Annotated in this window: 34 protein-coding genes and 18 pseudogenes; 22 read left to right on the forward strand and 30 right to left on the reverse strand. The window is 58.5% G+C overall.

Features of this window, described 5'->3' with window-relative positions; genetic code table 11:
* Positions 1-486: 486 nt before the first annotated feature.
* A pseudogene (locus NKH22_RS28740) lies at positions 487-1,651 on the reverse strand (amino acid kinase family protein).
* A 613-nt stretch (positions 1,652-2,264) separates the two neighbouring features.
* Between NKH22_RS28740 and NKH22_RS28745 the strand changes: the two are divergent.
* Both NKH22_RS28745 and NKH22_RS28750 read left to right on the forward strand, forming a co-directional pair.
* Complete coding sequence (locus tag NKH22_RS28745) at positions 2,265-2,969, forward strand: hypothetical protein (RefSeq protein WP_352911973.1); 705 nt, start codon at positions 2,265-2,267, stop codon at positions 2,967-2,969.
* A 135-nt stretch (positions 2,970-3,104) separates the two neighbouring features.
* Positions 3,105-4,394 carry an ATP-grasp domain-containing protein gene (locus NKH22_RS28750; RefSeq protein WP_352911975.1) on the forward strand — a complete coding sequence of 430 codons (1,290 nt, stop codon included), beginning with the start codon at positions 3,105-3,107 and terminating at the stop codon, positions 4,392-4,394.
* Between the two features lie 709 nt (positions 4,395-5,103).
* Here the strand turns inward: NKH22_RS28750 and NKH22_RS28755 are convergent.
* A pseudogene (locus NKH22_RS28755) lies at positions 5,104-5,794 on the reverse strand (IS3 family transposase); the annotation flags it as partial.
* A gap of 111 nt (positions 5,795-5,905) precedes the next feature.
* On the opposite strand from NKH22_RS28755, the gene NKH22_RS28760 reads away from it, so the two are divergent.
* A complete protein-coding gene (locus tag NKH22_RS28760) occupies positions 5,906-6,121 on the forward strand; it encodes a hypothetical protein (protein WP_352911977.1) in 216 nt (71 codons plus the stop codon).
* Positions 6,122-6,484: 363 nt separating this feature from the next.
* On the forward strand, positions 6,485-6,976 hold the full coding sequence (locus NKH22_RS28765) for a hypothetical protein (protein WP_352911980.1): 492 nt from the start codon (positions 6,485-6,487) through the stop codon (positions 6,974-6,976).
* A 623-nt stretch (positions 6,977-7,599) separates the two neighbouring features.
* Here NKH22_RS28765 and NKH22_RS28770 read toward each other — a convergent pair.
* Positions 7,600-8,637 (reverse strand): annotated as a pseudogene (locus tag NKH22_RS28770) (IS110 family RNA-guided transposase).
* A 106-nt stretch (positions 8,638-8,743) separates the two neighbouring features.
* A pseudogene (locus NKH22_RS28775) lies at positions 8,744-8,941 on the reverse strand (IS66 family transposase); the annotation flags it as partial.
* On the opposite strand from NKH22_RS28775, the pseudogene NKH22_RS28780 reads away from it, so the two are divergent.
* A pseudogene (locus NKH22_RS28780) lies at positions 8,934-9,113 on the forward strand (IS1595 family transposase); the annotation flags it as partial. The pseudogenes NKH22_RS28775 and NKH22_RS28780 sit on opposite strands and share 8 nt — an antisense overlap.
* 6 nt (positions 9,114-9,119) lie before the next feature.
* Here the strand turns inward: NKH22_RS28780 and NKH22_RS28785 are convergent.
* Positions 9,120-10,148, reverse strand: a pseudogene (locus NKH22_RS28785) (DUF4158 domain-containing protein); the annotation flags it as partial.
* 24 nt (positions 10,149-10,172) lie between these two features.
* Here NKH22_RS28785 and NKH22_RS28790 point away from each other — a divergent pair.
* The gene (locus NKH22_RS28790; protein WP_502908611.1) at positions 10,173-10,415 is read left to right on the forward strand and encodes an Lrp/AsnC ligand binding domain-containing protein; all 243 of its coding nucleotides are present in this window, start codon (positions 10,173-10,175) and stop codon (positions 10,413-10,415) included.
* 70 nt (positions 10,416-10,485) lie between these two features.
* Here NKH22_RS28790 and NKH22_RS28795 read toward each other — a convergent pair whose 3' ends face one another.
* On the reverse strand, positions 10,486-11,826 hold the full coding sequence (locus NKH22_RS28795; protein WP_352911985.1) for an LLM class flavin-dependent oxidoreductase: 1,341 nt from the start codon (positions 11,824-11,826) through the stop codon (positions 10,486-10,488).
* A 709-nt stretch (positions 11,827-12,535) separates the two neighbouring features.
* Here NKH22_RS28795 and NKH22_RS28800 point away from each other — a divergent pair.
* Positions 12,536-13,913 (forward strand): annotated as a pseudogene (locus NKH22_RS28800) (integrase catalytic domain-containing protein).
* Between the two features lie 1,315 nt (positions 13,914-15,228).
* On the opposite strand, the pseudogene NKH22_RS31585 reads toward NKH22_RS28800, so the two are convergent.
* Both NKH22_RS31585 and NKH22_RS28805 read right to left on the reverse strand, forming a co-directional pair.
* Positions 15,229-15,346: pseudogene (locus tag NKH22_RS31585) on the reverse strand (IS110 family transposase); the annotation flags it as partial.
* A gap of 252 nt (positions 15,347-15,598) precedes the next feature.
* Positions 15,599-16,883, reverse strand: a pseudogene (locus NKH22_RS28805) (IS1380 family transposase); the annotation flags it as partial.
* A 637-nt stretch (positions 16,884-17,520) separates the two neighbouring features.
* Here NKH22_RS28805 and NKH22_RS28810 point away from each other — a divergent pair.
* The gene (locus tag NKH22_RS28810; RefSeq protein WP_352911988.1) at positions 17,521-18,288 is read left to right on the forward strand and encodes an SET domain-containing protein-lysine N-methyltransferase; all 768 of its coding nucleotides are present in this window, start codon (positions 17,521-17,523) and stop codon (positions 18,286-18,288) included.
* Positions 18,289-18,387: 99 nt separating this feature from the next.
* Here NKH22_RS28810 and NKH22_RS28815 read toward each other — a convergent pair.
* Positions 18,388-18,847, reverse strand: a pseudogene (locus tag NKH22_RS28815) (GDP-mannose 4,6-dehydratase); the annotation flags it as partial.
* Positions 18,848-18,937: 90 nt separating this feature from the next.
* Here NKH22_RS28815 and NKH22_RS28820 point away from each other — a divergent pair.
* Positions 18,938-19,833 (forward strand): annotated as a pseudogene (locus NKH22_RS28820) (IS630 family transposase).
* Positions 19,834-19,863: 30 nt separating this feature from the next.
* Here NKH22_RS28820 and NKH22_RS28825 read toward each other — a convergent pair.
* A pseudogene (locus NKH22_RS28825) lies at positions 19,864-19,983 on the reverse strand (GDP-mannose 4,6-dehydratase); the annotation flags it as partial.
* 111 nt (positions 19,984-20,094) lie between these two features.
* Here NKH22_RS28825 and istA point away from each other — a divergent pair.
* Positions 20,095-20,740: pseudogene (gene istA, locus NKH22_RS28830) on the forward strand (IS21 family transposase); the annotation flags it as partial.
* A 294-nt stretch (positions 20,741-21,034) separates the two neighbouring features.
* Complete coding sequence (locus tag NKH22_RS28835) at positions 21,035-22,054, forward strand: D-alanine--D-alanine ligase family protein (RefSeq protein WP_352911991.1); 1,020 nt, start codon at positions 21,035-21,037, stop codon at positions 22,052-22,054.
* Between the two features lie 838 nt (positions 22,055-22,892).
* On the opposite strand, the gene NKH22_RS28840 is transcribed toward NKH22_RS28835, so the two are convergent.
* Both NKH22_RS28840 and NKH22_RS28845 read right to left on the reverse strand, forming a co-directional pair.
* Positions 22,893-23,057, reverse strand: a complete 165-nt coding sequence (locus tag NKH22_RS28840; RefSeq protein ID WP_352911994.1) for a hypothetical protein — start codon at positions 23,055-23,057, stop codon at positions 22,893-22,895.
* A 414-nt stretch (positions 23,058-23,471) separates the two neighbouring features.
* Positions 23,472-24,451 (reverse strand): annotated as a pseudogene (locus tag NKH22_RS28845) (IS110 family RNA-guided transposase).
* A gap of 792 nt (positions 24,452-25,243) precedes the next feature.
* Between NKH22_RS28845 and NKH22_RS28850 the strand changes: the two are divergent.
* The 8 genes and pseudogenes from NKH22_RS28850 (at position 25,244) to NKH22_RS28885 (ending at position 36,224) form a co-directional block, all read left to right on the forward strand.
* Positions 25,244-26,647: an aspartate aminotransferase family protein gene (locus tag NKH22_RS28850; RefSeq protein ID WP_352912075.1), complete on the forward strand. Its 1,404-nt coding sequence runs from the start codon at positions 25,244-25,246 to the stop codon at positions 26,645-26,647.
* Positions 26,648-26,816: 169 nt separating this feature from the next.
* Positions 26,817-28,229, forward strand: a complete 1,413-nt coding sequence (locus NKH22_RS28855; protein ID WP_352912077.1) for an aldehyde dehydrogenase family protein — start codon at positions 26,817-26,819, stop codon at positions 28,227-28,229.
* A gap of 106 nt (positions 28,230-28,335) precedes the next feature.
* Positions 28,336-29,034: a CoA transferase subunit A gene (locus tag NKH22_RS28860; protein WP_352911997.1), complete on the forward strand. Its 699-nt coding sequence runs from the start codon at positions 28,336-28,338 to the stop codon at positions 29,032-29,034.
* A 15-nt stretch (positions 29,035-29,049) separates the two neighbouring features.
* A complete protein-coding gene (locus NKH22_RS28865) occupies positions 29,050-29,679 on the forward strand; it encodes a 3-oxoacid CoA-transferase subunit B (RefSeq protein ID WP_352912000.1) in 630 nt (209 codons plus the stop codon).
* Between the two features lie 72 nt (positions 29,680-29,751).
* Complete coding sequence (locus NKH22_RS28870; protein ID WP_352912003.1) at positions 29,752-30,933, forward strand: acetyl-CoA C-acetyltransferase; 1,182 nt, start codon at positions 29,752-29,754, stop codon at positions 30,931-30,933.
* A gap of 14 nt (positions 30,934-30,947) precedes the next feature.
* Positions 30,948-31,333, forward strand: a pseudogene (locus tag NKH22_RS28875) (UPF0262 family protein).
* 253 nt (positions 31,334-31,586) lie between these two features.
* Entirely contained in the window at positions 31,587-32,999 is a 1,413-nt protein-coding gene (locus NKH22_RS28880) for a Glu/Leu/Phe/Val family dehydrogenase (RefSeq protein ID WP_502908612.1), read from the forward strand.
* Between the two features lie 942 nt (positions 33,000-33,941).
* Positions 33,942-36,224, forward strand: a complete 2,283-nt coding sequence (locus tag NKH22_RS28885; RefSeq protein ID WP_352912005.1) for a N,N-dimethylformamidase beta subunit family domain-containing protein — start codon at positions 33,942-33,944, stop codon at positions 36,222-36,224.
* 747 nt (positions 36,225-36,971) lie between these two features.
* Here the strand turns inward: NKH22_RS28885 and NKH22_RS28890 are convergent.
* Positions 36,972-37,115 (reverse strand): annotated as a pseudogene (locus tag NKH22_RS28890) (transposase); the annotation flags it as partial.
* A 769-nt stretch (positions 37,116-37,884) separates the two neighbouring features.
* On the opposite strand from NKH22_RS28890, the gene NKH22_RS28895 reads away from it, so the two are divergent.
* Positions 37,885-38,910: an NAD(P)-dependent oxidoreductase gene (locus NKH22_RS28895; RefSeq protein ID WP_352912008.1), complete on the forward strand. Its 1,026-nt coding sequence runs from the start codon at positions 37,885-37,887 to the stop codon at positions 38,908-38,910.
* Positions 38,911-39,667: 757 nt separating this feature from the next.
* Here NKH22_RS28895 and NKH22_RS28900 read toward each other — a convergent pair.
* The 17 genes and pseudogenes from NKH22_RS28900 to NKH22_RS28980 form a co-directional block, all read right to left on the reverse strand.
* The gene (locus NKH22_RS28900) at positions 39,668-40,105 is read right to left on the reverse strand and encodes a hypothetical protein (protein ID WP_352912011.1); all 438 of its coding nucleotides are present in this window, start codon (positions 40,103-40,105) and stop codon (positions 39,668-39,670) included.
* Positions 40,106-40,695: 590 nt separating this feature from the next.
* On the reverse strand, positions 40,696-40,890 hold the full coding sequence (locus NKH22_RS28905; RefSeq protein WP_352912012.1) for a hypothetical protein: 195 nt from the start codon (positions 40,888-40,890) through the stop codon (positions 40,696-40,698).
* A 373-nt stretch (positions 40,891-41,263) separates the two neighbouring features.
* The gene (gene tnpC / locus NKH22_RS28910) at positions 41,264-42,100 is read right to left on the reverse strand and encodes an IS66 family transposase (protein WP_352912015.1); all 837 of its coding nucleotides are present in this window, start codon (positions 42,098-42,100) and stop codon (positions 41,264-41,266) included.
* A gap of 47 nt (positions 42,101-42,147) precedes the next feature.
* Positions 42,148-42,350: pseudogene (gene tnpB, locus NKH22_RS28915) on the reverse strand (IS66 family insertion sequence element accessory protein TnpB); the annotation flags it as partial.
* A gap of 50 nt (positions 42,351-42,400) precedes the next feature.
* Positions 42,401-42,709 carry a transposase gene (locus NKH22_RS28920; RefSeq protein ID WP_352912018.1) on the reverse strand — a complete coding sequence of 103 codons (309 nt, stop codon included), beginning with the start codon at positions 42,707-42,709 and terminating at the stop codon, positions 42,401-42,403.
* A gap of 210 nt (positions 42,710-42,919) precedes the next feature.
* Positions 42,920-43,978, reverse strand: a complete 1,059-nt coding sequence (locus NKH22_RS28925; RefSeq protein WP_352912021.1) for a C45 family autoproteolytic acyltransferase/hydrolase — start codon at positions 43,976-43,978, stop codon at positions 42,920-42,922.
* 206 nt (positions 43,979-44,184) lie between these two features.
* Positions 44,185-45,366, reverse strand: a complete 1,182-nt coding sequence (locus NKH22_RS28930) for a M24 family metallopeptidase (protein ID WP_352912023.1) — start codon at positions 45,364-45,366, stop codon at positions 44,185-44,187.
* A gap of 198 nt (positions 45,367-45,564) precedes the next feature.
* Positions 45,565-46,287 carry an aspartate/glutamate racemase family protein gene (locus NKH22_RS28935; RefSeq protein ID WP_352912081.1) on the reverse strand — a complete coding sequence of 241 codons (723 nt, stop codon included), beginning with the start codon at positions 46,285-46,287 and terminating at the stop codon, positions 45,565-45,567.
* A 448-nt stretch (positions 46,288-46,735) separates the two neighbouring features.
* Positions 46,736-47,725 carry an ectoine utilization protein EutC gene (gene eutC, locus NKH22_RS28940; RefSeq protein WP_352912026.1) on the reverse strand — a complete coding sequence of 330 codons (990 nt, stop codon included), beginning with the start codon at positions 47,723-47,725 and terminating at the stop codon, positions 46,736-46,738.
* Between the two features lie 22 nt (positions 47,726-47,747).
* The gene (gene eutB / locus NKH22_RS28945) at positions 47,748-48,713 is read right to left on the reverse strand and encodes a hydroxyectoine utilization dehydratase EutB (RefSeq protein WP_352912029.1); all 966 of its coding nucleotides are present in this window, start codon (positions 48,711-48,713) and stop codon (positions 47,748-47,750) included.
* A gap of 72 nt (positions 48,714-48,785) precedes the next feature.
* A complete protein-coding gene (locus tag NKH22_RS28950) occupies positions 48,786-49,967 on the reverse strand; it encodes a M20 metallopeptidase family protein (protein WP_352912032.1) in 1,182 nt (393 codons plus the stop codon).
* Between the two features lie 126 nt (positions 49,968-50,093).
* Positions 50,094-50,561 (reverse strand): Lrp/AsnC family transcriptional regulator, encoded by a 468-nt coding sequence (locus tag NKH22_RS28955; RefSeq protein ID WP_352912035.1) that lies wholly within the window; start codon positions 50,559-50,561, stop codon positions 50,094-50,096.
* A 257-nt stretch (positions 50,562-50,818) separates the two neighbouring features.
* Positions 50,819-51,562, reverse strand: a complete 744-nt coding sequence (locus NKH22_RS28960; RefSeq protein ID WP_352912083.1) for an amino acid ABC transporter ATP-binding protein — start codon at positions 51,560-51,562, stop codon at positions 50,819-50,821.
* A 122-nt stretch (positions 51,563-51,684) separates the two neighbouring features.
* Positions 51,685-52,659, reverse strand: coding sequence for an amino acid ABC transporter permease (locus NKH22_RS28965; RefSeq protein WP_352912038.1), 975 nt, complete (start codon positions 52,657-52,659; stop codon positions 51,685-51,687).
* Between the two features lie 57 nt (positions 52,660-52,716).
* Positions 52,717-53,550 carry a transporter substrate-binding domain-containing protein gene (locus tag NKH22_RS28970; protein ID WP_352912040.1) on the reverse strand — a complete coding sequence of 278 codons (834 nt, stop codon included), beginning with the start codon at positions 53,548-53,550 and terminating at the stop codon, positions 52,717-52,719.
* Positions 53,551-53,698: 148 nt separating this feature from the next.
* Positions 53,699-54,250 carry a carboxymuconolactone decarboxylase family protein gene (locus NKH22_RS28975; RefSeq protein ID WP_352912042.1) on the reverse strand — a complete coding sequence of 184 codons (552 nt, stop codon included), beginning with the start codon at positions 54,248-54,250 and terminating at the stop codon, positions 53,699-53,701.
* A 15-nt stretch (positions 54,251-54,265) separates the two neighbouring features.
* On the reverse strand, positions 54,266-55,591 hold the full coding sequence (locus NKH22_RS28980; protein ID WP_352912045.1) for an aspartate aminotransferase family protein: 1,326 nt from the start codon (positions 55,589-55,591) through the stop codon (positions 54,266-54,268).
* Between the two features lie 228 nt (positions 55,592-55,819).
* On the opposite strand from NKH22_RS28980, the gene NKH22_RS28985 reads away from it, so the two are divergent.
* Positions 55,820-56,713, forward strand: coding sequence for a MurR/RpiR family transcriptional regulator (locus tag NKH22_RS28985; RefSeq protein ID WP_352912048.1), 894 nt, complete (start codon positions 55,820-55,822; stop codon positions 56,711-56,713).
* Positions 56,714-56,849: 136 nt separating this feature from the next.
* Positions 56,850-57,556 (forward strand): annotated as a pseudogene (locus tag NKH22_RS28990) (IS701 family transposase); the annotation flags it as partial.
* Between the last annotated feature and the right edge of the window lie 115 nt (positions 57,557-57,671).

Raw genomic sequence — 57,671 nt, forward strand, 5'->3', positions numbered from 1 at the left:
AGAAGCGAGTGACCCCCGGCGCGACATGGTCCGGAAAAATATCAGGAGGAGCTTGACCTCAACGACCCCAATCAGAGAAGCCTGCTAGACCGTGGCTGTTTGCCCGTTCTATTCATGAGTAGCGTGGTTCGAGCGCCGCTGCTGTTCAGTGAGGGCAGCGGATGCTCGAGGGGGTTTCGCTGACACGCGCACCGAGCTTAGGAGGGGGAGCGAGAGCGGGGCCTCGGTCGAGAGGCGTATCGGGCGTCACCGTTCAGGAAGGCCGACGATCTTGTTTCTCTTGTCGATGAAGACGCCTGAGCGCCGCCTTGCCCGCGCAAGAAGATCATCCGCACGTTGGTCAAGAGATCGTCTCGATCTGGTGTGCGACACACTGGCCTTCCCTCGATCTCGTCCGCGTATTATTTGAGCGGCTACGAACCATTGCCGGGGACTCTCGGCGTGCACCTCTGCGATCTACAGTTACTTCCCAGTGCGAGGCGGCTACTACGCATTTCCCGGTGCATTATTTCTGCGGATGAGCAGTGAACTATAAGCCGAGCGATGTTTAACCATTCTCGACCCAAACGGTTCGCCAACCGCTCCTGGATATATTCGTTCGTGGATCTGACGAGCCAGAGAAATGGCGCGCTCGTAATCGCGTTCAAGTGGACGCGTAACAATGCAGAATCAAGCTCTGTCACTGCGGTTGTTGATTCAATGGACACCGGCTGAGTGCGCGTCAGCGCGATAAGCCGCAGCGCAAAATCAACGTCGCACATAATGCATACGCTGGCCGCGCGATTGTCTTCCACACAGATCGCGCTTATGTCGTGCCGCTCAAGGAACGTGCGGAGGTCGTCCCGTTCCGCAAGGCTGGCGCACGATAACACAGCTGCGTCGCGAGCGACTGTCACGGAATGGGCGTTCCCATGGCCTGAAACAATTGTGCCTGTGACAACTCCGTCACTGGTGAGCGATTTGCAAACAATGGTGACAGCGTGCTTTTCGGCATAGCCCACCGCCCTGTAATGCAGTACCCTGGCCCCATGTCGTGACATCTGTCCGATTGTCCCATAGGCAATCTCCGGAATCAGTTGTGCCCCCGAGACAAGATAAGGGTCTGGCCGTATAGACGCCAGGAACATCCGAGAAAATTTGGCAAGCGGGCTCTCCCAACATGGACGCAATTACGATGGCCGTCAGGTCAGAACTATTTCTACCGAGAAACGTTAACCTGCCGGACTGATCAATTGCCTGTCCGCCCGCAGCAATGACAACGTCATGCCCAGGCAGTGCTGCCATTATTGGATTAGGATATCTGCGCTTTCTACTGACGCTCGACCGAAGTCTGAATTCGTACGCAATCCAAGGGAGTAGCCGTTCAAAGACATTACGGCAATTCCTACCGGCTGACGGCGGCCTCCAACAGGCAGGCACTGAGCATCTCTCCGGTTGTAAGTGCAGCATCGAGGCTCGATGGGGATGCTTGGTCGTTGACGTTGAGCATGACCGCTTTTAGGTCGTCGGTCGTTCCAGACATCGCGCTGACCACTGCAACGATTTTGTTTTCGCCTGCCGCTACTCGGTCAGCTATGTGCCCAGCAACTCGACTATAGCCCTCAGGATGCAGAAAAGAAGATCCCCCGAATTGGAGCACGGTCACATTCATGTCCTGCCAATCAGGTTGTTGACGATTGCAAGGTGTCCGATGAGAAGCGCGTTAACCGCACTGTCAATGATAGATTGCCAGCAAAGTAGCTGATGCAAGAGCAAAGGCAACGACGCCGCAACATAAAGCACGTAGTCCACAGCGATCTAAAGATTACTATCTCCTTTTTTATTCTAATATGAAGCGCCCAAACTTTCCGCTTACCGTGATTCCACAAGAGATACGAAGGTCGGTCTTGGCGTCTCCTATCGGTTTCAAATCCTAGCGGACCCGTCTTATTTTTAAGCTGCCTATCGCTGTCACGTCGGCGTAGGGCTGTGACTGGACCGCAGCCACGAGCTCGTCAAAAGTGTGCATGCGCCGAAATTAATGACATCAAATCCGCAGAGTCTATGCTCACACGATGGGATTGTTCGCAACCACATGAGCATCACTCTCGGCGCCGCAGGACTTAGAGTTTTCCGGCGATGACCGCCTGCAAACTATGCGGGGACGGAATCCCAAAAAACTATCAGGATCGGTAGGTGGGTACTGTTGGGTGTGCTCGCTGCGTGCGAACTCTGAAGCCCCTTGTCACCCCGATCGGTTGATCTTGTACGAGCAGTCAAACCACATGCAGTACGGTTGGCACTTGGCGACACTGTCGCAGAACGAATCGGCGCCCATCTCCCCATGCACCAGCGCCGCAGCGTCCCGCGACTTCATGATGCCAATGAGCGCCCGCAACCGCGCTCTGCTCCTGCTACTTTCGCGTCTCGGCCTGCGCATGGGCGACATTCCGGGCATGCGGGTGGACGACATCGGCTGGAGCAAGGGAACCCTGCGGTCTGGCAAAGGACGCCGCGAGATGCAGCCTCCACTGCGCCAGGAATTTGGTGACGCGTCGTCAACCCTTGCAATGCGCGTCGTCGGTCCGCCGCATGTGAGCAGACTCCCTGCGGCTTTGCACCGTTCGGCCTTCGCCAAGCGCGAGTTCTCAGGCATCGTCAACCTTGCTTGCGGGAACAGGTATCGGCAATGCCCGTTCCCGGGGCGCCAAGCCGCTCACGGAGACCATGGGAAGAGCTGCCGTCATCAGATGCTGGCCTGCCGCCCCAGCAATAAGGGTGAATGTAGCACCGCCCGTATCCGTTCGAGATGCGTTTTCGAGGCGCCGGTCGGCTATCAGGCGCAGGTCGACTTCGCCCGCTTCGTCACAGACCTCACCGAGGAGCCGGGCCTGCTTTGTCGGATGGTCGTTGTGGTCGAACAAAGGGATATCCGCTCCGGCCATGAGCTTTTTCTCCCGATCAACGTTGCAACAGATCCTTCAGATTAATTTACAGAACCTTTGCGATCCCAAATCGCTGACAATGGTAGGCTCGCCATAAAGTCTGAGCCTAGGCAGGGAGAGAAATCAAAATGCCTGTTTCCACTCGGACCGCCGACAGCACGAAACGGAAGGTCGACGCCGATGGCAAGAAGAGCGCTCATCCTGGTTGAAGGGCATAGGGGTAATGGTCTGCGATATGTCCAAGCGGCCCAGCGGCTTGGTCTTCATCCAATTACGCTGTCGGCTGATCCAGCCCAGTACGACTATCTCGCGGCGGAAGGAATTGAGGCAATACGCGTCGATACAGACAATGTCGTTGCGCTGATCCGCGAGTGTTCCCGGCTAAGTGCGACCTATGACATTGCTGGCATTACTGGCTTTTCGGGCCGCGATGAATCGCTTTGTGTAATAGTTGGCAAGCTCTGCCAGCATTTCGATTTACCCGGACCTAACCCCGCATCCATTGAACGATGCTGCGACAAATCCACTCAACGTCAGCTTCTGGCGCAGGCCGGCGTTCCAATACCTGCTTACCGATTGGCAACGGATGCGACAGAGGTTAAAAGCTCTGCCGAGGAGATCGGACTGCCGGTGATTCTTAAGCCAGTCCTGGGCAGCGGTAGCACCGGTGTCAGATTATGCTGCAATATCAAAGAGTTAACTGACCATACCACCCATCTTCTGGGCGGGAGCCACCTAGGGCGGCCTCCGCCAAGGATACTTGTCGAAGAATTCGTACAAGGGCTACAGTATGGCGCCGATACAATGGGAAACGCGGTCATTGCCGTCGGTACCGCGGAGTTCGATTGCCCACCGCATTTCGTCATTCGTGAGAGCATCTTTCCGGCCCCGCTGACTGATGACGAGTATCGGCGTATCGCCGATGTTTCGCTGAGCTGTTTGCGCGCCCTCGGTCTTGGCTGGGGCCCAACGAATATCGAATTCCGGTGGACGAAGCGTGGCCCAGTCGTCATTGAGGTGAATCCGCGTCTTCCGGGTTGGATCACCCCTCAGCTGGTTCAGCTGGCTTACGGCGTCGATCTCGTTACCGAGCACGTCAGGCTTGCCATCGGTGAGGAATCGGAGTTGCGCCCAAGGCATTCGCAGACTGCGGCCGCACGGTTCCTCGTCCCTGATCGCGATGGCATCCTCGATTGGATCGATGGCGACACTCGGGCGGCTGCTGTATCAGGTGTCGCCGAGGTCAAGTTGTATGTTCAACCCAAAATGCCGATCGTCAGGAAAGGCGATGACCGAGACACAATCGGGCATGTCATCGCCGCTTCACCCAGTTCTGCTCGGACGGGAACAATACTTCAGCGTGCCGTCGATCTAATCGCTTGGTCGATCAGTCCATTTCCAGCCCTAGGCGAAGGGGAACAAATCTGCAGCCCGTTGCCCCCCCCCACCAGTCCAGGCGGTGCCAAATAGAAGGTGATCGTCGCCGAACATTGGTGCAATTAAGAGCACAAGAGACACGCAGGTTGACGATGACACTCACCTTCATTTCTGGCCCTCTATGCTATCAAGGATAATAGGCGCGTTACTCGCGAACGGCGATCGTTACAGCCTGACGATGAACATGCAAGGCGTGGCCAATGCCGCCGAGAAAGGCCGTCCGCCCGCTTCGGCAGACGGACCATCATAGCATCCCATAACAGACTACGGTCCTCGTCCATATGCTGGACGTCACGTATTGGTGCGGCTGCCGGTCGCAGTCTTTTCCCTTGCTTTCCGCAAGTCGATGCCGATGCCATGGTCTGGCTGCATTCTCCCCATGGCTCCCACGGACAGCCTACGTATTCGTCCGTGTTTGGATGACGCTTGCGTACATCTCAGGCGTCATCATCAGCATTTCGCCTGTTAAGCCGTGTAGGCGAAGGCGACATTGCAGCCCTCAGATGCGGGTTAACCGGTTCGTGTTCCTCAACCTTCCAATACTTCAGCCTCGGGAACCATCTTGGCGTAACGACTTCGCCTCAATCCCCTTTACCTGCGGGCTACGTCACCCTGCCAGTTGACGGCAGGTCACCGCCGCTTGGGCTCATGCCCCCTTACAGCAGAGGGCAGGCAATTCTCCGCATCCTCCTTTCTCTTTTGCATTCCAGTCATATGCCTCCCCCAAGGGGCGAGGCGCACTGTAGGTGAAGTCGGCGATCCATTTCTGGTTCGGCGCCGATGCCTCGAAGGCGCGGTCGAGGAGGTTGTCCGACACTGCGGCTAGCTGCCCGGTATCCTTCGGCAGTCCACGGCGCCGAGGCCGGGCCCGCAGCCCGTTCTCCCGCATCAGACGTTCGATACGATGCAGGCCGCAGGAAAGCCCCTCGGCCAGCACGTCGTGCCACACGCGACGCGCTCCATAGGTGCGGTCGCTGCTCTTGAAACTTCGGTCGATCCGGGACACGAGGATCTCGTCATGCCGGGAGCGAGCGCTGGGGCTGCGGTTGAGCCAGGCATGAAAGCCTGAGCGGGACACATCCAGCGCGTCGCATAGCCATGCCACCGGCCAGATGCTCCGGTGCCTCGCGATGAAAGCGAACCTCATGTCACTTCCCTCGCGAAGTAGGCTGCGGCCTTTTTAGGATGTCGCGCTCCGCCTTCAGCTTCGCCACTTCCTTGCGCAGCCGGTCAAATCTCCAACTGCTCTGATTTCATTTGCCATGGCCGGGAAACGCATGCTGCGGATCGGTCGACAGCTCGCGCACCCATTTGCGCAACACATTCTCGTGGAGACCGAGATCGCGGGCGGCTTGGGCCACCGCAACACCCCGATCCTTGATCAATCTCACCGCCTCAAGCTTGAACTCGCGGCTGAACTTCCTTCTTTGCATTCCCACTCTCCAGTTCCGTAACACCTTATCTCGGTGTCCACGAAACCGGCAGCAGGCCAGATATCCGGAGCCTGACGGTAATCTCTCCCGACGAGAATCGTGGAGATCGCCATGGGACGCCACCGCCACCACTTTCAGACCAGAATGCCGGATCGTCAGTTCGAGCTGTTCGAGATGGAGCCGCCGACCAGGCTTGCCCTGGCGCCGGACTGGAGCGCGCTGCCGAAGGAGACGCGGCACAAACTGACCGGCCTGATGGCTCGCCTGTTCACCGATCACGCCGGCGGTCAAGCCGACGTTCCTCGGGAGAACGCCGATGAACTCTGAGAAGATCGCGCCCAGCATCTGGCGCGCAAGGCGGTTCTCTATGTCCGGCAATCCTCCGCGCACCAGGTTTTGCACAATCGCGAGAGCCGGGCGCTGCAGTACGCGATGCGCGGCCGCCTCACTCAACTCGGCGTTGCGGCCGGAAGCTGACCGTTCAATACACCGGCCTGAAGAGCAATATTCCACGCTACGCTTGTATCCGCGGGCGGATGGATTACGGAGAGCCGAGTTGCATCGCTTTCGGCGGCCTGCGGGTCGACGACGCCATTGAAGATGCTTTTCTCGCAGTGGTGCGGCCCGGTGAAGGCGGCGGTCGAGGCGGAGGCGCAAGCCGCTCATTGACGCGATCAGGCGCGCGACGCCATGCTTCGCGATCTGGAAGCGGCGCGCTACGCAGCGGATCGGGCCTTCCGTCAATACGACGCCGCCGATCCCGAGAACCGTCTGGTTGCAGGAGAACTGGAGACGCGCTGGAACCAGGCGCTTGTACGCGTGGCAGAGATCGAGACGCGCATCGCTGATCATGACGCGGCGACGGCGCAGTCCCTCGATCCGGAGCCCTTGTCCTTCGCCATTCTCGCGCAGGACCTTAAGACCGTCTGGTCCGCGCCGGAGACCGACGTCCGACTGAAGAAGCGCATCGTGCGAACCGTCATCCGCGAGGCGCTGGCCGATCTCGATGACGAGACCGCCGAGATCGTCCTGACGATCCACTGGATGGGCGGCGCTCATACTGAGTTGCAGCTTCCCCGGCGGTCGCGCCACGAACGCTTCGCATCTCGTTGGAAACGGGAGAGATCGAAGCCATGCGACCCTTGGCCGACGGACCCTGGATCTTCAAGCGGGAAGTCCTGACAGGCGAGACCGCAAAGACCATCGTTGTTGAAAGGAAGAGGTTTTGCTGGGTCGTGTCTGATACCGCAGGGTGTTTCGGGTTGTGACGTGCGCGCAGGACGCGGCGGCATGGGCAACGCAACAGCACGTCCTCGGATATCGTCACTGCGGTCAGACAGCTCTCCGTCATCATCACGGACGACGTCATTGCCGGCGTTCTCAATCGCAACGGTCTCAGGACCGGGAACGGCAATCGCTGGACACGGGAGCGGGTGACGTCGCTCAGATCGAGCTATAAAATCCCGGTCTATCGACCTGCAGAGGACAGTTGCGAGCCGTGGCTCAATCTTCGCAATGCCGCCGCCCTTGTCGGTGCATCCATATGTGGACGGCTCCCGCTTGCAAGTCATTTCTGCAGGTATTTTGGATCGGATCGCTTGCTTCCATATGTACGGCCCTTTGCGGTCGCACATGACCACTGGCCAAGATGGTTTCCGCGACGCGAGTTCCTAAACAAGATGACGACCTTAAATGGCCATTGGATGCAACGGAGTTTCACGCGTCTTGGATCGATCGATCGCACCATCTGCCTTTCTCTTGCAAGTTCACAGCATCAGCGCAACTCGGTAGCATTCATTCTCTGCTCACCGTGATGGCCAATCTCTTATGCCGCAAAGCCTGTGGCCTGCGGGGTGTCTTGGGGTCTTTCGGTACGCTTCTCCGCTGACCATCAGCTTCCAGGCGATCCGAGCGATTTTGTTGGCCGCGCCACCGCAACCAGCTTCGGCTTCTTGCGGTGGAGGAGCTCAATGAGGGAGACGTGCTTACTTCGACTTATCCGAACCTGCTTGAGAAGAGCAGTGGCACCCACCAGGAGCACGCTTCGCAACATTTCGTCGCCAGCACGGGTGATCACACCAAGCCTGACTTTTCCGGCAGTCGAATGATCTCTGGGCGTCAGACCGATCCAGGCGGCAAAATCACGCCCGGATTTAAACATGCTCGGGTCCGGGGTCTTCATCATCAGAAGCGATGCACCTATCGGGGCCCACACCGGGAATCTCAGCCAGGCGTTTGCTGCATTCATCAGCACGATGCAAGGCCATTAGTTTTTCGTCGACGGTTTTGATCTCGGCAAGTAGTTCGCGATATTCCTCACCATGTATGGCGAATAGATCCCGGGCCAGTTCCGGCAGAGACTGATCGGTGGCGATCCGCTCCAACAACAGTTGGATCCTGCACATGCCCTTGGCGGCAACCACACCGAATTCCATCGCAAACCCGCGGATAGCATTGGAAAATTTGGTGCGATTGCGGATCAACCTTTCCCTCACTCCGACCAGCATTAAGGCTGCTTGCTGGTCAGCGGTCTTCACCGGCACGAAGCGCATGGTCGGTCGGCTCATCGCCTCGCACAATGCTTCAGCATCTGCCGCATCGTTCTTGCCGCGCTTGACCTAGGACTTTGCCAGTTGCGGCGCGATCAACTTTACCTGATGGCCCAACGCGCTCAGCAATCTCGCCCAATGATGCGAACCGCCGCACGCCTCAAGCCCAATAGTAGTTGGCGGCGTTTTCTCGAAGAACTTTACCATTTCACTGCGTGAGAGCTTCTTGCGAAGCACCGGCTGCTCGCTCGCATTCGCACCATGCAATTGGAAAACGCTCTTTGACGTGTCCATACCAATTCGGAACCAATTCGGATAATCTGTTCCACGGACGGTCTCCCTTGATTGAGAACTTCAACGAATTCATTCTGGCACATTCGATGCCGTTGGGAGCCGTCCACACCAACAATATGAGTTGCCCCTCCAGCGTGAGCCAAGCGGAATAGCCATCACTCATCACTCATCACTATGTCGCTGTAATCGCCGAGGAAGGTCTGCGGGTGTCTCTGGCCACGGCCTGGCGGATAATCGAGCAGCACGATCGGCTCGTCGGCTCGTCACTATCCTCGCCGCTCCGGTAAGCCCACATATTGCTTGATGGCACGGTGTAGATTGACCCATTTCCAAATCGTGGCCGCCCAAAAAAGCCCCCACTTCCGCCGCCCTGAAGAGGCCGAAAAGGTCAGCCGAATACGCAGAAAACGTCTGTCATGGCGATGGTGCTGCGCCCGAACGACGACACGTCGGGCGCTCCGGCGGGCGATGCGCGATTTTGCCAGATGGGCGACCGGAATGCGAACGGGTAACACGCGACGTGCGTCCGCATCGAGCATTTTCAAGATTGCGACGGCGGCAAGCAGCGGATCGTGGCGCCGCCGCGAGTGGAAGGTGAACTTCTAGAGAAAGGCGCCGGCATATTTACGGAGGTCGCATGTTGTTTGGCCGCCGTCATCAGCACCGACAAAACGTTGCCTTCCACCACGGCTTTGAGGCCGGGATTGATCTGCAGCAGACGATGCCAGCCGACTTGCCGATCCAGCGTCGTCACGGATCTACGTCCGTATCGGTGGCCGTCTGCACAGCGACGATCGTGTCGAGGAACAGCCGCAATGCTTTGATCGTTTCCAGGCGAGCGCTCATATGACCCTGTTTTTGCTTTTGTTGGCCTGGGAGAACAGCCGGCGCCCATCAGCTTGATGAACATCATCACCACATCATCAGTGAGTTTCTGGCGAGCTTGATGATCTGCGCGACGATCGTCGCACGCCGGCGACTGGCATTGAAGTCGTTGGTCAGCCAGGCTGGTATGGCATCACCCTCCCGGACCATCTGATTCCATCGTCCCGAAGCGATCCTGGCCTGCAAGCGCGGGTCGATTCCCGAGCGTGCGTAGGAATACAATGCGCTCGGCCAATCCGACCCGGTTCAACGCACCCGGAGCGTCCGGAGCCGACCGCAGCCAGTGAAAGCGTGTCTGGCCGATCGCCCGATCGACCTCCAACCATCCAGAATTTGCAACTTTTCCGTATCAAGGTCCGAGATCAGTGCGCTCTCGGCACGGCAGCGGGCGATCGAACGTGCTGCCAAGCCCATACTTTCTATCATGTTCGCTACCGGCAGCAGAACGCGGCGCTCTCGGAACGTGACGATGATGGAATTCGCGATCGCCACATCCTCGTCCGGCTTCGCGGCTGTTTCGATCGCTGTCACAAGAGCATCACGTCGATCCTGGGACATTGCGCTTCTCAGTTCCAGATAGCGGAGCAAATGCCAATATGATCGCGCCGCGTTTCCTCACGGCTGGCGCCCTCCAGGCGCGATGGTCAATTATGTCGCCGAGCAGAGTGGCGCAGACCCCAGGCTATTTGACCTATACGGAGGCTGCGATCCAAGAGATTCCGGAAATCCTGGACTGCTGGGGGCGGATCGACTATCTGATGCGCGTTTCATCTCCTTCTACGGCTGCGTATCGGGATTTCATGGAGTGTATCGATCAATACTACAGCCTTGTCGTGACGAAACCACTAAAATCCAATTCGTCGATACCCCTTGGCCGCATTAAAATAAGATAACGGTAGACTCCAAGATTGCCGAAGCGCCATGACACAGGGACGGTCATCGATCAAGTTTGCGACAGAGCCCTTACAACTGCTGCATGAACCGATTGGCTGGCCGCTTTAGACCGACGTTCTCTCTTAGGGTTTGTCCGGAGTATTTGGATCTGAATTTCCCTCTTCGGCGCAATTCGGGAACGACGAGCTCAACAAAATCCTTGAGTCCGCCTGGAACGGTCGCCGGCAAGACGTTGAATCCGTCAGCCGCACGCTGATCAAACACATCGATCATGGTATTGGCGATGTCGTTCGGCGTTCCAACAACCATCAGATGGCCAAGGCTGTCCGAAATCAAGCGGACTAGTTGTCTCCAAGTGAATTTCTGGCGCGCGGCCAGGTCGAGGAGCAGTTTCTGACGGCTCTGAATGAAATTTGTCCGCGGCAAAGTCTCGGGGACCAATGCGTCAAGATCTATTGAACGCAGGTCGATGACAGACCCCAGCCAAAGATGGGCCTTCCCAATTAGAACGTCGATGTGCGTATGCGATTGTAGTTTTTGAAGCTTCTCAGACGCTTCTTGCTTGGTCCTCCCAACGATCGGGACAATGCCCGGCATGACTAGCACCTGATCGTCCTCCCGTCCAAGTGCGCGCGCTTTCTCTTTGAGGGTTGCGTAGTACCGTTTACCGTTCTCTAAAGACGGTTCGGCGGTGAACACCACCTCGCCCACTTCTGCAGCGAACGCAACTCCGGCATCGGATGCGCCAGCCTGAACCAACACGGGGTAGCCTTGCGGCGGCCTCGCGATGTTCAATGGGCCTCTGACCGAAAAATGTTCCCCTCGGTGGTTAAGCAAGTGCAGCTTCGTAGTGTCAGCGTAAATACCGCTTTGCTTGTCACGAATGAACGCGTCGTCCTGCCACGTGTCCCAAAGACCTTTGACAACTTCTACGAATTCCCTCGCTCGAGCGTAGCGCATGTCATGATCTGCGAGTTCCTTATCACCAAAATTTTGAGCTTCAAAATTACTTGCCGAGGTGACAATGTTCCAGGCCGCGCGTCCCCGCGATAAGTGGTCAAGTGATGCGAGCATGCGTGCAAGGTGATAGGGTTGGTAGTACGTCGTCGTCGCTGTCGCAACAAGGCCGATGTCCTGTGTTCTCGATGAAAGCGCCGACAACAGCGTAATTGGCTCGAACCCATCGTTGCCACTTACGCGAGCTACGGCTGCGTGATCATCTATTACGCCTTGGTGATCAGCGAGAAATACGAAGTGAAACGCGGCGCCTTCGGCAAGTGCTGCCGGATGAGCATATTGGTCGATATCAACTCCGTCACTTGTTGGCGCGCTCGGATCGCGCCATGCACCTCTGTGATATCCCTCCCATGTGAGATACAGTCCGAGCGTCATTTCATCATTGCGTCGCATGCCGCACCTCCGTTCAATTTGGCGCCCCTTCTTACCTAAAAACCGACAACAACGAACCTACCAAGCGGGATAGTTGTATTCTGGGTGTAGAGCTTCGATGAGCTGTTTCCGCGCTGCGGGTTTCGGGAACGGGAAGGCGAAAAAGGCAGGGAGTGCAGGTGATCTAAGCTGCCTCCGAGCCGCGGATGTGGTGGTGGGGTCCGAGCGAACTGTTACGCATTTGCCTCCTCGATTGTCCGCGGCGCCGGAAGGATGAAAATGCGGTCGTCCTGGACGGCTGTTCTGCCGAAAACCGTAGATTGAGATGGCGCGCGACTTGCCCTCACCGAAGGCGGCATGGACCCATCGGCGGGCCGCTCCTGGAAGGAATGCCGGGGCGGAGGGAAGAGCATCGCCAAGTCCTTAAAAGATCCGGCAGATGCAGGTCTTTCCGGAGTCCGACGACGGGGGCAACAGTCGCTCCGCGGCTTTCTTAATGTCGCCAGGCATATTGGGCGACATGTGGAGGCTTTCGCCTTCGTCATCCAATGCAAATCTGCGATGATGGCTTCAGATCGCCGTATCAGCGGACCAAAGTCGATCCCTTGGGTCTTCGCCAAGGCGCTGAAACATAAGCTCGCCCTGTTCGCTGGCGCAGTTGGTCGTGGCGCTCGCAATAGAACCACTTGACAGTCGCGTCCTTGATTGTGCGGTTCATGTTGCGTTCGACCTGCGCCTATTGCGCAACGGACCGCAGGTGGGCCGTTCGGGGCCGCGGCCGGAGCGGCGGCCGGAGCGGCGGCTTTATGAGGATGCGGTTGGTGATCGTGCTGTGGAAGGCCTCGGACCGGATCTGCGGGAAGCGGCTGAAAGCGTTGGTGCCGATCCTGGTCGAGGCGATGGAGCGTCACGGGCATCTTCAGGTTGCGCCGGAAATCCGGACGCGGCTTTTGGCGATGAGTGCGGCAACGATCGACCGTGCGCTACGCGCGGTCCGCGAGACCGCAGGTGGCGGCAAGCGGCGCCGGCCCGCGGCATCCTCGGCGCTGCGGCGGAGCATACCGATCCGCACCTTCTCCGACTGGCAGGATCCACCGCCCGGCTTGTGGAGGCCGACCTGGTGGCGCACAGCGGCCCGGTGAACGAGCGGCAGCTTTGTGCAGACGCTGGTTCTCACCGACGTTGCAAGCGGATGGACGGAATGCGCGCCGTTGCTGGTCCGCGAGCAGAAGCTGCTGAGCGAGGTACTGACAGAATTGCGGCGGCTGCTGCCGTTCGACCTTCTCGGCTTCGACACCGACAATGACAGCGTGTTCCTGAACGAGACGGTGCGCGATTATTGTCAGGAGGCCGGTATCGCGTTCACCCGCTGTCGGCCGCACCGCAAGAATGATCAGGCTTTTGTCGAGCAGAAGAACGGTGCCGTGGTGCGCCGCATCGTCGGCTATCGCCGGCTGGAGGGCTTGAAGCGGCCGCAGCCCTGGCGCAGCTCTATGCGACGGTGCGGCTGTTCGTGAACTTCTTCCAGCCCTCCATCAAGCTGGCTGCAAAGGTGCGGGACGGCGCCCCGTGCGCAAGCGTTATCATCGCCCGGCGACGCCCTGCCAACGATTGCCGGCGGATCCGCGGACGCCGGAACCGGTTCGCGCCGCACTCGCGCAAACATATGCGCGGCTGGACCCTGTCCGGTTGCTGAGCAAGATGCGGATGGCGCAGCAGCGCCTCGTCGACATCGCCGACAGGTCCGGCACGCCATCGGTTGTGGCGGCCGATCCGTCTCTCGACCGTTCCTGTCGGGCCTGCGGACGGCTTGGGAGGAGGTGAAATCCGCCCAATCGCGCAAGCCAAGCCGAAGCAAAAACGGGGCCGTCGGCGACCGGATCCCTTCGCCCTTAACCAAAGAACTGCAAGCGTGGTTTGACGAAGAGCCCTGGCGGACGAGCCGCGAATTGCTGGAGCGCCTGCAGGCGGAGCGTCCGGGGCAATATCCCGATCAGTTGCTGCGCACGTTGCAGCCCCGCTTGAAGATCTGGCGAAAGGAAAAGGCGCACGCAATGGTGTTCGGCGTGATGCAGTTCGAGCCGGCAATCGAGCCGATGACGAATTGATCCGGACCACAGTCGTGGGGAACGTTATGATGAGGCAACGGACAATGTCGGTCGAGAGCATTCCACGGTGAGGCAATACGCCGTCTCTCCCAGATTTCGCGCTATAGCGCCTCCAGCGGTCGATCCTACCAAAATGCTGTATGAGAATGGCTGCAGCGCGTCCACAATCAAAGGCTTGAAAAGGAGAGTGATCGTCTATCCAAACGCCACATCGAGCTTTTGCATCTCCGCTAGGAAGCTACTGCCGCCCCGCATGGTAGCTTCCTGCACGCGGCCGACGTGCTTCGCATCAGGCAGTCGACGCTGGAGCCACCTCCATTACGCGCTGAGCGCTTTTCGGAAGGACCGTTGAAAGAGTCAGGGGCAACTGCGGTTGGCGGACTTGGTGCGAAAGTCGTCCGCATGCGGCATCTTGTCGAGACGATCATAACATGCAGGTCAACGCCCGCGAGATGGCCTCGCTGATGCTCCGCTATACACAGGTCCTGGCGCTGTCATTGAAGCGACGGGCGCGGATGCAACCCGCCTGCTACCTCGAAGGACATCGGGCCATCATCGATGCCACCCGATCGACGGACCCCGCCAGGGCCTGGCCCGATCAGCGAGGTGACCGGCATGTGCGGGATGCTTTACAACTGATCCCGCCACAAAGTCCGTCTGCGGGCAGGGTCGCAAGGAACGGGTTGTGCCTGTATGGCCTCAAACGACCGATGGATTGCGCCGCCTCCACGGCACGACCGCTGAGAATCAGCGGCATGGATTCGTCAACCATCACGGTCAGCCCCTTACCCGCGACGGCGCGGCCTACATCCTGGCCAGCACGCCTCAGCAGCAGGCCAAGATCGGCCCGACCCTGGCACGCAATCGCATGACGCCGCAGGTCTTTCTCGGCACAGTTGCCCCCTCGCGTTGCTAGTTGGGCACCGACGTGACGGTAACCCGCTATCTTGGCCACGCCAGCATTGCAGCCAAGAGCCGCCACATCGCCGCCAATCTCAAGATGAAGCGCGGTGCACTGCAAACCTTCGGCAAATATGCATCGAGCCCGTACAGGCCAAGCCATGGAAGCCCAAAACAGACCTGCTTTCCTTCCTTCAGTCGCTCTGATTTATGTCGAAAAGCACCGTCACCTTTTCTGCTGGTATCCGGCCCCTCCGCCGCACAACTCTAGATACTGCGCTCTTGTGCCCACGTCGAGCAGTGGCGCTTTTATGAACTGGCAGCGGCCTGTCGCGCGCCGATTCCCGGCCAAGCGTTGAGACGGATCGCTGAGCTCGATAATGATCGAGGAATGCGTCCGCACCGGTCGGCCGGGTGTGCGGTGGACAACCCGCTCCGCCTGTTGGGCCAGCGACTTGATGGGAGGGACGAATCGCTGGTCGTGTGACCGCTTCGCAAATCGCTGCTGCGTCCGCAGCGTCGTTCGTTGGCCGAGCGAGATAGAGCTTCACCTACGAGCTGAAATCATCCTCGCGTCATGACCGAGAGCGCGAATCTCGCGCGTCTAGCCCGCTTTTCTCACCGCATCTGGCGTTAGGCGGTGTTTTGGCCTGGCCAGGCGCTGGCATCGGGCCCCGATCCCGAAGACGAGCGCAATCTGCGCCGCGTGCGTGCGGCGATTTGAGCTTGTGCAATGTATCCTCTGTTGTTGGCGGGAAGGGTTCGGGTCCTGCGGCGTCATCGGGTATTCGGGCGTGTGCCAGTGCGAAATCGTCGGCATAGGGACACGCCGGAGCCATCGCGACCTTGATGCGGGCGCACCGAGACGCGGACCTGCGCACCGATCTTCAGCAGCTTCAGCCTGATCGTGTCGCAGGTGGCCTCGGCAAGCCGGGTGTGGGCGAGACCGAGGCGACGCAAGGCGCAGATCAGGACATAGGCAAACGAGGCGAACCAGAGCCGCAATTGATTGGCGCGCATGGTGTGGGCGCTCGTGCGATCGGCGTAGAGGTCGAGCTGGCACTTCTCCATGTCGCCGCGTGCGCAGTAGAGATCCTCGTAAAGCGCCCGTGCCGCCGAGCGCTCTGGCTTGAGGGACGTCACGATGAAGCGCGGATTGGCGCCCAGCGTCGTCCACTCGGCCTTGGCGACGACCCGTCTTCGGCGTGACCAGCTGTCTAAAGTCGACCACAGGAAGTCGCGGAAGACACGGGCGGCCTGGCCGCTTGCCCTGCAAGACTGGCAGGCTTCCGCCAAGGCCGGGGCGATCTTCGTTTCCAGCCGCTCGTTGCGGGCGATCCCGAAGACATAGTCGACGCGGTTTTGCTCGCACCAGGCCATCAGCGCCTCGCGGGCAAAGCCGGAATCGGCGCGCAGGATGATGCGGACCCGGGGCCACGACCTGCGGATCTGGGTCACGATCCGCGCAACCCTCGACCGCTCCCTTGCTGGCGTCGATGTTGGAACGCCTGAGCTTTGCCGCCAGCAGATGCCGGCCGCAGAAGACGTAGAGCGGCAGGTAGCAATAGCAGCTGTAGTAGCCGTGGAAGAAGCGGCCTTCCTGCTGGCCGTGCAGCGGATCATCGGTGGCGTCGAGATCGAGCACGATCTCGCCTGGCGGCTTGTCATGGGCTTCCAGGAACAGATCCACGAATAGGGCCAGCCGGTTCAGCGTCGACTTGCCGGCAAGGACGCCGCAATCGGACCGCTTCGGCGTCAGGCTTTCCGACAAGAGCGCCAGCACCGGGTCGTGGCGAAGCGTATCGTGATCGTCGACGTCCTCGTAACCGAGCGCGATTGCCGCGATGCGCTGTCCGACCAGCGTCTGGACACTGTGCACCGTGCAATCCGGATCGCGGTGGTCGATGAAGCAAGCGGCCACCGGGTCGAAAAGGCCGATAGCCCCGTCGGCGTGGCGAAGCAGCAAGGCGCCGGCATCCGAGGTGATCGCCCGCCGTCGAAACCGGCGACAACTTTGTGGGCCTCGAAGCCTTCAAATTCGAGCTGGTCAGAGATACAGTGTGTTTGCATCGGACCCCGTCCTTGGATCTGATAACTCTTTGTTGCAAAAGCAGTTTCTCAGATTCTCGGGGCCGATGCACCCCTCACTTTGAGATATTCAGGCTAGGACAGCCGCCATCGGCACTCTCCGTGATCTCAACGGTTCTGGCGCTGTCTCCTCTTGGGTTTGAGTGCGTGCGCCTTCAAATCTTGCGAGGGCTGCAGGGTGACGTTGCAATCGGCAGCTCAGCGGCTGTTGGCCGTGCTGAACGCGCGCCGGGACCACAGTTTAGTTTGCGACAAGTCTACTGCGAAACCATTGGCGCGAAGGCAAGCGGCGTCGACCGCGCATTTCGGTTAGATAACCAACTCGTTGAGAATGTATCTGGAAAAGGCAGGGCGTTTGTCATGGTGGGGTGCCGACTTGCGCTCAATGTGCGAACCGCTCTGATCATGGCAGGCTGGAACGAGCTTAGCTAGACGTCCCTGCTTGGTCTCCCGTTCAAATCGCCTTAGACTCGCTGCCCTCACGTCTCTCGGCCTCCCACTCAGCGCACAGCGGTCTCAATGAGCGCAATTCGACATCTAGTGTCGGGTTTGTTGGGTTCCGCGACCCGTATATCTAGCTAATCTCTTGTTTTGCGCAGATTAAATAGCTGAAAAGCAATTGCAAAGTTTCTTCCTCGGTATGATCAGTCAAATTGGCATGATTTTTGATCCGGTGCAAGACGAGAACTGCCGACTGGCACTGTGGATTTCAGTGAATGAAGCTCCGGAAAAAACGACGAAGATTTCTTTGTATATCCCTGCGCAGGTAAGGCTGCGTTCCACAGTCCTCAGCCTTCGAAAGGAAGAAACTGCTATGCCAACGCCACGCATAAACAAAAATCTATCCCTTTTGACAGATGATATCGCCTGCGCAAGGGAACTCAATGCCCGGAACGTAAGAGTGCTCAACACGGGTGACGATAGGGGACACGGCGTATTCGCTGCTCGCGATTTCCTGCCGGGGGAGATTGTCGTCGTTGGGTTAATTGACCGCATGGAAAAGAGTCGGACGGCGTACTCGATTCAACTGGACTGGAATGTCCATGCTCTCTTTCAGCAGCCGGCTTCGCTTATGAATCATTCTTGTGATCCAAATTCAGCGATCGTGTCTAACCGCTTCGGAGCCTACGACTTCATGGCTATCAACCAGATCTCGTCGGGCGGCGAAGTAACCTGGGACTACGCTACCTCTGAGTTCGAATCGATCGCGGTACAAGTATGTCTTTGTTCCTCGAAAAATTGCCGAGGTGTACCTGGAGGCTTCTCCAAGTTGCCTCGCGATCATCCGATGCTCGTTTCGGGATTCTGCGCACCATACCTTTCTCAACAAAATCCTGGGCAGTTCCCTCGAAAGATAGGGTTGTTTTCAAAATTTGTCGGTTCATAGGAGTAGAATCATCCCGTTTATACCTAACTCCTTGAGCGACTCACGGTTTGAATCGGATCGGCTTTCTTTCGGTCCGATTTGTCATTCAAGATGCTGGCTGAATCGTAGTGAGCGCTTAGGCGCTTCGTGATTGAACTGTATCCCCTCCTGGTATAGAGCCCGTATGCCTCGCGGTAGCTCACGGTGATCCAGTAGGCATAGAGCTTCGCCACCGCATAGGGCGAGCGTGGATAAAATGGGGTAGTCTCCCCCTGCGGGACACCCTGGGCCAAACCGAAGAGTTCGGATGTGGAGGCTTGGTAAAACCGCGTTTTGTCCTTGAGGCGAAGAATGCGGATCGCTTGCAGCAGCCGCAGTGCGCCGAGAGCGTTCGCCATTGGCCGTATATTCGTGGTCTCGAAAGAGACTTGCACGTGGCTTTGCGCAGCGAGATTGTAGATTTCGGCAGGCTGGGTGTCCTGCAAGAGACGGATCAGGTGTGTCGCATCCGTCATGTCCCCGTAATGAGGACCATGTCGGGATGGTCCTCATGAGGATCTTGATAGAGGTGGTCGATGCGCTAGAGCACGTCCTTAGATCGATGAATCGATTGTGATGTGACCGAGGGCGTTGGCGGTGTGATTCAACATCCACTTTCATGAGGTGGATGATGGGAAGAGCACTGAGCGAAGATCTTCGGTCCCGCGTCCTGAAGGCCTCGGACGCCGGCATGTCGGCGCGGCAGGCTGCGGCGCGGTTCGGGGTCGGCATATCGAGCGCGATCCGTTGGATCGCTCGGGCAAAGATCGGCGAACTGGGGCCGAGGCGGCAAGGCCGCCGACGCGCGTCCAGCCTCGATGCACGCTGAACGAGATGGTGGAACGGCTGGCGGTCGAGCGATCAGCTCGGATCAGTCGCAGCGCCTTAAGCGCCTGGCTTGGCCGGCACTGGACATTCAAAAAAAGTCCGCACATGCACTGGAGCAGGATCGCCCCGACATCCTGAAGCGCCGTCGCGCGTGGTTCGACGGCCAACTCGATCTCGATCCGGAAAAGCTGGTGTTCATTGATGAAACTGGATTATCGACCAAGATGGCCCGGCTGCGGGGCCGTGCGCCATGCGGTGAGCGCTGCCGGGCGGGCGTGCCGCACGGCCATTGGAAAACCACCACTTTCACCGGCGCACTGCGGCTGACGGGCATGACCGCCCCGTTCGTCTACGATGGCAGCCATGAACGGCAACGTATTCCTGGCCTATGTCGAGCAGGTGCTGGTCCCGACCCTGTCGGAGGGCGACATCGTCGTGATGGACAACCTGCCTGCCCACAAGGCGGCAGGCGTTCGGAGCGCGATCGAGACCGTCGGCGCAAAGCTCATATTCCTGCCGCCCTACAGCCCCGACTTCAATCCCATCGAGAACGCCTTCTCAAAACTCAAGGCGCTCTTACGCGCCCAGGCCGAGAGAACCATCACGGCTCTGTGGGACGCCGTCGGCTCGCTCCTTGATCAGTTCACGCCAGCCGAATGCGCCAACTACTTCCAGGCCGCCGGATATGACCCAGATTAAACAGGACGTGCTCTAGGAATTCCCGATCAATGAGGCTCGCCGCTTCAGGCCAAGCACCGTGTACCCCTTCGAAAGCAGCAGTTCGGCAAGCAAGGCGTCGTCCTGGCCGGTGATACCTGTAATGAATGCCGTGCGGCGTGGTGAACACATTCTGATATTTCCGTGGATGAAGCCTCTGGACAGGAATATTCAGCCGAGCAAATCACCAGGCGAAGTGAATCAAAATGCGTTTCCGATTGCGAGGTTTTCGAAGTGTCCAGCTACGATGCCGTTCGGCGCCACGCGAAGCGGTGGATGCAGGCACAAGGATCGGTTCTTCTGCGGAAACCGATGTGCCACTGTTTTTCCCGCCGGGCGATGCCTAGCAGGTTGACTGGAGCCACGAGGTCGACCTCCTGAACGGCGTGACGGTGACCGTGAAGGTCGCCCATGTCCGGCTCTTCCACAGCCGGATGATGTATGTGCGTGCCTATCCGCGCGAGAGACGCAGGGGATGGTGTTCGACCCCCACGATCGGGCAATTCTTCCCGGGCGCCTGCACGCGCGGCATCTACGACAACATGCGTCGGTAGAGACGGTCTTCGTGGACAAGGACTATACAAGCGCCGCACCCTGCAGATGTGTAGCCACTATCTCATCGAGCCGGTCGCCTGCACCCGGCGTCGGGCTGGGAGAAGGGCAGGTTTGAGAACTAGGTCGGGTTGGTGCGCGAGCGCTTCTTCACGCCGCGCCTGCCCTTTAGCAGTTACGAGGAGCTGAACGCTTGGCTGCTCGCCAAATGTGTCGCCCACACCAAGGCGCACCGGCATCCCGAGCGGACGATCTGGGAGGTGTTCGAGGACGAGCGCCGCAAGCTGGTCGACTACTGCGGTCCCTCGACGGATTCCACGCAGTGCCGAAGACCTGCGGTGTTGTCGGCCGCCGTCGGCCGTCCGGTCGAGTGACAAAAACAGGGCCCATTCTTTTCGTATTCAGACGTGTCCTTTTGAAGGCGACTATGTTCGAAATCCGACACACTGACGCGCACGTATCCCGCCGGCGCGGCACGAAATGGGGTTCTCCTTTGCTCGCACAGCCTCTTCGGTGGCACGTCGATTGCAAGGGGCACGGTTAGGTCGCGGGATCCAGACGAGTTGTTCCCGTCGATCAACCAAGTGCGCGCGATGAACCTGAAGGCGCGCAAACATTCAGGGAGTAGCTGATGCGGGTAGCCGTCGTATGGAACCAAGATAACACGGGCGTGATCAACCGGTTTGGACAGCCTAGTCCGGAGTTCGTCGACCGCGAGGAGGTCGAAGGCGTGGTGAAGGCACTGCAACAGGGCGGCCATCAGACGCTGCTGTGCGAAGGCGATAAAGGACTGCTCGCTGTGCTAGAGCGATTCATGCCACCCGATCCGCAAGGCCGTCCCTCGGGAATCGTCTTCAACTTGGCGTGGGGAATTCAGGGTGAGTGCCGTGAAGCCCACGTTTCGGCAATGCTTGAGATGGCTGGCGTCCCATGCACAGGACCGAGCCCACTCGGGCACGGACTGGCGCTCGACAAGGTCATCAGCAAGAGGCTCATCCGCGATCGCGGCGTGCCGACGCCGAACTTTCGCGTGATGCGTCGCGGCACCGAGAGTACCGGCGACCTGCGATTCCCAGTGGTAGTGAAGCCGTGTCATGAATACGCCAGTTTCGGATTGCAGCTCGTTCATGAACCCGCTCAGTTGAGACAGGCTGTAGAAGTGATCGTAACGCAGTATGCTCAGGATGCACTCGTGGAAGAATACATCGAGGGGCGAGAAATTACCGTCGCACTGCTTGGAAATGGAGAGCTCGAGGTGTTGCCTCTGGTGGAGTACGACTTTGGCGACCGCGAAACGCGTCTTCTGGTTCGGGAAGCGCCGCCGCGGAGGATTTGCCCGGCCCAAATCGGGAGTAAGCTTGCGACGGTGCTGCGGGATATTTCGGTAGCGACCTTCCGTGCCTGCCAGTGCCGGGATTACGCCCGCGTCGACCTACGGATCGACCGCTCCGGCCAGCCGTTTGTCTTAGAGATCAACAACATGCCGGCACTTGGTATGGGTTTGTCTTATGTCCTCGCCGCGAGGACCGCCGGATACAGCTTCTCGGGCTTGATTAATCGCATCCTCGATGTCGCCCACACGCGTTATTTCGGAATCGGCATCCCCAAGGCCGAACACGCGTCGAATCGCGACCGGAACCTTCCATCTTAGCGGAGCGCTGGCCTGTCACTGTACTCGCGGCAAAATCTAAATTCCACGAGTCAAGCCAGGAAACGCACATGACACACTACTTTTGGTAGGCTAACGGTGCTATCCGATCGGCTACTTCCACATCGACGTCGCCGAGGTGCGCCAGGCAGGCGGGATTGGCGAGCATAAGTTTGAAGGCCGTGATCGTTCCCGTAAAGCGGCCGGCGCGTTCGGCCTATAGTCGCGACCAGGCCATCACGCGCTCGATGACCGTCGCGCCATTCGGTGATGGTAGCGGGCGCTGCCGCAGGTGATCGGTGCGGCTCGCGAATAGTACGCCCGGAAGAGATCGCATTCATGGAGGCAAGCGGAGGGAGCAGACCTTGCCCCCGCGCCCAACAGCTCGTCTTCGGCGAGTGTCTTCGCCGGAGTAAACGCAGGCCCGTTGCAAGCGCCTCGAGCAAGCGGTGGTCGTCCCAGTGGCAGGCTGCCGCTGCCCCGCTCGTTCACCCCTTGCGGACCGTGCGCAGCTGCGGCCAAGTCGCCGAAGTCGGCGAGCTCGGCCCCTTTGACGACCCAGCAGTTGATGACCTGGATCGGCTTGTTTCGCCCAAGCGTTCCGGTGGGCGCGACGCCACCTCGGTGCCATCACCGAAAACCAGGTAACGGTCAGTTGATTCACGCCGCCTACTGTGGTCCGATGCCGATCCATCAAGATGTCGTCCATAGTCATTTGTGCACGTTTACGACGGGTTCTCCACGCATTGGAGCAGTGTCGGCGCTGGGACACGCACTGCGAGTGGCTCCGGAACGTTCATTGCTTCCGTTCCCAGTGTAGATGCTGCCCCGGATGCTCCGCTTATTCCTTTTCGCACATCTGCGCAGGGTGCGGGGCCTGGAGCCGAAGACCCGCGAAGGCGTTCTTCCGGGCGGCAGCCGCTTTCTGGATCGGTTCCGCCATCACCATCCCGGCCAAGACCTCGAGGCGTTGACGGCTGAGCACGTCCTCGCTCCTGTCGAGCATCGGCCGTCCCTATCGCCGACCTCGGGCGCCCGCACGGCAGCGACTTCCCACATCCGAACATTTATTCGGTCTTTATATTGGCTGGGCACCACGATCAGGATCTCGCCCGCGTCGTCCCAAGGACGCCCCAATGGCGTTTGGCGCATTCGCCGCGCCTTGCATGGATGATGGGGCGTCTAATCGTGGTGCCAGAGTCATGCACCTTTGCAATTCCTGACACGCGTATGCCGGGTGCAGGGTCGTCTTCGCGGTCGACATAGGTCGCCGCATGATGGAGCTTCGCGGGACGGCCTTCAAATGTGGACGACGCACTATGCTGAGCCAGCGGTGCACCCCATCAAGCGAAATGGCTCTGCGCACGTCCCGGCAGGGACGCCTCGGCGCGCTCAGAGACTGAACGCTATTCGTAAGTGATCACGCTATCGCTGCGGCGGTCCGATCGAAGTACTCGCCAGTTTTGAGCATAGCATGCATTGTCACCGCCAGTTTTCGTGCTACGGCAACGGCGGCTCGTTTGAAGCCTACCCGCTCCCTGAGTCTGAGGCCCATGTCCGCAGGCTGCTGTCGGCCGAGCTGCGGGTCAGGATGACTGTCGCCGCTTCGTAGAGAAGCCCTCGCAAATGACGATCGCCACGTCGGGATATGTGGCCATCATAGTCGACTTCTCCCGATTGATACCGCCGGGTCGTCAGGCCGAGCCAAGCGCCGACAGAGCGAGATTTCTTGAAGTTGTCAGGATCCTCAATGGCGGTCGCGAAAGAGGTTGCGGTGTTCGCGCCGACGCCGGGAATCGACATGGAGGATCTGACATGCTCCGCTTTGGCGCGCGGCCGCAACAAGCTGGCGCCCGAGTTCAGCAGCCCTTATGCGCATGCTGCGCCAAGCTTCCAGCATCGGCAACACGATAGGAGCGAGCCCGTCCCGATCGATGAGTGGACTGCGGACATTCTTCTCGAACGTGCTTCCCTTGCCCGCGGGCACCAGCAATCCGAACGTCTTCATGATGCCGCGGATCTGATTTGAGAGTTCGGTGGCGACCCTGTCCAGCCTGGTGCGTGCCGCCACGAGCGTGCGCGTCAGCATGCTGTCGAACCCCTTCAAGCGCACCTCACGAAAGAACCCGATTTCTGCGTGATGCGCCAAACCATTGGCATCGTTCGCGGCCATGTCGGACGCTGCTTTGGCATGACGAGCATCGATGCAGATCGCCGGCAAACCCTCTTCACCCAGCCCGTGATAGAACCATACGGATAGAGGGCCGGTTTCGAACATACGCGCTTGGCGGACGGTGCACGCTTGCGGACAAGCTCGGCAATCATCTTTGGATCGGATGCACACTTTCCGCGCCAAACGCGCTTGCCTTCACGTCGAATAGAAACCGCCGTCTCTTTCATCGACAGTTGAGTAGGCGGTAAGCGCCGCGCCGCCTTGCAGCGACCGGTTTCTCACCGCCTCTCCCCGAACCGGGCATGCGTCTTTCGTTACGCACCCGGCTGCCCAGAAGACACGGCAAAATCAGGCATATCCATCCATGCGAGACGGAAGCGGCAGACGAGGGTCCGGGCGAGCATGTGTTGCTCGATCAATCCCTCGCGCCAGAGCCGTCTCGTCGGCCGGCGACTGCTGGGCTGATAGGCCGCCCAGATGTCACGCGACCGCGCTTTGGGGCGTCGACCGTCGTCCGTCATGCGAAGCATTCTAGGGAGCGAGCTAACCAAACGTGCGACACCTGTATCAGTAGGCGCTACAGTGCAGGCCGGCCGCGGGGGCAATCTAAGTACACCCCGCCAACGGCGTCTGTCCGGGAATCTCATCCGCCGGGCCCTCCGCAGCATCATCGACAACCAAAATCCATCCTCGGCGCCAATCACTAGCTTTATGAGCGCCATTGAAGCCCCAACTTACAAAGACTGATACCCGCAAGGTTGACTGCGGCACTTCGCAAGGACTGAGCCCGGTGCAGATCTTAGGCTCTGAAGTATCAGCTCGAATTGCTGGATCGCGAGAAATCGTGCGTTTAGAGGCCTCTAATTGCAGGATCACGCCTTTCGCCACCGAGAAACGCCGGAATCGCCTGAGGCTTTCAACTATTTTTACTCAGGGCCGATTTTTCTCGCCTCCTCGCGGTGAAACCTAGTCCGAAATGGATCGGGATCCAAAGTATCGCAGCCTCAAAGGAAATGACTATGAGCATTAACATCAAAGACATCAGCGAGAAGGATCGCAATACGGTCCTGCATCCTTTCACGCAGCTGAAGGACTTTGCGACCGGCAAGCTCGGCGAACCGACAATCGTCGAGATGGGGATGGGGATCCGCATCCAGGACGCACACGGCAACCAGCTAATCGACGGCTTTGCCGGCCTCTACTGCGTCAACGTCGGTTATGGCCGCAGGGAGGTTGCAGAAGCCATCTCGCGCCAGGCGTATCGTCTGGCATACTATCACTCTTATGCGGCGCATACGACCGACGAGCTGGCGATCCTGTCAGATCGTCTGGTGAAGATGGCTCCGGGCAAGATGAGCAAGGTGTTTTATGGAATGTCCGGCTCGGACGCCAACGAGACCCAGGCAAAGCTCGTTTGGTACTATAACAACCTACGCGGCAAGCCGACTAAGAAGAAGATCATCTCGCGTGAGCGCGGCTACCATGGCTGCAGCGTGGTCTCCGGATCGATGACGGGCATGAGCTTCTACCACGACCACATGGACCTGCCGCTGTCGCAGATCGTTCATACTGGCGTGCCGCACCACTACTGGGGTGCCAATGCCGGCGAAACGGAACGCGAGTTCTCCGCCCGCCGCGCTGCCGAGCTCAATGAGATGATCGAAACCCTCGGTCCGGATAATGTCGGCGCCTTTATCGCCGAGCCGGTCCTGGGTACCGGCGGCATCACGCCGCCGCCGGAAGGCTATTGGGAAGCGATTCAGGCCGTGCTGAAGAAGCATGACGTCCTCCTGATTGCTGACGAAGTGATCACCGGCTTTGGCCGCACCGGCTCCATGTTCGGGTCGCATCACTATGGCATCGAGCCCGATCTCGTCACCGTCGCCAAGGGCCTGACCTCCGCCTACTTCCCGCTCTCGGCCGCGATCATCGGTGAGAAGGTATACAAGGTGCTGGAAGATGGAGCGGGCAAGGTCGGTGCCTTCTCGCACGGCTATACCTATTCCGGCCACCCTATCGGCGCGGCTGCAGCCAATGCCGTACTCGACATTGTTGAGAAGGAAAACTTACCAGATAATGCCCGCGAGGTTGGCGCCTATTTCCAGGCGCAACTTAAGGAGAAGTTCGCTCATCTTCCGATCGTTGGCGAAGTGCGCGGGGTCGGCCTGATGGGCGCCATCGAATTCGTCGGTGACCGCGAGAATAAGAAGCGCTTTGATCCGTCTCTGAAGGTCGGTGCGCGGGTTTCGAAGGCCGCCCGCGACCGCGGCCTGATCGCCCGCGCCATGCCGCATGGCGACATCCTCGGCTTTGCCCCGCCGCTTGTCACCACCAAGTCGGAAGTCGACGAGATCGTGTCCATCGCTGAGAAGGCCGTTCGCGCCGTCATGGATGAGCTGGTTCGGGACGACAGGAAGGTCTGAGCAGCCGCCGAACGGTGGCGGTCGGGTTTATGACGGCTCGTTGCGGTCGATTCAGATCATCAGGTCACAGCAACTGAAAATGAGGACAAGGCAAGCGTGCGTCTTTGACCTGCTTGGCAATCTCAACCATGGCGCAGGATGGCGCCTCGCCGAAGAAGGGAAGCTGGCAATGACCGCTACCAAATTTCAAATTAAAGCAGCTAGTTTGGCGCCGATATCAGTCTACAGCCCCTATGATGGCAGTCTCATAGGTGTAGTCGACGCGACGTTTGCAAGCGAAATCGGTGAACTGCTTACACGCGCTCGGCGCGGAGCCCAGCTTTCGCGTGAGCTTCCCAGGTGCCGGCGTGCGGGCATTCTTGAAGGGACCGCGCATATTGTCGAAAGCCGTCGGGACGCTTTTGCCGAAACCATAGTTCGCGAAGCGGGAAAGACGATTGTTCAGGCGCGCAAGGAAGTGCTTCGTTGCGTCAATACGCTGAAGCTCTCGGCGGAAGAAGCGAAGCGCAATGCCGGCGAAATCGTGCCCTTCGATGCCTATGCCGGATCGGAACAGCGCCAGGGGTGGTTCACGCGCGAGCCGCTCGGTATCATCACGGCCATCACACCATACAACGATCCATTGAACCTGGTCGCGCACAAGCTCGGCCCTGCGATCGCCGGCGGCAACGCGGTGTTGCTCAAACCGTCGAATTTGACGCCGTTTTCGGCAATCAGGCTCCTCGAAGCTCTTCGCGAGGCGGGTTTGCCTAAGGAGGTTATCACTGTCGCTCACGGGGACAGGGAGTTGATCACCGCCATGATCTCGGCACGTGACGTGCGTATGGTGTCCTTTACCGGCGGATTTGCCACCGGCGAGGCTATCACCCGCGCGGCTGGCCTCAAGAAGCTTGCCATGGAACTCGGGGGCAACGGCCCGGTCATCGTCATGAATGACAGCAACTTCGACAAGGCAATCGCAGGCTGCGTGTCAGGTGCCTTCTGGGCCGCTGGTCAAAATTGTATCGGCGCCCAGCGTATCCTGATCCAGGCCGGACTCTATGATCGCTTCCGCGATGCCTTTGTTGCGGCCACGAAGAAGCTCAAGGCCGGTGATCCCCTGCAGGAGGAGACCGACGTCGGCCCTATGATTTCAAAGCCCGTTGCGGATCGCACCGAAGCAGCAGTCAACGAGGCCATCAGCTTAGGTGCCAAGCTGCTCTGCGGGCACCACCGCGAAGGATCTTTGTATCATCCAACGGTACTGGAGGGCACGCCTCTGACCTGCCCGCTGTGGCATGAGGAAGTGTTCGCACCCGTTGTTATGCTTGCGCCCTTTAACACGATTGATGAGGCGATCGCGATGGCCAACGATCCGGACTACAGCCTGCATGCCGGTATATTTACCAACGATCTCAATGTTGCGCTTGAGGCAGCACACAGGATCGAGGCAGGCGGGGTGATGATTAACGACTCGTCCGACTATCGCTTCGACGCCATGCCCTTTGGCGGCTTCAAATATGGCAGCATGGGAAGAGAAGGCGTGCGCTTCGCCTACGAAGAAATGACCCAGCCAAAGGTCGTTTGCATCAATCGCGGATGAACAAGACGCGCGCAGCAGTTTCAAACCGCCGCTCGCGCCCGGAAACCAAGAGAATGAAATCAGGCACCGCCTCGGCGTTGCGACAGACTAACCTAATGGGGGGAGTATGAACATAATTTTCGACAATCCGACGTCAGCGCTTGAGGGCCTCTTGTTCGACGGCATGATCATTGCTGCAGGCGGATTTGGCCTCTGCGGCATTCCGGAACTGTTGATCGATGCGATCCGCGAGGCGGGCACCAAGGATCTGACTATCGCCTCGAACAATTGCGGTGTCGACGACTTTGGTCTCGGCGTGCTGCTGAAGACGAAACAGATAAAGAAAATGATCTCGTCCTATGTCGGCGAAAATGCCGAGTTCATGCGCCAGTATCTGAGCGGCGAACTCGAGCTCGAGTTCAATCCGCAGGGGACGCTTGCCGAGCGGATGCGCGCCGGCGGCGCCGGGATTGCCGGTTTCTATACAAAGACCGGCGTTGGCACCGTCGTCGCCGAGGGCAAGGAGACGAAGACCTTTAACGGGGAGCCCTACGTTCTTGAGACCGGCATCGTCGCCGACCTTTCGATCGTCAAGGCGTGGAAGGCGGACACCTGGGGTAATCTCACCTTTCGCAAGACGGCCCGCAACTTCAATCCGCCGGCCGCCACCTGCGGCAAAATCTGCGTCGCGGAAGTCGAGGAGATTGTGCCGGTCGGCAGTCTCGATCCCGACCATATCCATCTGCCGGGAATTTATGTCCAACGGCTGATCCAGGGTCAGCACGAGAAGCGCATCGAGCAACGTACCACGCGCGCAGCAGCGTAAAGGAAGGAGAAAGACATGGCCTGGGACAGAAACCAGATGGCAGCCCGTGCCGCACGCGAGCTCGAAGACGGCACCTACGTCAACCTCGGCATCGGCATTCCGACGCTGGTTGCCAATTATATTCCAGAGGGCGTCCATGTGACGCTGCAGTCGGAGAATGGCTTGCTCGGCATCGGCCCGTTTCCGACTGAGGACCAGATCGATGCAGATCTCATCAATGCGGGCAAGCAGACAGTAACGGCATTGCCGCATTCGGCCTTCTTCGACTCGGCGCAGAGCTTCGCGATGATCCGAGGCGGCAAGATCGCCATGGCAATCCTCGGCGCCATGGAAGTGGCCGAGGACGGTGACCTTGCCAACTGGATGATCCCCGGCAAGCTCGTCAAGGGCATGGGTGGCGCCATGGACCTGGTTGCCGGCGTTAAGCGGGTGGTCGTCGTCATGGACCACACTAATAAGGCCGGCGAATCCAAGGTGCTGAAAGCCTGCACCCTCCCGCTCACCGGACAGAGCGTCGTCGATCGGATCATCACCAATCTTGGTGTGCTCGACGTCGTCGATGGCGGACTGAAGCTGGTCGAGCTTGCCGACGGCGTGACCGACGTCGAGATCCGCAGCGCCACCGAGGCGACTATCGTCAACTAGGCAAGAGAGCTTATTGCCGAGAAGCTGGAGCCGGTCTCTGCCGGTTTCGCAGGTCCGTAGAGGAGACTACCTATGAGCACCCCATCGATCGTCATCGCCAGCGCCGCCCGTACTGCGGTCGGATCCTTCAACGGTGCGTTTGGCAACACGCCGGCGCATGAGCTCGGCGCCGCCGTCATCAAGGGCGTGCTCGAGCGCGCAGGCGTCGAAGCGGGTGAGGTCGACGAGGTGATCCTCGGCCAGGTGCTGCAGGCCGGCGAAGGCCAGAACCCGGCGCGTCAGGCGGCGATCAAGGCGGGAATCCCTCAGGACAAGACCGCTTGGAACATGAACCAACTCTGCGGTTCGGGCCTTCGCGCCGTGGCGCTCGGCATGCAGCAGATTGCCACCGGCGATGCTGACATCATCTTTGCCGGCGGCATGGAGTCGATGTCGATGGCGCCGCACTGCGCGCATTTGCGTGGCGGCGTGAAGATGGGCGACTTCAAGATGATCGACACGATGATCAAGGACGGGCTGACCGACGCCTTCTATGGCTACCACATGGGCATCACCGCCGAGAATGTCGCGCGCCAGTGGCAACTCTCCCGCGAAGACCAGGACGCGTTTGCGCTTGCCTCGCAGAACAAAGCCGAGGCTGCCCAGAGGGCTGGGCGCTTCGCCGACGAGATCATTCCCTTCATGGTCAAGACCCGCAAGGGCGACATCACCGTCGACCAGGACGAATATATCCGTCACGGCGCCACACTCGATTCGATTGCTAAGCTGCGCCCGGCCTTCGACAAGGAAGGCACCGTTACTGCAGGCAACGCATCGGGCCTCAATGACGGCGCTGCGGCCACGCTGCTGATGACGGAGGCCCAAGCCTCCAAGCGCGGCATCCAGCCGCTCGCCCGTATCGTTTCCTGGGCAACCGCCGGTGTCGATCCGCAGGTGATGGGCACGGGGCCGATCCCAGCCTCGCGCAAGGCGCTTGCGACGGCCGGCTGGGCGATCGGTCACGTCGAACTTGTCGAGGCCAACGAGGCTTTCGCGGCGCAGGCCTGTGCGGTCAACAAGGAACTCGGCTGGGATCCTTCGATCGTCAACGTCAATGGCGGCGCGATTGCCATCGGCCATCCGATCGGCGCCTCCGGCGCGCGCGTGCTCAACACGCTGCTGTTCGAGATGAAGCGCCGTGGCGCGAAGAAGGGATTGGCGACGCTCTGCATCGGCGGCGGCATGGGTGTCGCCATGTGCGTGGAAGCGATGTGAACGAAGGCAATGTCATGACCGGCGCCGAGTTCCGTCTGTGCGATGTCGCACTCGACCGCTCTTTCCATACCCGGGATGCACGCGTCGCGCTCGCGATCATCGACCTTCTGGAATCCAACACCTTCACACCGATCGGCCATGACGGCGGCCCCTATCGTCTTAATATCGAGGCGGCCGACGGACGATTGGCGTTGCACGTGGCCGACGGTAGCGGGGTGCATGTCGTCAGCCACTATCTGTCGCTCACCCCTTTCCGCCGACTGCTCAAGACTACACGCGCGTCTGCGGAAGCTACTACGACGCCATGTGCCGGCTAGGGCCAGAGAGGCTGGAGGCGATCGATATGGGACGGCGCGGCATTCAAAACGAAGCGGCCGAGCTGCTTAGATCCAGTCGATGAACGAAAGTGAACATCAACAACGACACCGCGCGTCGCCTGTTCACACTGATTTACGCGCCGTCGCACGCAAAGCCGAATATCGGGTTCTCTCGAGTTGAACAGCTATCAGACCGCTGCCAGTGACGGACGGTGGTCGGCTCCCAATCAATATCCTTAGGAGGAAGCACGAAGTGCATGCAATATCACAGCAACCGATACGGATCGGCAAACGTCAGTCTCGACACAATGCTTCTCAAGCTGTGAGAGGCGCGTGATGCAGGTTAGTTCCGCAGGCTTTCTGGAAAGCGTCGACCAGACCTTCCGCCATGCTATGTCCTTTCTCGATCTACCCGAGGGCTTGGCGGAACGGATCATTCAGTGCAACTCGACCTATACCGTTCGCTTCGGTGTTCGGCTGCGCGGCCGCATGTACAGCTTCATCGGCTGGCGATCGGTCCACAGCGAACACTGCGAGCCGGTAAAAGGCGGCGTTCGCTATGCATCGAATGCCGATGCGGAAGAGGTCGAGGCGCTGGCGGCACTGATGACGCTTAAATGCTCGCTGGTCGATGTCCCGTTTGGCGGTTCGAAGGGCGCGCTGAAGATCGACCCGCGCGAATGGACGGTGCAAGAACTCGAGCGCATCACCCGACGCTTCACCCAGGAACTGAACAAACGCGGCCTAATCGGTCCTGGCGTCAACGTCCCGGCTCCCGACATCGGCACGGGCGAGCGGGAGATGGCCTGGATGATGGACGAGTTTCGCCGCGCCAATCCGACAGACGTGATTAATGCGCGCGCCTGCGTCACGGGCAAACCGCTGTCGAAAGGCGGTATTGCCGGTCGGACCGAAGCAACGGGCAGGGGCGTGCAGTTTGCCATCCAGAGTTATCTCCGCGATTCCCGAACCCCGGGATTGAATGGCAAGCGCGACCTGAAAGGTGCTGCGATCATCGTTCAGGGGTTTGGCAATGTCGGCTACCATGCGGCAAAGTTCCTCTCCGAAGAAGACGGAGCTCGGGTGACGATCGTTACAGAACGCGATGGCTATGTCGCCAGTGCCGATGGTCTGGCGATTGAGGCACTGAAAAAGCACCAGATCAAAACCGGCACCATCCTCGGCTTCGAAGGCGCCACATCGTTTCCCGGTGATATGCAGGGCATCGAGCAGCCATGCGATGTTCTCATTCCAGCGGCGATGGAAAATGCGATCCATGCGGGGAATGTAGACCGCATTAAGGCAAACTTCGTCGTCGAAGCTGCCAACGGCCCGGTGACGTTCGAGGCCGACAAGGTTCTCCGCACCCGTGGGATCACCATCCTCCCCGATCTGTACGTCAATGCCGGCGGCGTGGTCGTCAGCTACTTCGAGTGGGTCAAGAACCTGACGCATATTCCCTTCGGCCTGATGGAGCGGCGTCGGCGCGAACGACGCAACCAGACGATTGCCGCGGCGCTCGAACGCATGACCGGCAAGGAATTCCCGGCCGATATCCGCGACGAGTTCCTTGAAGGCGGCGCGGAAATCGATCTCGTTCGCTCCGGACTGGAAGACGTCATGCGCAGCACCTGGACACGCATTGCCGACCTCATAGAAAAGAAACCGGAACTGGGTGATTACCGAACCGCCGCCTACGTCGCATCAATCCGGCAGATCGCCGATGCCTATGAAGCGATAGGGATCTGATCCGTTACCCGCCCGGGAGATCGATTCCGCGATCGATGGCCTTGGCTTTCTATTCGCCTCTCGAGCGACTTGGCTGCCGTGGAGCGTGTACGGCAGCCTCTTTTTTCCGCGACGACCCGGCTTCAACACTGTCAAACCGAGCGGCGGACGTTGGAAGGCGTAGACGTGTTAGGGGCCACCCATGCAAAGGTACTTCATTTTGAAATAAGACCCCGAGGTAGTGCCGAGACCGCTCCTCGTCCAAACCGGACTGCTTGCGGCGAAGCCGTAGATGGTGTCGTGGCGACTCGCTGTAACAGACACAATAAAGCGACGGTCGCGGTAAGCATCTACACCGCGCATAATACGATCGATGCGTTGTCTTTCCCGATACAACATTTGTTGCATAGATGGCCGCATTGCGCTAGTCGTTCATAGCAATCGCGTTAAGCGAGAGGCGCGTTGGCTCGAACATGAGATCACCGGCGCTCGCCGCCGAATCTGAAGCGCAGAGCGGCGGCAAAAAGCGAACGCAGGCTTCCTATGCCGGATGAACATTGGCACGTCCTGCAGCGTGTTCGACGCAGACGCAAGATAGCGGAACTCCTTGCGCCATAGAGCCCCGGGAATAACAGAGGGAGAACGAAATGAGTTTTCCTAATACCGGGTCGTCGATCAGGACGTGGCGCACATCGGGCCCGGCTGGTCTGTGCGCCCGCTGAGAGGCTAGGCGCCGACTGAATATGCTCACCTGAAATCGCTTATCGCCCAGGAGCGAGATCTGGTCGGCGACTTGAACCGAAGCGTGGGTCAAGCTTGACAGTCCGTCCCCCGTGAGGCCAACGCAGGAATCCTGCGTATTGACAGGATAGACGGGCGGTTTTCTACGCTAAGTTATTGATATCATTTCTCAGGCATTGGCGCCGAATAATATGGCAATGAATCTATATGAGGAGAATGGATTTGAAGATCGTTGGTTATGTAGACCACCTGAGCGCCGTCCCTGGCGAGACGGTGACATTCATGGTGAGCTCTCAATCGAAGACGTTCGAGGCGGCGATCGTCCGAATGATCCATGGCGATCGCAACCCGGCGGGCCCAGGGTTCAAAGTCGAGCCCGTCGACAGCGAGCTAACCGGAACCTATCAGGGAAGACCCCAGGTGCTTCGTCCCGGCTCCTTTGTCCGGATCAAGCATGACGGTCAGCTGGACATGGGCGGGAGCTTCACGATGCATCTCTGGATTTGGCCGACTATGTCCGATAAGGAGGTCCAAACGCTAATCTCGCGCGTGTCGGAATGCGGCTCAGGATACGCATTGCGGATCGCGAGCGGACGCCTCTCGCTACACCGCGACGGGCAAGCTGAGCCGCTCGTCACTCTCGACCGCGCTGTGCAGCGGAAGACGTGGTACTCAGTCGCGGTCGTCTACGACGCCGCGGCCGAGGAGGCGCGACTGCGCCTGCAGCCGGTTTCTTTGACGGCCAGCGAACTCGCGGATTCCGCCCACGTCACCGTGCTGAAGGCCGGGTTGCTTGCTTCCGGCGGCGACGTCCTCATTGCCGCTGAAGAGGTCCGAGAGGGCGACGAACGCATTGTGAGCAACTTCTACAACGGAAAAATTGACTCGCCGACTGTGTTCAACCGGGCGTTGACCGACGATGAGCTATCAGTGCTGGAGGCGGGCGGAGCAGTTTCGGGAGACGTCGTGGCCGCGTGGGACTTCTCGGCCGATATCAGCTCGAGCGCGGTCACCGACATCTCCGCCAGCGGCTTACATGGCCGAACGGTCCAGAAGCCGACGCGCGGCATGACGGGCTGGAACTGGAACACTAGCGAGACGGCTTGGAAGCACGCGCCGGCGCAGTACGGGGCGATCCACTTCCATGACGATGATCTCGAGGACCCGGCCTGGGAGCCGTCCATGAAATGGACCGTGCCCTACGACCTCCCGAGCGGGATCTACGCTGCGCACCTCCAAGCAGAGGGCGAGGAGGACCACGTCCCGTTCATCGTGATTCCGAAACGTGGCCGGACCAAGGCGACGATCGCGCTCCTTGCACCCACGTTCAGCTATCTCGCGTACGGCAACAACCAGGTTGAGTTGGCTGGCATGTCCGCCGGCTTCTCCGGCCTAGGAGCCGGCGGATCCATGCAAACGGCGTATCCATCGACAAAACACGATAAGTACATTGTGGAGAACCGACTCCGCAGCCTCTACAACCTCCACAGCGACGGCTCGGTGGTCGCGTATTCTTCTTGGAAACGCCCAGTGCTGACAATGCGCCCCGACTACCGCGCGCCGCTGCTCGACAAGGGCGAGGGCTCCCCGAAACAGCTGGGCGCTGACTTACACCTCGTGGATTGGCTGCATGAGCAGGGCTACGAGTTCGATGTGATCACAGACGACGCGCTGCACGCTCAGGGCGCGGTGCTCCTAGAGCCTTATCGCGTCGTATTGACGGGCTCGCATTGCGAGTACTGGTCGCACGAGATGATTCGCGCCACGCAGGATTACCTCTCCGCTGGCGGGCGGCTGATGTACCTCGCGGGCAACGGCATGGACTGCGTCGCCCAGTTGGACCCGGAGAACGGCCAGAGCGTCGAGATTCGCCGCGGGCCGGTGAGCCATTGGTACGACACCCAGCCGGGCGAAGCACACCTGAGCAGCACGGGCGAGTTCGGTGGCGCAGGGGCCTGGAAATCCCGTGGCATCCCGGCTCACAGCTGGCTGGGGATCGGCTTCACCGCCGCCTCCACCGACAACGGGCGACCGTACAAGCGCCAGCCCGACAGCTTCACGCCGCAGGCATCGTGGGTCTTTGAGGGCATGCGCGATGACGAGCTGATCGGGGATACCCCTGCGCTCGTGAACAGCTACGGGGCAGCAGGCTTCGAGATTGATTGCGCTGATTACGAGCTGGGGTCGCCGGCTCGGACACTAATCCTGGCGACGGCGACCGGGTTCTCGTCTTTCTGGAACTACTATGAAGGGGGAGTTTGGAGGGCGCCGACCGGAGACGGTGGCATCCTCCCCCCGCACGTCAGGGCCGACATCACCCTGCTCGAGTATCCCGACGGCGGAGCGGTGTTCTCGACAGGCTCGATTACATGGTCTTCCTGTCTCTCGTACAATAGGTACAGCAATGCCGTATCGCTCGTGACTCGCAACGTGCTGGACCGATTTGCCTCGGAGGACAGGGGCTCCGTTGTGGCCCCGGTCACACGCACCGACGTCATCAAGTGAGCTATCGGTGCCGTGGCTGAGCGGGTTCGTCATGCGAGCGGGGCCGCAACGGCGTCCCGCCGTCGGGGGATAGCCGAAGTTTGGCGTCATGCCACAGCTGTACCGCCTTCCAAGGTTAGGGGGGTAACTTCCGCTTATCAACGGGTGCAGTAGGAGCTTTAATCTTCTCCGGGTTTGCCGAAGAATCAGTTGTCGGGTGGCTGGAGGAAGTTTCACCCCATATGCGCCAACTTTACGGTTGTTTGATCGTGATAGCTGCAGCCCGCTTCCTCTCGCCTTGGACAATGCCGACAATCAACCTTGCCCTGGCAGGCTCTGGCACAGCCCGTTCTCACCGACCGACCCGTTGCCTTGCCGTGGGAAGCGCATCCAGGGCTGCCCCGGCTTCATCGCGCGCGACGCGCGCGCTGGTGGTTATCCGGATTGCTGTTCGACCATGTTGCGAACGGTCACGACAATGGCGGCGGGCGGGAGAAGCGAAACCCGCTCCCGCTCCGTGGATTTCCCGAGGGCTGCAAGGCGATTCGCAACGGCAAGGACTCTACCAATATATTGAAGCGGTTGGACGATGGTCCGACGCCAAGGGTTCTCGCGGTCACAACCCGTCACGGCGGATGGCAACGCTGACCTTTGCTTCTTCTGATTATCCCTTGAAGAGTGTACTATCCGGCTCCAGCCCCGTTTCGGCAACTATGAGCTTGCGGCGAACGCTACCGATGATGATGCGGCGCACCTGGTCCTTCGACCCGCTCGTTCGTAAACCAATTGGCGGAGAACGCCCTGCGGCTGATATCGCAGCCACAACCAGGCCAGCTCAATGCTGGTTGTTCGTGCCCGGGGATTGCCTGCTTTGCTGATGCCCTGATCGTGATCCATGCTGCCGCTCTGGAACGACTCGGTGTTTAGCCAAGATAGCTGCCGAGGTTACGCGACTCTCCAAGCGGCATAGAACCCTCCCTTGCCGGAACAGTGGCAATTTGCAAACCAATCTCCTCAGTCTGGTTAACTGGCGGGTTTGGCGCTCGGGGGAGCTAAGCACGCAGAACTCGCCTCAGCACTCACAGCCGCATCTGGCTGTGCCGCGATTTGCCCGGGCATGCCATCAACCAAAGCCACTCGTTGATAATGTCGGCTAACCTCCGCAGCGAGCAAGGGGGGAAGCGCGCGTCCATCGTCGGTGATCATGATTTCAAGCTGCTTGGACCGTCCGTGCGGCCGGGCGAGAACGTGTAGCTGCGTTCGCCGTTTTCGTATGGGGCACGTATCTCGCTCTTTGGCTTGCCTGGTGCCTGCAAGCACTCCAGCCGAACGAAATCGGATGCTTCACCCGTCCACACGGGTTCGGATAATCAACGCCTTAGCCGTTATTCAGGGCCGACGAAATAAGGGCTCCGTGACTCCAAGGCAGGTTTCTGACCCGTGAAAATCAGCTCTATCCGAGTTGGAGCCCAGCATGCAACGTATGTTCAAATGCTTTGAAACTTGATCCATCCGTGCCATACTTACGACGACGTGAACCGGCAAATCGCGCTTTTTTTTGCTGGTTTCTGGCGCGGATCAGGGGGGTAACGCAGCCGTGATTGCCGGCACCTCGCGTACTGTCTGGATACGTCGCTAAGCCGACGGGCTACTTAAGCAAGCGAGCTAGCAGGAGGAATGCATGAAGGTTTTATGTTTGTGGTACGCTACCGATGACGAGCTAAACTATATAAGGGGCGTGCTCCCGAGAGGCACAGAGGTCGTTGCACCGAAGGGAGAATACTTCTCCCGCTTTGAGCCGACATACAAGGAATTGGCCGCCCACGTAGTCGATGCAGATGTGTTCATCGGCTGGGCCGTCCCAAAAGGCCTTTTGGAGAACGCTCAAAAACTTAAGCTATTTTGCTGGCAGCACTCAGGATGCGACGACCTCGATCATATCGGCGCTCTTGCGTACTGCAAGCAACGTGGGATCAAAGTGGCCAATATTCGCGGCGCGAACGCAGTCGCTGTTGCCGAGCACGCGATGATGTTCGTGCTCGCACTGGCAAAGGGCACCATCTACAAGCACAAGGTCGGTCAAGAGGGCAAACGGCTTTTCCCAGTTTTTGCAGATGCGACTCGATCCGCCATGCTTGATGGCCGTACTATCGGCATTGTTGGCGTCGGCAGCATAGGTAGCCTCATCGCTAAGCAAGCGAAAGGCTTCAACATGCATGTCCTTGGGGTTCGCCGAAACAAAGAACGACCAGTGGAACACGTGGACGTAATGCACGGTCCGGACGAACTGCGATCGGTCGTGGAAAAATGCGACTATGTCGTAATCGCCGCCCCGAGCACCAAGGAGACCGCACACAGCTTCGGCGAAGCCGAATTGGCTGCGATGAAGCCAAGTGCATTTCTTATCAATGTATCTCGCGGCAATCTGATTCAGGAAAAGCCGCTTTATGAGGCACTCACGACCGGGCGCCTGCGCGGCTATGCTGCGGATGCGTGGCATCGCTATGAATATGGTAGAGCCTTCCCGATCAGCTTCCTTCCCCGACTCGACGTACATAAGCTTCCAAACGTCCTGGTTTCCATTGACCGAGCCGCAGACGCAGATGACGTCTTGGAAAGAGACGTCCAGTGGGGCGTTCAAAGCATAGTCGAGTACGCCGCGGGCAAGCCTATCACCCGTGAAGTCAACCTCGATCTAGGGTACTAAGCTCGGATACCTGGGTAGGCCACCCTTGCACTGGAGTGGCCTACTTCTTTGAAGCCCGAAATTACTTGGGGGTCGTGGCTCTACCGTGCTGAAAGAAGCAAGTAGCGCCCTATTACCGCACCCTTTGATCACTGGACGACGTCGGTGTAGGCTGGGCCAAGATACTAGATGTTTGATCCCGGGCTTTACTGGGGCATTCTTGTCGTCCGAATCAAAGGATGCGCTATGGGCCAGGTTCTTCATGAGAGCGCCACAACGACCGAGGCGGCCCGTCGAGCGATACAGCATAGTCATGTCTGGACAGCGCCCGCTGATCAAGGGTTTGTTTTCAGCGATGGGATGGTCGCGGGTGTGGTGACGTCTCCGGCCTGTTGCCTGTCTTGTGACCGCTGGCCCTGATGGTATCAGCTGATCCTTTGGCCTGATCAAGAGAGCGAGTTCGAAGCTCTACGCAGCAGGCTTTCAGGATCTGTCCTCGTCTGTTCCCATCACGTCATTGTCACCCTCGATTCCGGTGCGAATACGATATGAGCGAGCTTCTTGGCAGTCGCCACGGCGACAAGTTTGAAGGGCTAGGTCTCCATCAGGCGATCCGCCCATTCTCAACGCATCGCCGGAACCCTTGCGGCGCGCGACTACCTTACTCGGTGACGAACAGAAGGAGGCGCTGGGCTCTCCGACGCGGATCCAGCACGTCGCGTTTGAAGAGCTGGCCTTCACAGCAAAATTAATGCTGCAAAGGCCAGTCCGCAGGGCCTCAGTCCTCCTGTCTGTCGTAAGCTGCCACGTGCCCCCGCATAACGCCGTTGGCATCCAAGTATATGAAAGTCATTGTCAGGACCTTCCCGTCAGGTGAGATAGTTCGGGTTCCGGCTCCAGTAACTTGATTCCCCTTTTTCGCCGTTAGGACGACAGTGTATCCATTGTTAACCCGCTCCTCGGCAAAAGTGTCAATCAGAGCGTTGCCCCCGTGTGGGTAGTATACGCCGTCTTCAGGTGATTTGAAGATTGACTGCTCGGAGAATAGCGACCCGTCTGGCAGAACTGCGTTGACTGTGCCAGTGACTAGGCCCTCTGAGTCCTGCGTATACGTACGTGTCGCAGACTTGTAACTGAATGGCGTTGGCTCGTTGATGAATTTGGACTTCGCCAGATTCAGTTTCCAGGCGCCAATAACTGGATCTAGTGCTTTCATGGTACCTCCGCTCCTATTAATTCCAAAGCTGCTTTGGGTTCAGCTGGCACCCGCCGTCATTTGGCGTCATTGCCTTTAAGCTCCCTCCAGTAATCTAACTGTTTTTCGGCGCCGATTTACGGCGTATAGGCGCCGAACTGGCCCAATTTCTGCAATTTCTTGCGTTGCAATGCCCTTACGATTCAACGAAGATTCTTGGGATTTCATTCAATTGCACAGTGCCCGGGGCGATTAGTTGCAAAAAGCGAGCGGATCGCTGTAGTGAAGACGCCCCTCAGAGGGCAGGTGTTGGGATTCGGCCATAGGCTAATCTGCCACGGCAACTGCAGCTATGCGCGCAGCCTCCGGGGGTGGGAGGAACGAGGTGGAGGCAGGGAGTATCGCTGTCGCATAACGTGGGGTTGATTCTTTTGTGCGGAGGTGCCTCGGCTGGTTGGACAAAGATGGCCGGGTTGCCTTGCTCCTCTGACTGGCCGATCAACGGCCACTACCTCAGTGTCTAAATCAAACATCAGAGCGATCCGCCAAGGCACCTTTCCCGAAATCGTCTTGATGGTTAAGTCGCTCGTTGGTCGGCGCGCCGGCGCCGATCACTCCGGATCATAATGGGTGACGTAGTGGAGTTCGCGCAGGGCGGGGATGACGAGGGCGATGTCTTTGTACGCCTCATGCTCGATGAAGCGCGCAGTCTCGGCCCCGGCCTGGGCTTGCCGAGGACGGGCCTGCCCTTTTTGTCGACGCAGTAGATCAGGATCGGCAGCAGCAGCCGTGGTTGGGGTTGTCAAGGGCGAGTAGCCGCTTCCAGCTTTTGATGTTGAGATTGATGGCGGCATAGAACCCACGGCCGCGGGTCGAGGCCGCCGCTGGGCTTGGTGGCGAATCGGGGCGCATAATCCTGCGGTCTGTCGAAGAGCGTCTCGTTGATCCGATTGTGGATCCTGGCAACGCTGGCAAACACGGCGTGATCGGTTGCAGACCCTCTGGCCAAGACGTCGCGCGGCAACCCATGAGCGGGCACATCCAGTATTGCGGGTTCGGGAACCGGGGCCCGGTGACCGCTGCCGTTACGAAGCCATCCAGCGCCGACATGGTGCGCACCTGCGGGCGACGGTTGGGCTTGACGGCCATCCAGGCCTCCAGCCGTCCGACAGCGCCATGTCATCGATCGCGCTCATGCTGCCAACGGGACCGGCATCTCTTCGCGGCGCCCCAGGTCCATGGCATTAGCTCGTCCCAGCGCGAGGCTGGCCAGTCGTTCTGGATGCGCTCGGTGACATCGGCCATGTAGGATTCGGCATCGACGCCGCAGAGCTTGCAGGTCTCGATGATGCTGAGCACGACCGCTGACCGCTCCGCCGCGGCGAAGTTGCCCGAGAAAAGCCAATTGCGCCTGCCGACAGTAAATCCACGAATGGCCCGCTCCGCGACCAGGTTGTCGGGCTCGAGCTGGCCATCGTAGAGGAAGCGATTAAACGCGCGCCATCGCTTGGTGCCGTCGGCGAAGGCCTTCGCGATAGCGGCATGGCGCGACAAGCCGTTGCCCTGGCGCATGAGCTGTCGTCGCAGCGCGCGGACCAGTGGTCGGGTCCGCCTTCGTCGTGCGGCCAATCGCTCGGCGGGCGGGAGCCCCCGTATCTCTTCCTCGATCCGGTAGATCGCCTGGATGCCGGCCATGGCCGTCGTGCTGAGCTCGGTCGGCTGGCTGTCGTGAACGTCGAATATCTTGCGACGCAGGTGGGCCAGGCAGGCAGCTTCTCGAATGGCCCCGCCCTTGTAGAGCTGATTGTAGCCAGTGAACCCATCGGCCTGGAGCGTGCCGGCAAATCCGGCGAGTTCGGTCATCACGCTCTCGCCGGCGCGGCCCATGGTGGCGCGATACCAGGCGATCGGCGGGTTCTGCGAACCCGAATTGCGGTCGTCGGCGACGTAAACCAGAGCGCGCCCTTGTGCGTCTTGCCGGGCGCCAAGGTCGGCAGCCGCGTGCGCCGGCGCCAATCGATCCCGTCCAAAAGTAGCAAAAGCTGTGCCTTGGTGAGCGACACGGTCACCTGATCCTTGGTGGTCAGCCAGGCGAAACAACCATCGGAAAGTCGTTTTGTAAAAAGGCAGAACCTCTGGTCGTGTGCGCTAGAATCTTGATGATATGACTCTTCCGTCCACGGAAGCAGAAGATCGCGCCAGTGTGCGGGTCGAGCGCGAGCACCTGCTGCACCATCCGCGCCAGGCTGTTGATCCCGCGGCGCATGTCGGTCTCACCGCAGCAAACGTAAATCCGGTCGGTCGGCACCACCGTGATCACCTGGTCAACTCTGCCAGGACGATACGCAGCGCTGTCGGATCGACGGTCCCGTCGATCCGCAATCGCGCGCCGTTCGGAAAGGCCACGACGATCCTGCCGGCCGGGTCCGGGCAATCGGCGACGGGACGCTCGACCTCGGGCAGATCGTTCACTTCGATCCGCGCGAAAGTTGCCACCGCCCGATCGGCCTCGATCTCGCCGCCGGCCATCTGCTTGCGCCAGGCATAGAGCTGCGACGGAGCTACACCGAACGCCTCCGCGACCTCGATCACCGACGACCCCGCCGCGCTCGCCAGATCGACCAACGCGCGCTTCTCCGTGCAACTCCACAGCCTCCGCTGCCGCACGCGCCTGGGCACCGCTGCACAATCTTCGGCCGGCGCCGCCGCTGATCTCGGCGACCATATCGCCCCTCGCATAATCCAATGTCATGGCGCGAAAGCTCCATGTTCATCAGCCTATTGCAAGGTGCCTTGGCCTACCGCTTACTGTCAAAACGTCAAACGCGAAAGGCTTCAGGCGATTCGCATCGTTCCGGTTAGTGCATCGCGGTCAGCCGGTGTCGCGTGCACGCGCCATTCGACACGGTCTGCGAAAAGCGCGAACTGGCTTGTGGCCAGGGTCTGGACGCCATCCTCGCGCCGATCTTTATAGATCGGAGTGCTCTCGTCGAAGAGCACGGCCTCCGTACCCTTCGCGAGATCGCCATTCGCGATCATACGCTCCGCCGCTTCCTGCCGATCTCGGGAAGAGAGGTTGATTTGCTGCTCGAGCCCGTTGAATTCCTCGAAGAGCAGGTGGTTCGCGTGAGCACGGGTCGAGGTGATCTCTCGAACCGCACAGCCAGAGGCCGGGGCCTCCACAGAAGCGAGCCGGCGGGTCTTCGCGTCACCGAGATTGTGATGGAAGCCGCTGGCGCGATCTTTGCGTCTCAGGATCTGGATCGCTTCGTCGAGGCCTCGGGCATCAAGGATCGCGCGGCAGATGATCTGACGCGGCACACCTAGCTTGAGATCGTAAGAGCTGATGTTGTTGACCGTCTGGACTAGCCCGTTCTCATTCAATCCAAATGTGTGTCCCGGTAGTAGCCCAGGATACATGAAGCTGCTCCACGCGGGGGCCTCATCAGGCTCGACCTCGACCCAGAGACAGGCGCCGAGAAAGTCGTTTTCGCCGTCCTCGTTATGGGCAATTACCGCCGGATCATCGCGTTCTGTTGCTGGAATCAGGAGAGAGGTGCAGCCCGTGCCGGCGACAGAATTCATCGTTGGGGAGCAGTCCTCGCGAAATCGCAGGTCACCGCGGCAATTCCAGAGGAAGATTGTTTCGAAATCTTGCTCGACCCCCGCGGCGATCCCCTCGATCTCATGCACGAAGCGGGGATAAGCCCCCCGTGCCGCGGATTCCAGGCCCTTCAAATAGTCCGAGCCTCGCCATCGTGCGTGGATCGTCTGATACTCCTCGGTACGCAGGGCGCGATCGCGGAAAGCCGAGGCGCTGGCTCGTCCAAGCGCTAAACCGATGGAAAAGGCGTCGCCTTTGGCGCGAACGCGGGAGATAGGATTTCTAGGCATTTTAGCCCTTCCGCTTTTCCGAGCTCGGTCGCGGGACAGGTTCCTCCTGCTGTCACCGATCGAGGAAGGTGCGCTCAGCTTGAACCGACAGCCCTTTCCAACGTACGACAACATGTCAGGTCGTCGTCCTGCAAGCACGCCGAAGAAACCTCTACTCTTCGATACGGGGCGCGGGGCGACCGCTCGGAACGACCTTCTCACAGTGATCAGTCAATTACGATGAGCTGACGAGGCACGCTCGACAGAAATTCGATCGCAGTCCCAGTAATCAAGAAGCTCTCGGTGATCTCTATACCCCAATTGTCGTACCAGAGACCCGACATGAAGTGGAATGTCATGCCTGGGCGCAGTTCGGTCCTATCGCCGTCTCGGAAACTAGCAGAATTTTCGCCCCATGCTGGCGGATATCCCATCCCGATAGAGTAGCCCGAGCGGCTCGCTTTCGTTAGTCCATACTTCGCAAGCGCACGACCATAGGCGATGGCGATGTCTTCACAGTAATTTCCCGCCACTGCCTTTTCCAGGCCCGCTGCCATCCCCTCCAGGACGGCCTTCTCAGCATCTTGCATTTGCTGGCTTGGTTTCCCGAGGTAGTACGTCCGCGACAGCGGGCAGTGATAGCGTTTGTGAACACCGGCAAGCTCAAAGAAGATGCTTTCGTTAGCTCGAATTCGCTTATCGGTCCAAGTGAGATGCGGAGCGGAGGCATCGGCGCCAGCACCGAGATTGGGCACGGCCGACGGATAATCCCCCCAATAGTCTTCCACACCGCGGGTGCCAACATAAGAGAGCTCCGCAATCACGTCCGACTGCTTTATTCCAGGGCGTAGCACTTCCGTAACACGCTGATACATCGCTTCCACGATCTTCCCCGCGCCTCGCATATATTCGATTTCACGTGGCGACTTGACGATCCGCTCCCAGTTGATCAGACGCATTGCGTTTTTAAAGCTGGCGTTGGGAAGCGCTGCTGAAATGGCATCGAAAGCCGCCGCCGAGAAGTAATAATTGTCCTTCTCTACGCCAATTGTCGCCGACCCATGACCCTCATCGATGATGATCTGTCCAAGAACTGTCATCGGATGCAAGGTATCTGACTGCACATAGTGATCATCGTACCATTTAATACGTTCCTCACCGATGTACGCTGTCCGGCGGCAGCCGTTTGCGTCCTGGCCTCGGCCGAACCAAAGGGGCTTTCTTTCCATGGACACTACTACGCATTGCGGCACGTAGAATGAGTTTCCGTCGTAGCCGGTAAGCCAACTCATGTTGGCTGGGTCTGTAACGACCAACAGTTCAATCCCTGCTCGCTCCATTGCGCTGCGGGCCTTTTCCAGACGGGTGCTGTATTCCGCTAGCTCGAATCTCAAAAATTCTGCGTTCATTGTAGCTCCTTGATGCTTTTCTACTTGGGATTCCGGCCCGGTCTACTTTTCAGCCTGCTCGATCCCGTGCCGTAGTTTTCGTCTTTCGTTCCGTTATCGGAACGGGATGGTTTTTATGACTTTGGTTGGGAGATATTGACCGTAGTTGGAATGAAAAGCAGCGCAGGCATTGGCCTGCTCGGCCGACTGAAACGTCAGTTAGAGCGATCGCGTCCCGGTCACTGTCCCGAGCGCCAGCCGGCAAATGTCTGTAATGTCGTAAATCGGCAAGCCTGTCGTGCTACGAAGCGCACGTGTCACAACCGGGAAACCTGTGCATTCGAACAGAAGAGCTCCGATCTCGGGATGCTTTGCGCGGAGTTGCGCGATACAACCGCCAACTTCCTTCTCAATTTGCTCGACAGCGGTTCGGACAAAAGGGCGAGCCACGGCGTTGGCGACGTACACACCGCCTTCGATCCCAGCGACGACAACGCGCGCGCGATCCGCGCGATTGTCGATATTGAGGAGGTCTTCAGTACAGTACCCTGAATCCGCCGTGATCACCGCAAGCTTTTTTTCTGGTCCTAACTGACGTAGCAAAGTCGGAACAAGAAGGAGGCTGGACATTATGACTGGCACGTTAACAGCAGCTGCCACAGCTTTCTGATGTCGGATTAAGAAACCGCAATCACCGGCGATGACATCGGCGCCACGTTCGACCAATCGCGCGGCAGCTGCCACACACGCGATTTCGAGTGATGGGTCGCCGCGTATAACGGTTTCCGCCAGCGCACCCTCCACCATCTCTGTAATGATCGGCGTCGCAAAGGTAGCCGGATTCAGCAAAGCACCGTCCCGGGGCTCCTGTTCATGGCTGTCAGGCAGCAATCCTTCATCAAGCTCAAGAATACCGAGGGTCGGGCGGCCTTGTAACGTCATCAATGACGTCCCTTTCGTTCGATGCTTCGATGAACGCGTTCCTAATTGAAACTTATCATAATGCACAGGCATTGCAACAAATGACTCACATATGAAGTCGTAAATCAAACGTACCTCAGCAAGCAGTACGTCCTTGCAGGCATGGGGCCAATCGCAGTGAACGCGGGCCATTTCTCCTCGTGACGCAGTGAGGGAAACAGCTTCGTCGGCGTTGGTCGAGTCGTCCCGAGCGGCCAGCGCTACCCGAGTGTTAAACGCCGGAGAAGTACAACGCGCAGCCTCTGACAAATTGTCAAAATGTGTCCCGATCACAAGATCGGGCTTGCTGCTCGGCTTACATCCTAAGTCCCATCCCGCTGCACCCAGGACACCTGTCGCAGCGGCTGATGTCCTGCGTCGGCTGTGGTCGAGACGCCGTAGCAGGAAGATTGAGGCGACGCAATTTTCATCAATTGATCTCGGAACCGAGTTTCGCTTCACGTGCCCGGGCATACGCGAGATTGGCGATGGCGGTATCCTGAACGCCCGTCCCCGTCAAATCCGCCATGGTAACCTGCGTATCACTCGTTCGTCCGTCGATCAGATTAGCAACAATATGGCCCAGTTCGAAAAATTGAGCGTCCTGTCCGACTGCGCCTGCCTCTAGAGCGTGATGTAACTCGCCCAAGTGGCGCGTTTGCGCGAGACTGTCAGCTACGTACAGGTCGGCACGCGCAACAGCTTGAGGTTCAATTTCGTTCTTGTGTTCCGCATCCGAGCCCATGGCTGTAATGTGCTGCCCGGGTTCAAGCCATTGGGCCTTGAGAAGAGGCCTGTTAGTTGGCGTCGTGGTAATAATGACATGCGCTCCAGCAACCGCCTCTTCGGGGCAAGCGAATGCGGTGACGTGGATGCCGAGTTCCTCGGAGAGTTCTCGCGAGGCGATTTTCGCCTTCTTGATGTCACGAGCCCATATGCGTACCGTGCGAATGGGCCTCACCAACAGAAGAGCCTTCAACTGCAGACGCGCCTGCATCCCGGCTCCAAAAACAGCTGCAACCGACGCCTCCTCACGGGCGAGGTGCTTGGCAGCTACCGCCCCGGCGGCAGCTGTGCGAACATCAGTCAGATAGCCGTTATCCAGCAACAGCGCCTGTACCACGCCCGTTTTGCTGGATAGCAAAATCATCAGGCCATTAGTGCTCGCCAGGCCGATTTCTGGGTTGCCGAAAAAACCTGGGCTGATCTTAATGGCAAAGCCATCAAGGCCCGGCACATACGCCGTCTTGACGTCCACTTCGCCGCGATGTTCGGGAATGTCGAGCCGCAGGATTGGCGGCATGACAACCTTTTCGGTCGCCAAGGCGCGAAACGCGCCCTCCACGCAACGAACGGCCTCCAGATCCAGCCGCACGAGTTTTCGCAATTGGCTTTCGTTCAGTATCGTTGTGGTCCCCATGATGCTCTCCTCGGAAAATAAATTACACACCGCACACGACTCGGCGATGTAATTCCATATCGACGTTACGGCCCGACAGGAGCGCGACGACGGGACCATTTAGATTGCCGACTTTGTTTGCCACCAGAGCTGCAATCCCGACAGCTCCAGCCCCTTCCACGACCTCCCGTTCTTGGAGGTACGCATGCTGCATACCGGCCGCGATCTCTTGCTCGCTCAGAAGAATAACGTCGTCCAGCAGGTCCTGGCACATGGCAAAGGTCCACCGGTTATCAAGGCCGATGCCGCCACCAAGGGAGTCCGCAAGGCTCTCGCATTCCTCCACCTGAACCGGCCTACTGGCATCGAGACTGGCCTTCATCGCGGCGCCGCGCTCCATCGTAATGCCGATGATACGTGCTTTCGGCCGCCGGCTCTTGACTGCAAGCGCCACACCTGCGGCCAAGCCGCCACCAGAAAGCTGAATCAGCACGGTCGAGACATCCGGGAGCGCCTCGACGATCTCCAGTCCGAGCGTACCCTGCCCTGCAATGACTGCTGGGTGATCGAATGCAGGCACGAGACACACACCTTCGGCGCGCGCCAATCGCTCGGCTTCTTCCTGAGCGTCATCTTGCGAATGTCCAACAATTCGGACCTCTGCACCGAGGCGCCGGATTTCAGACACCTTATTTTCGGGGACCAGGTCGGACATGCAAATGGTTGCCTTCACACCACATGTCTTCGCTGCGAAAGACAGCGCCCGACCGTGATTTCCGGTAGAAGCAGTAACAACGCCTTGCGCCTGCTCGTCGCGGGACAGTTGCAACACCGCATTTGAGGCGCCGCGCAGCTTGAAGCTCCCCGTCGTCTGGCGATGCTCGTGTTTGAGGTGGACCGAAACGCCGCACATTTGCGAAAGCGAATACGAAGGCTCAAGCGACGTGGGACGTATTCGATCCCTGATCCGTAGGCGCGCTCTCTCGATGTCGCTGATATTAACCACCATATTTTCTCCGGCGATAATGGCTATTTGCGTTGCTCAGTGCACTTTGGAGGCTGACCAACGCACTCGAGACGCTCAGGGATGCAATAAGTCCCAGCAGTAGCGGATCGCTAGCTCAGTCGCTGGAATAAGGATTGCGTCCGACGCTGCGAACGTCGGGGTATGAACTGCCGACTCTTTCCCTTCTTCTCGGCTGCCGACCCAAAAGTAGATTGAGGGTACGCAGCTGGTGTAAAAGCCAAAGTCGTCGCTGCCAGGCGTCGGTGGCCTCTCGACAAGCTTATCGCCTCCTGCTGTGTCAACGACAACCCGCTTAAAGCGTTCGACCAGAGCAGGATCATTTACAACGGGAGGCTCGCCCCACTGCGGTGAAAATTCCACTTTGCCTCGATGCATCGCCGCAGCAGCCTCGGCCACTTGGCGAATGCGGTGCACGAGGTGTTCACGGCGTTCCGAACTGCTTGTGCGTATTGTACCGGTCAGTCTAACAGATGGGCAAATGATATTGGTAGCCTGCCCTCCATTAATAGTACCAATTGTGACGACGGGTGAATCCTGGCTAGACATCTCACGCGACACAACTTTCTGAACCTCGTTGATGAATGTCCCGGCGATCGCTATCGCATCTACGCCTTCATACGGCTTGGCGCCGTGAGCCATTACACCTTCAAAGGTAAGACTGAACTGATCAGAGGAGTTCGTAACGGCGCCGGCGCGTGCAGCGTAAGACCCTGCGGGAATGTCAGTGTGAACGTGGAATCCGATTGCGGCGTCGAAACCATCGAGCAATTTCTCGTCTGCCACCGAACGCCCACCGAGGGGCTCCGTCTCTTCCGCCGGCTGGAAGAATACTCGTAGGCGACCAGCGAAATTTTTTCGCGTGCGATGGAACGCAAGCGCAGTTCCTAAGGCGATGGATCCATGGATATCATGGCCACAAGCATGCATAACGCCGGGCACCTCGGATATAAAAGAAAGGTCATCTCGATCCTCCTGGATCGGCAGTGCATCAATATCTCCGCGTAATGCGATCGATCGGCCACGTCCGGGAGCTAACCCCTTTATATCTATGTAGAGCCCGGTCCTGTGGAACGTCTTTGCACCCGCGATGCCAAAGCGCTCAAGCGCTTCGCGAATCCTTTTCTGCGTTTTCCATTCGCTGTTCGACAGCTCAGGCTCACGATGCATTTCATGGCGCATCTGAATCACGGCCTCGCGCTCGAGCTCTGAGAGCAGATTATTGGAAAGATTTTTCATATGACTTCCCGATCTTCGTTCAGACGGCATGGCAAACGAGGCCAATCGGCCACTGCGCCGCGCAGCACTTCCGTAAAACGGCCATTTCCTCCACTTGATTTCGATTGGGGAAGCGAAACCTGCCGTTCATACATCTATGGGGAATGCAAAACCGGCTTTTACGCGGTCCATCACCACCATGGTTTTGAACCCTTTGATGTCAGCGTTTTCATAGAAAAAGCGCCGTGTGAACTGTTCGTATCCCTCCATATCCTTGGCGGTAACTACGAGCATGAAGTCAGCGTCTCCCGTCACGTAGTAGCCAATCATCACTTCCCGAGTGCTCCGTATCGCGTTTTTAAATCGATCGACGATATCTGCTCTCTCGCGTTCGAGAGTTACCAAGACAATCATAGTGATCTGCCGGCCAGCAGCTTTAGGAGAAACAATGGAAACGTCCGCCTCGATTACCCCTTCACTTCGCAAACGCCTCAACCGCCGCTGGCAGGCGGTAGGCGACAGATGAATAGTCTCTGCAAGCTCATCTGAGGTTAAACGGTTGTTTCTCTGAACTACTTCGAGCAACGCGACGTCTAAGCGGTCAAGTTCGGTCATGGTAGGAACCTACCAGCACAGCTGCTTCCGACCGGCCCTTGGTGAAACCGTAGCGACGATATAGAAGCCGAGGCCGGACGTTCCCAAGTTTCATTATCGCGACAGGAAACCATTCTTATTATCGCGTTTCGACGGGTGATCGGTCGCAAACGCTGGTAACTCTTCACAACAGGCCTCCCGTTGATTCCAATAATCCATTGTTTTCCATTGCCCGTGCCCGCGCAGGTTGCCATTCGCGATGCCATAAATCTGCTTTGTCAGTGATTGAGGATCTGACTGAGAAAGAGCTTTGTTCTCTCGTGCTGCGGATTGGTGAAGAAGTCGTGTGGATTACCCTCTTCGACAATCCGGCCCCAATCCATGAAGATCACTCGGTCGGCGACTGCGCGAGCAAAGCCCATCTCGTGGGTGACACAGACCATAGTCATGCCGTCCTTGGCTAAGCTGGTCATAGTTTCCAGCACCTCGGAGACCATTTCCGGATCGAGCGCCGAGGTAGGCTCGTCGAACAGCATGACGGCAGGCTCCATGCAGAGCGAGCGGGCAATGGCGACGCGCTGCTGCTGTCCACCTGAGAGTTGAACCGGATATTTGTTCGCCTGTTCGGGAATGCGCACCCGCTCCAGGAACTTCATCGCAGTCTTCTTGGCCTGGGCTTCGGGCACGCCCTTCATCCACAAGGGACCCGCCATGCAGTTCATAAGCACGGTCAGGTGCGGGAAGAGATTGAAGTGCTGGAACACCATCCCGACATTCTTGCGAACTTCGGTGACGTCGTGCATTTTGTTGTGCAACCTGATCCCGTTGACAGTGATTTCACCCTCCTCATGCGCTTCAAGCCGGTTGAAGCAGCGGATCAGCGTCGACTTCCCGGAACCGGAGGGACCGCAGATGACGATGCGTTCGCCTTTGCAGACAGTGAGGTTGACATCAGCCAAAGCTCTGAAGGTGCCATACCATTTGGAGACGTTCTTCGCTTCGATGATTTTGTCCGCCCTCATTGGCACCTGCATCTGGCTGAAAGACTCCTGGGATGAAGATAAGTCCGGCTGCAGCACATCTCCAATTTCAGGCAAACGGCCACCTCCATCGAGGCCTTTCAACCGGTTTATGTTGCCAGCGCTCATCGCACCTTACTCCTTCCGAAACGATGCTCGAGCCGTGATTGAGCCACCTCGAGGCAGGCGGACATGATCCAATAGATCATTGCGGCTGTTATCAGCATCTCCATGTGATGGAAGGTCGGCTGGCCGATTGTGCGAGCAAGGAAGGTCAGTTCCCATACGCCAAGGACCGAGACGAGGGAACTGTCCTTCAACATTGCGATAAAAGTGTTTCCCATCGGGGGAATGATGACTGGAAGCGCCTGCGGCAGGATGATTCTGCGCATCGTGAGGCCAAAGCCGAAACCCATGGATCGTGACGCTTCCCATTGGCCGCGGTCGATGCTCTGGATACCGGCGCGGAAGATTTCCGTCATATAGGCGCCGACGCAAAGCGACAGTGCCAATATGCCGGAAGGAACGGCATTGATGACGATACCCAGTTGCGGCAGCCCGAGGTAAATCAGGTAAATCTGTATGAGAAGTGGCAGACCGCGGAAAAACGATGTGTAAAAGCTGGCGATGGCATAGGCGAAGCCATTGCTTGAAAGCTTTGCAACAGCTGCAATGATTGCGATGAGCGATGCGAAGATAAGTGAGACCGCCGAAACATAGATCGTAGTCACCGCACCCTGCGTTATCAGGTATGGCAGGTTCTCCCAGATGAACGGCATGCTCAGGTTAAATGCCTTGAAGAAGGCAAGAAACAGCAGCAGTAGCTCGACCCATACAATGCCGATCTGCGCCTTCAAGGGCGCAAACCCGATCAGCACGATGTTGACGCAGAACATCACTGCGATCACAAAAGCGATTGCAAAACGGCCATATAATCCGCTCTGTAGCGGGTCGCCGATGACCGGCCGCATAAGCTCGCCGAAGGTGGTGCCCGAAAGATTGAACATAAGAAAACACACAAGCACGACGGTGAAGATCGAGGTAACAAACCACGGCTTATGAACGAGCACCTTGGATTCGACTGTGTCCTGATAGAGCATGATGAGTCCTTCAAACAAGGCGGCTCAGACTGGGTCTGAGCCGCAATGATCTGCGGCCTATTGTTCGATGGAGTAGTCCACGCCGAACCACTTTATCGATAACTTTGAAAGAGTGCCGTCGTCCCTCATGCTCTTGACGGCCGCCGAGACCTTATCGGAAAATTCCTTATCTCCTTTGAGGATCGCGATAGCACCCGGAGCGGAGAAAACAGGACCGAGCACCTTAATCGGATACCCGGATTTTATCGCTTCCCGAGCAATAGTGTCGTCGCCCAATACGGCGTCGAGGCGAACCCCATCGCCAAGGCGAAGATCGTCAAATGAAATGTTGCTGGATCCGTAGACTTTAACCTGGCCGGGCGTAAATTCGTACTGGATTGGTTTGGCGTTGAGCCAGCCGGGGGTAAAGCTGTGGTTGGCATACGATTCCCCCACGCTGCCAGATTGAACGCCAATCACCTTTCCGGCGAGATCTGAAAGCTTCGTCGCTTTGCTATCCTTATGAACGATGGCTGCAGTTGGACCGTAGAAATATGTGGCGAAGTCGAACTTCTCTGCTCTCGCCACTGTAGGAGTCATTTGGCCCATGGCAATATCCCAGCGGCCCTCCCACTGTCCCGCAGTGATCACATCCCACGCTGGCGTCACCAACTTGATGTCCACGCCAAGATATTTCGCGATGCCTTTGGCTACGTCTACGTCATCGCCCTCAAGTTCGTGTTTTTCGTTCAAATGGGCCATCGGACCCCAATCCGTTCCGACAGCTACCGTGAGCGTCTTCGTCGTCAAGACGCGGTCAAGCACTTCGCCGGCCCAAGCGACGGGTGAGAATGTTAGCGCGGCAATTGCACATGATGCGGCAGCCGTGAGCATTGCTACAGGTTTATTCATGCGATGTTCCCCTTATGTTACCGGTTTGAGCGGAGCGTGAGGCCGCAAAGCAATATCTACTCCTTTTCGACCTCGACTGCAACATTTGTTTTATATACCGGCACATGGATCAAACGTTTCTTGTGTTGGGTTATGCGATCGCCCCTGACTATAATGGGCGCTCAGCAAGTTCCGCGGCGATCGCTTGATCTAACGGCGTGGAGTAAGTCATCAAAATATAGCCCAGGATCGAATAGAATCCGACCGTAGCGATAAGGTCGAATACCCCTTGTCGCCCAATGGCAGCAGAAAGTTCAGCTTCGATATCAGGCGCCAGCCGCGAGGTGTCGAAGAGCGCATCAACGGCTCGCGCAACAAGCCCATCTTCCCCAGTGGGCATGTCCCGCATGGCTTGAATTCGCGTGTCTGAGAGACCTAAGGCGCGAGCACGACTAACATGATGTCCCCACTCATAGGCGGAGCCCATTCGATGCGCAGCCCGAAGGATAGCGAGTTCTGATCGAACTGCTCCTAGCGCGGTGCCGTTGACGATATGCTGGCGCAACGGAGCCCAGGCCTTCAGTAAACTCGGATGGTGAGCCATTGTGCGATAAACGTTCAGGGCGCCTGCGAAGCCTACTTTCATATCTGCGATTTCGGCCGGCCATTGATCGTCGGGCAAGGGCAGGCAGGAAGGAGTCATGTCAGCGGAGACGTTCATGACACACCCCGAGCCTCAATTGATAACTGCGGCATTGATTGCCGCAGCGATCTTTTCTACGATCAAGTCGATTTGCGCGGGCTGAACGATGTACGGAGGTGCCAGCAGCACATGATCACCCCGCGCTCCGTCAATGGTGCCACCCATCGGATAGCACATCAGGCCGCGTTTCATCGCCTCCTTCTTGATTCTGGAATGCATTTTGCGTGCTGGGTCAAAAGGCTGCTTGGTGTTCTTATCAGCAACAATTTCCACGCCACGAAAAAGCCCGCGTCCGCGGATATCGCCGACGTGGGGAGATTGGCCCAGGGCGGCATCGAGCCCCGCCTGGAGGCGATCGCCCATCTTGGCGACGTTGGCCATGATTTCCGGGCGTTTCAGGATTTCAACCACCTTGCTGGCAGCCGCCGCAGCGATAGGATGACCAATATATGTATGTCCGTGCTGGAACAGACCCGAACCTTCAGCAAACGCGCGATAGATCTTATCGGATAGCATCACTGCGCCAATTGGCTGGAAGCCACCACCCAATCCTTTCGCAATGGTCAGCAGATCCGGAATTATACCTTCTTGATCGAAGGCGAAGATGCTGCCCGTACGCCCCATGCCGCACATCACTTCGTCGAGGATCAGCAAGATACCATACTTGTCACATATTCGTCGAATGCGCCGGAAGTAGTCGGCGACCGGTCCGACTGCTCCGAGGGTTGCTCCAACTACGGGTTCAGCCACGAAAGCCATGACCTTGTCTGGCCCCAACTCGACAATTTTTGCATCCAATTCGATCGCGAGCCGCTCGGCATAAGCCTCGGGCGTCTCGCTCGCTTCCATGTCGCGATAGGCATAGCAGGGTGCGACATGATGAGTTTCGGGCAAAATTGGTTTAAACTGCGCGCGGCGCAAAGCATTTCCGCCAGTCGCCAATGCGCCGATCGTATTCCCATGATAGCTCTGGCGGCGTGCGACGATGTGGCGGCGCTGAGGTTGGCCAATTTCAACAAAATACTGGCGCGCCATTTTGAGAGCTGCTTCGACTGCCTCGGAACCGCCCGAGACGAGGTAGACATAGTCTAGGCCTTGAGGAGACAACTCGACTAATTGCTCAGCAAGTTGTTCGGCCACTTCGGTGGTGAAGAATGACGTATGGGCGTAGCTGATGCGGCTCATCTGTTTTCTCATCGCATCCAGGACTTCAGAATGGTTGTGGCCGAGGCAACTGACCGCAGCACCGCCCGATCCGTCGATGTAGCTCCGGCCTTCACTGTCAGTGATGTAGATGCCATTTCCAGCTACGGCTTTCGGCAGATTCGCATCAATGGTTCGATGAAGGATTTTCGTCATTGTGATATCTCAAGTTGCCATGGAGCCGAGGTTCCGGCGCACCTCATATAATTTGCAGGTTTGCCGAAACTTTGCAACATTTGTTTTATCGTAGTTTCTCTAAGCCATTTGTATTCTCGCGCCGTCCCAATCACGGCTCTAGCGCTGGAACCGCTGACGAAGCGCACACCATTTGACTTTTGGGGCCGATGGAACGATGGTCCACGTAAATTAAATAATGACCCTGAAATGAGGCAAAGGTTGCAAAAGGGCCCCCTACACAATCACATCATCGAACGCTTCGACAACATGCCTCAGCAGTTGCAGCACGCCGCTCGTCACGTCCTGGAGCATCCTCAGGAAGTGGCGCTCGTTTCAATGCGAGAGTTGTCGCGCAACGCCGGCGTGCAGCCGTCCACGATGACGCGGTTGGCAAAGTTTCTCGGCTTTGCAGGGTATGACGAATTTCGCGGCGAACATGCGGACGTCATTCGGGTGAGCTCCGATGGATTCGCAGCGCGTGCGTTACAGCGAGGCAAAGGTGAATCGAACGGAGAGAAATTCGCAGCTCGAATGCTAGAGAGTCTTTCCGCGCAGGTCGCGCGCCTCTGTGAATCGGATACCTTGCAACGGCTAGCGAAAATAGCCGACCGCTTGGGGCAAGCCAGGAAAATCTATGTTCTTGGGCTGCGTTCCTGCCACTCGGTGGCTTGGAATTTCCATTACGTCATGACTTTGCTCGGCGAAAAGACCGTTCATCTTGATGGACCAGCCGGCACGAGCGGAGATGCACTTATCCGCGCTGGTGACGAAGATGTTCTACTTGCGATTTCAGTAAACCCATATTCTCTGTACACGCTGGAACTTGCCGAGGCCGCTCGAGAGAAAGGAGTGCACATACTAGCGATTACCGACAGCGAAGTTTCACCACTCGTAACAATCGCCGAGCATGCGGTCTTTTTTTCGACGGATAGCCAGACCTTCTTCCACACATTGACACCGGCTTTAGCCGTTTCCGAAGTGTTGTGTGGTCTATTGGCCAATCAAAACCGCACCACTGCTCTGAAAGAGCTTAGACGTGCTGATCGTCATCTGTCGGCGATGAATACTTACTCAACGTCCATACCTAAGCGAAGGATTTAACAGGCTAGCTAAGCTAGCACTACTTTGGCAGATTATTAGTTCTGGGAGAGTTGAGGTTTCCAAAGAGCGGTTTTGCGTGATCCATGAGAGGTCGGCTGTTGGAGGCCGACCATGAACAGGGGCCTGGCAACTCGATCTGGAGCGGTGGCTTGAGCCGTTCGTCTCGGCGTTGAGGCACAAGACGCGTGCGCGGGTGTGTCCGGCCTATATTGCGGGGCTGATTGGCCTTTGGGATCGCAAGAGCGTCCAACCGATGGCGGCGCGCGTGACGCAGGCTCAACCAAGACCATTGCACCACTTCATCGCGAGCGGCGTGTGGGATGCTGCGCCGCTGGAGAAGGTGGGGCTTGCATCGTGGAAGACACCGCGCTCCCCGAGAAGAGGCGCCCCTCGATCGGCGTCGCGAGCAATAATGCCGCGGCGCTTGGCAAGAACGCCAACTGCCAGACGCTGGTGTCGCTCACGCTGGCCTCTGGCGAAGTGTCGGTCATAGTGGGGCTGCGGCTGTTTCTGTCCGAGGGCTGGATTTCCGATCCCGCCCGAGTCGACCGTGCCGGTGTGCCCGATGACCATCGTGCCAACAGGACCAAGCCCGAAATCGCACTGGCCGAGATCGACCAAGCTCGCGCAGCCGGCTTACGCTATGGCTGCGTGCTCGCCGATGCCGGATATGTTGAGCGCCCCCATCCGGCAGGCGCTCACCGAGCGCGGCCTTACCTGGGCCGTCGCTATCCCGTTCAAGCAGAAGGTCTATGCGGCCGAAGCGGCGATGATCTTCCCCACCGCCGGACGCAGCCGCCCTCGCCGCCGGCATATCCCGATTTGAAGTCGATGACCGCGCAGGCGATTTGGGGGCGGCTACGCGAGCGCGGTGACAGGCTCGGTTGGGGCGGCGGGCCGAGGTTCTTTTCCCCCTCCCGCTTGTTTGAGGCGGCGAGATTGCATGAAGGCGTAGGCG

Origin of the sequence: Mesorhizobium sp. M1252 (assembly GCF_040318265.1) — a bacterium.
Taxonomy (GTDB): Bacteria; Pseudomonadota; Alphaproteobacteria; order Rhizobiales; family Rhizobiaceae; genus Mesorhizobium.

Coding starts and splice junctions, on each gene's coding strand:
- NKH22_RS28745 (WP_352911973.1), top strand. CDS start 2,265: ATGCAGTACGGTTGGCACTTGGCGACACTGTCGCAGAACGAATCGGCG.
- NKH22_RS28750 (WP_352911975.1), top strand. CDS start 3,105: ATGGCAAGAAGAGCGCTCATCCTGGTTGAAGGGCATAGGGGTAATGGT.
- NKH22_RS28760 (WP_352911977.1), top strand. CDS start 5,906: ATGGGACGCCACCGCCACCACTTTCAGACCAGAATGCCGGATCGTCAG.
- NKH22_RS28765 (WP_352911980.1), top strand. CDS start 6,485: ATGCTTCGCGATCTGGAAGCGGCGCGCTACGCAGCGGATCGGGCCTTC.
- NKH22_RS28790 (WP_502908611.1), top strand. CDS start 10,173: ATGTCGCCGAGCAGAGTGGCGCAGACCCCAGGCTATTTGACCTATACG.
- NKH22_RS28795 (WP_352911985.1), bottom strand. CDS start 11,826: ATGCGACGCAATGATGAAATGACGCTCGGACTGTATCTCACATGGGAG.
- NKH22_RS28835 (WP_352911991.1), top strand. CDS start 21,035: ATGCGGGTAGCCGTCGTATGGAACCAAGATAACACGGGCGTGATCAAC.
- NKH22_RS28840 (WP_352911994.1), bottom strand. CDS start 23,057: ATGCTCGACAGGAGCGAGGACGTGCTCAGCCGTCAACGCCTCGAGGTC.
- NKH22_RS28850 (WP_352912075.1), top strand. CDS start 25,244: ATGAGCATTAACATCAAAGACATCAGCGAGAAGGATCGCAATACGGTC.
- NKH22_RS28855 (WP_352912077.1), top strand. CDS start 26,817: ATGACCGCTACCAAATTTCAAATTAAAGCAGCTAGTTTGGCGCCGATA.
- NKH22_RS28860 (WP_352911997.1), top strand. CDS start 28,336: ATGAACATAATTTTCGACAATCCGACGTCAGCGCTTGAGGGCCTCTTG.
- NKH22_RS28865 (WP_352912000.1), top strand. CDS start 29,050: ATGGCCTGGGACAGAAACCAGATGGCAGCCCGTGCCGCACGCGAGCTC.
- NKH22_RS28870 (WP_352912003.1), top strand. CDS start 29,752: ATGAGCACCCCATCGATCGTCATCGCCAGCGCCGCCCGTACTGCGGTC.
- NKH22_RS28880 (WP_502908612.1), top strand. CDS start 31,587: ATGCAGGTTAGTTCCGCAGGCTTTCTGGAAAGCGTCGACCAGACCTTC.
- NKH22_RS28895 (WP_352912008.1), top strand. CDS start 37,885: ATGAAGGTTTTATGTTTGTGGTACGCTACCGATGACGAGCTAAACTAT.
- NKH22_RS28900 (WP_352912011.1), bottom strand. CDS start 40,105: ATGAAAGCACTAGATCCAGTTATTGGCGCCTGGAAACTGAATCTGGCG.
- NKH22_RS28925 (WP_352912021.1), bottom strand. CDS start 43,978: ATGCCTAGAAATCCTATCTCCCGCGTTCGCGCCAAAGGCGACGCCTTT.
- NKH22_RS28930 (WP_352912023.1), bottom strand. CDS start 45,366: ATGAACGCAGAATTTTTGAGATTCGAGCTAGCGGAATACAGCACCCGT.
- NKH22_RS28935 (WP_352912081.1), bottom strand. CDS start 46,287: ATGACGTTACAAGGCCGCCCGACCCTCGGTATTCTTGAGCTTGATGAA.
- eutC (WP_352912026.1), bottom strand. CDS start 47,725: ATGGGGACCACAACGATACTGAACGAAAGCCAATTGCGAAAACTCGTG.
- eutB (WP_352912029.1), bottom strand. CDS start 48,713: ATGGTGGTTAATATCAGCGACATCGAGAGAGCGCGCCTACGGATCAGG.
- NKH22_RS28950 (WP_352912032.1), bottom strand. CDS start 49,967: ATGAAAAATCTTTCCAATAATCTGCTCTCAGAGCTCGAGCGCGAGGCC.
- NKH22_RS28955 (WP_352912035.1), bottom strand. CDS start 50,561: ATGACCGAACTTGACCGCTTAGACGTCGCGTTGCTCGAAGTAGTTCAG.
- NKH22_RS28960 (WP_352912083.1), bottom strand. CDS start 51,562: ATGAGGGCGGACAAAATCATCGAAGCGAAGAACGTCTCCAAATGGTAT.
- NKH22_RS28965 (WP_352912038.1), bottom strand. CDS start 52,659: ATGCTCTATCAGGACACAGTCGAATCCAAGGTGCTCGTTCATAAGCCG.
- NKH22_RS28970 (WP_352912040.1), bottom strand. CDS start 53,550: ATGAATAAACCTGTAGCAATGCTCACGGCTGCCGCATCATGTGCAATT.
- NKH22_RS28975 (WP_352912042.1), bottom strand. CDS start 54,250: ATGAACGTCTCCGCTGACATGACTCCTTCCTGCCTGCCCTTGCCCGAC.
- NKH22_RS28980 (WP_352912045.1), bottom strand. CDS start 55,591: ATGACGAAAATCCTTCATCGAACCATTGATGCGAATCTGCCGAAAGCC.
- NKH22_RS28985 (WP_352912048.1), top strand. CDS start 55,820: ATGAGGCAAAGGTTGCAAAAGGGCCCCCTACACAATCACATCATCGAA.